46 protein-coding genes and 1 tRNA gene (1 of these 47 running past the window's edge) are annotated in these 57671 nt (G+C 50.0%); 28 read left to right on the forward strand and 19 right to left on the reverse strand.

Going from position 1 to position 57671, the window contains the following annotated elements; all coding sequences use genetic code 11:
• Window positions 1-199: 199 nt before the first annotated feature.
• Genes LRP54_RS03545 through LRP54_RS03555 form a run of 3 tightly spaced genes read left to right on the forward strand, consistent with a single transcriptional unit; the run spans window position 200 to window position 5388 of the window.
• Window positions 200-1492, forward strand: a complete 1293-nt coding sequence (locus tag LRP54_RS03545) for a DNA adenine methylase (RefSeq protein ID WP_231234975.1) — start codon at window positions 200-202, stop codon at window positions 1490-1492.
• Window positions 1485-3032: a DNA methyltransferase gene (locus tag LRP54_RS03550; RefSeq protein ID WP_231234976.1), complete on the forward strand. Its 1548-nt coding sequence runs from the start codon at window positions 1485-1487 to the stop codon at window positions 3030-3032. The genes LRP54_RS03545 and LRP54_RS03550 overlap by 8 nt, the downstream gene beginning before the upstream one ends.
• Window positions 3016-5388, forward strand: coding sequence for a restriction endonuclease (locus LRP54_RS03555; protein WP_231234977.1), 2373 nt, complete (start codon window positions 3016-3018; stop codon window positions 5386-5388). Before LRP54_RS03550 ends, LRP54_RS03555 begins: the two co-directional genes overlap by 17 nt.
• 29 nt (window positions 5389-5417) lie before the next feature.
• Here the strand turns inward: LRP54_RS03555 and LRP54_RS03560 are convergent, their stop codons facing one another.
• From LRP54_RS03560 to LRP54_RS03570, 3 genes are read right to left on the reverse strand one after another with little or no spacing between them, the layout of a single operon-like run.
• Entirely contained in the window at window positions 5418-7304 is a 1887-nt protein-coding gene (locus LRP54_RS03560; RefSeq protein ID WP_231234978.1) for an ATP-binding protein, read from the reverse strand.
• On the reverse strand, window positions 7301-7741 hold the full coding sequence (locus LRP54_RS03565; RefSeq protein WP_231234979.1) for an ABC-three component system middle component 2: 441 nt from the start codon (window positions 7739-7741) through the stop codon (window positions 7301-7303). The genes LRP54_RS03560 and LRP54_RS03565 overlap by 4 nt, the downstream gene beginning before the upstream one ends.
• Window positions 7734-8843 (reverse strand): ABC-three component system protein, encoded by a 1110-nt coding sequence (locus LRP54_RS03570; protein WP_231234980.1) that lies wholly within the window; start codon window positions 8841-8843, stop codon window positions 7734-7736. Before LRP54_RS03570 ends, LRP54_RS03565 begins: the two co-directional genes overlap by 8 nt.
• A gap of 536 nt (window positions 8844-9379) precedes the next feature.
• Between LRP54_RS03570 and LRP54_RS03575 the strand changes: the two genes are divergently transcribed.
• The 5 genes from LRP54_RS03575 (at window position 9380) to LRP54_RS03595 (ending at window position 12448) form a co-directional block, all read left to right on the forward strand.
• Window positions 9380-9985 carry a hypothetical protein gene (locus LRP54_RS03575; RefSeq protein WP_231234981.1) on the forward strand — a complete coding sequence of 202 codons (606 nt, stop codon included), beginning with the start codon at window positions 9380-9382 and terminating at the stop codon, window positions 9983-9985.
• 68 nt (window positions 9986-10053) lie between these two features.
• On the forward strand, window positions 10054-10338 hold the full coding sequence (locus LRP54_RS03580; RefSeq protein ID WP_231234982.1) for a hypothetical protein: 285 nt from the start codon (window positions 10054-10056) through the stop codon (window positions 10336-10338).
• Window positions 10335-10730, forward strand: a complete 396-nt coding sequence (locus tag LRP54_RS03585) for a hypothetical protein (RefSeq protein ID WP_231234983.1) — start codon at window positions 10335-10337, stop codon at window positions 10728-10730. Before LRP54_RS03580 ends, LRP54_RS03585 begins: the two co-directional genes overlap by 4 nt.
• Window positions 10717-11892 carry a DUF2800 domain-containing protein gene (locus tag LRP54_RS03590; RefSeq protein WP_231234984.1) on the forward strand — a complete coding sequence of 392 codons (1176 nt, stop codon included), beginning with the start codon at window positions 10717-10719 and terminating at the stop codon, window positions 11890-11892. Before LRP54_RS03585 ends, LRP54_RS03590 begins: the two co-directional genes overlap by 14 nt.
• A complete protein-coding gene (locus LRP54_RS03595) occupies window positions 11879-12448 on the forward strand; it encodes a DUF2815 family protein (protein WP_231234985.1) in 570 nt (189 codons plus the stop codon). Before LRP54_RS03590 ends, LRP54_RS03595 begins: the two co-directional genes overlap by 14 nt.
• Before the next feature lie 145 nt (window positions 12449-12593).
• Here LRP54_RS03595 and LRP54_RS03600 read toward each other — a convergent pair whose 3' ends face one another.
• Window positions 12594-13736 (reverse strand): IS1249 family transposase, encoded by a 1143-nt coding sequence (locus LRP54_RS03600; protein ID WP_331274801.1) that lies wholly within the window; start codon window positions 13734-13736, stop codon window positions 12594-12596.
• A 186-nt stretch (window positions 13737-13922) separates the two neighbouring features.
• Between LRP54_RS03600 and LRP54_RS03605 the strand changes: the two genes are divergently transcribed.
• Window positions 13923-15911, forward strand: a complete 1989-nt coding sequence (locus tag LRP54_RS03605; protein WP_231234986.1) for a restriction endonuclease — start codon at window positions 13923-13925, stop codon at window positions 15909-15911.
• 248 nt (window positions 15912-16159) lie between these two features.
• On the opposite strand, the gene LRP54_RS03610 is transcribed toward LRP54_RS03605, so the two are convergent.
• From LRP54_RS03610 to LRP54_RS03630, 5 genes are all read right to left on the reverse strand, one after another.
• On the reverse strand, window positions 16160-17785 hold the full coding sequence (locus LRP54_RS03610; protein WP_231204528.1) for a sensor histidine kinase: 1626 nt from the start codon (window positions 17783-17785) through the stop codon (window positions 16160-16162).
• Window positions 17782-19629, reverse strand: coding sequence for a thiol reductant ABC exporter subunit CydC (gene cydC, locus LRP54_RS03615; RefSeq protein ID WP_231234991.1), 1848 nt, complete (start codon window positions 19627-19629; stop codon window positions 17782-17784). The genes LRP54_RS03610 and cydC overlap by 4 nt, the downstream gene beginning before the upstream one ends.
• Window positions 19626-21413: a thiol reductant ABC exporter subunit CydD gene (gene cydD / locus LRP54_RS03620; RefSeq protein WP_231204532.1), complete on the reverse strand. Its 1788-nt coding sequence runs from the start codon at window positions 21411-21413 to the stop codon at window positions 19626-19628. Before cydD ends, cydC begins: the two co-directional genes overlap by 4 nt.
• Window positions 21414-21515: 102 nt before the next feature.
• Window positions 21516-22634: a cytochrome d ubiquinol oxidase subunit II gene (gene cydB, locus LRP54_RS03625; RefSeq protein WP_231204534.1), complete on the reverse strand. Its 1119-nt coding sequence runs from the start codon at window positions 22632-22634 to the stop codon at window positions 21516-21518.
• A gap of 17 nt (window positions 22635-22651) precedes the next feature.
• Window positions 22652-24193, reverse strand: a complete 1542-nt coding sequence (locus tag LRP54_RS03630) for a cytochrome ubiquinol oxidase subunit I (RefSeq protein ID WP_231234992.1) — start codon at window positions 24191-24193, stop codon at window positions 22652-22654.
• A 501-nt stretch (window positions 24194-24694) separates the two neighbouring features.
• Here LRP54_RS03630 and LRP54_RS03635 point away from each other — a divergent pair.
• The 9 genes from LRP54_RS03635 to LRP54_RS03675 all read left to right on the forward strand — a co-directional run bounded on the left by LRP54_RS03635 (window position 24695) and on the right by LRP54_RS03675 (window position 35035).
• Window positions 24695-27667, forward strand: coding sequence for an Rne/Rng family ribonuclease (locus tag LRP54_RS03635; RefSeq protein ID WP_231234994.1), 2973 nt, complete (start codon window positions 24695-24697; stop codon window positions 27665-27667).
• A 196-nt stretch (window positions 27668-27863) separates the two neighbouring features.
• On the forward strand, window positions 27864-28184 hold the full coding sequence (rplU, locus tag LRP54_RS03640) for a 50S ribosomal protein L21 (protein WP_231204540.1): 321 nt from the start codon (window positions 27864-27866) through the stop codon (window positions 28182-28184).
• A gap of 36 nt (window positions 28185-28220) precedes the next feature.
• Entirely contained in the window at window positions 28221-28481 is a 261-nt protein-coding gene (gene rpmA / locus LRP54_RS03645; protein ID WP_231204542.1) for a 50S ribosomal protein L27, read from the forward strand.
• Window positions 28482-28740: 259 nt separating this feature from the next.
• Complete coding sequence (obgE, locus tag LRP54_RS03650) at window positions 28741-30264, forward strand: GTPase ObgE (protein WP_231204544.1); 1524 nt, start codon at window positions 28741-28743, stop codon at window positions 30262-30264.
• Window positions 30264-31370: a glutamate 5-kinase gene (proB, locus tag LRP54_RS03655; RefSeq protein ID WP_231204608.1), complete on the forward strand. Its 1107-nt coding sequence runs from the start codon at window positions 30264-30266 to the stop codon at window positions 31368-31370. Before obgE ends, proB begins: the two co-directional genes overlap by 1 nt.
• A gap of 173 nt (window positions 31371-31543) precedes the next feature.
• Window positions 31544-32824 (forward strand): glutamate-5-semialdehyde dehydrogenase, encoded by a 1281-nt coding sequence (locus LRP54_RS03660; protein WP_442984596.1) that lies wholly within the window; start codon window positions 31544-31546, stop codon window positions 32822-32824.
• 34 nt (window positions 32825-32858) lie between these two features.
• Window positions 32859-33488 (forward strand): nicotinate-nucleotide adenylyltransferase, encoded by a 630-nt coding sequence (nadD, locus tag LRP54_RS03665; protein WP_231204548.1) that lies wholly within the window; start codon window positions 32859-32861, stop codon window positions 33486-33488.
• A gap of 278 nt (window positions 33489-33766) precedes the next feature.
• Window positions 33767-34195, forward strand: a complete 429-nt coding sequence (gene rsfS / locus LRP54_RS03670) for a ribosome silencing factor (protein ID WP_231234997.1) — start codon at window positions 33767-33769, stop codon at window positions 34193-34195.
• A gap of 66 nt (window positions 34196-34261) precedes the next feature.
• Window positions 34262-35035, forward strand: a complete 774-nt coding sequence (locus LRP54_RS03675; protein WP_231234998.1) for a histidine phosphatase family protein — start codon at window positions 34262-34264, stop codon at window positions 35033-35035.
• 132 nt (window positions 35036-35167) lie between these two features.
• Here LRP54_RS03675 and LRP54_RS03680 read toward each other — a convergent pair.
• Together LRP54_RS03680 and LRP54_RS03685 are read right to left on the reverse strand one after the other, a co-directional pair.
• Window positions 35168-35240 (reverse strand) — tRNA-Ala (locus LRP54_RS03680).
• Between the two features lie 342 nt (window positions 35241-35582).
• Window positions 35583-36236: a hypothetical protein gene (locus LRP54_RS03685; RefSeq protein ID WP_231234999.1), complete on the reverse strand. Its 654-nt coding sequence runs from the start codon at window positions 36234-36236 to the stop codon at window positions 35583-35585.
• An 871-nt stretch (window positions 36237-37107) separates the two neighbouring features.
• Here LRP54_RS03685 and LRP54_RS03690 point away from each other — a divergent pair.
• The 6 genes from LRP54_RS03690 (at window position 37108) to LRP54_RS03715 (ending at window position 45299) form a co-directional block, all read left to right on the forward strand.
• Complete coding sequence (locus LRP54_RS03690; protein WP_231235001.1) at window positions 37108-37845, forward strand: hypothetical protein; 738 nt, start codon at window positions 37108-37110, stop codon at window positions 37843-37845.
• 89 nt (window positions 37846-37934) lie between these two features.
• The gene (locus tag LRP54_RS03695; protein WP_231235003.1) at window positions 37935-39077 is read left to right on the forward strand and encodes a peptidoglycan-binding domain-containing protein; all 1143 of its coding nucleotides are present in this window, start codon (window positions 37935-37937) and stop codon (window positions 39075-39077) included.
• A gap of 155 nt (window positions 39078-39232) precedes the next feature.
• On the forward strand, window positions 39233-40357 hold the full coding sequence (locus tag LRP54_RS03700) for an ABC transporter permease (protein WP_231235004.1): 1125 nt from the start codon (window positions 39233-39235) through the stop codon (window positions 40355-40357).
• Between the two features lie 496 nt (window positions 40358-40853).
• Entirely contained in the window at window positions 40854-43151 is a 2298-nt protein-coding gene (locus tag LRP54_RS03705; RefSeq protein ID WP_231235005.1) for a DUF7933 domain-containing protein, read from the forward strand.
• A gap of 436 nt (window positions 43152-43587) precedes the next feature.
• Complete coding sequence (locus LRP54_RS03710; RefSeq protein ID WP_231235006.1) at window positions 43588-44064, forward strand: LacI family DNA-binding transcriptional regulator; 477 nt, start codon at window positions 43588-43590, stop codon at window positions 44062-44064.
• 125 nt (window positions 44065-44189) lie between these two features.
• On the forward strand, window positions 44190-45299 hold the full coding sequence (locus LRP54_RS03715; RefSeq protein ID WP_231235007.1) for a sialidase family protein: 1110 nt from the start codon (window positions 44190-44192) through the stop codon (window positions 45297-45299).
• Window positions 45300-45343: 44 nt separating this feature from the next.
• On the opposite strand, the gene LRP54_RS03720 is transcribed toward LRP54_RS03715, so the two are convergent.
• The 8 genes from LRP54_RS03720 to LRP54_RS03755 form a co-directional block, all read right to left on the reverse strand.
• A complete protein-coding gene (locus LRP54_RS03720; protein WP_231235008.1) occupies window positions 45344-46447 on the reverse strand; it encodes a hypothetical protein in 1104 nt (367 codons plus the stop codon).
• Window positions 46444-47178 (reverse strand): ABC transporter ATP-binding protein, encoded by a 735-nt coding sequence (locus tag LRP54_RS03725; RefSeq protein ID WP_231235009.1) that lies wholly within the window; start codon window positions 47176-47178, stop codon window positions 46444-46446. Before LRP54_RS03725 ends, LRP54_RS03720 begins: the two co-directional genes overlap by 4 nt.
• Complete coding sequence (locus LRP54_RS03730) at window positions 47169-48149, reverse strand: peptidoglycan-binding domain-containing protein (RefSeq protein WP_231235011.1); 981 nt, start codon at window positions 48147-48149, stop codon at window positions 47169-47171. The genes LRP54_RS03725 and LRP54_RS03730 overlap by 10 nt, the downstream gene beginning before the upstream one ends.
• Window positions 48150-48251: 102 nt before the next feature.
• Window positions 48252-48944 carry a hypothetical protein gene (locus tag LRP54_RS03735; RefSeq protein ID WP_231235012.1) on the reverse strand — a complete coding sequence of 231 codons (693 nt, stop codon included), beginning with the start codon at window positions 48942-48944 and terminating at the stop codon, window positions 48252-48254.
• Window positions 48945-49311: 367 nt separating this feature from the next.
• The gene (locus LRP54_RS03740; RefSeq protein ID WP_231205873.1) at window positions 49312-49764 is read right to left on the reverse strand and encodes a Dps family protein; all 453 of its coding nucleotides are present in this window, start codon (window positions 49762-49764) and stop codon (window positions 49312-49314) included.
• 219 nt (window positions 49765-49983) lie between these two features.
• Window positions 49984-51849, reverse strand: a complete 1866-nt coding sequence (locus LRP54_RS03745) for an acyltransferase family protein (RefSeq protein WP_231235013.1) — start codon at window positions 51847-51849, stop codon at window positions 49984-49986.
• Between the two features lie 430 nt (window positions 51850-52279).
• Window positions 52280-53155, reverse strand: a complete 876-nt coding sequence (gene serB, locus LRP54_RS03750) for a phosphoserine phosphatase SerB (RefSeq protein ID WP_442984591.1) — start codon at window positions 53153-53155, stop codon at window positions 52280-52282.
• Window positions 53155-54393, reverse strand: a complete 1239-nt coding sequence (locus tag LRP54_RS03755) for a glucose-1-phosphate adenylyltransferase (protein ID WP_231205871.1) — start codon at window positions 54391-54393, stop codon at window positions 53155-53157. The genes serB and LRP54_RS03755 overlap by 1 nt, the downstream gene beginning before the upstream one ends.
• 292 nt (window positions 54394-54685) lie before the next feature.
• Here LRP54_RS03755 and glgA point away from each other — a divergent pair, with 292 nt between their 5' ends.
• The 4 genes from glgA to LRP54_RS03775 all read left to right on the forward strand — a co-directional run.
• On the forward strand, window positions 54686-55909 hold the full coding sequence (gene glgA / locus LRP54_RS03760; protein WP_231235015.1) for a glycogen synthase: 1224 nt from the start codon (window positions 54686-54688) through the stop codon (window positions 55907-55909).
• A 41-nt stretch (window positions 55910-55950) separates the two neighbouring features.
• Window positions 55951-56745 carry an ABC transporter ATP-binding protein gene (locus LRP54_RS03765; RefSeq protein ID WP_231235017.1) on the forward strand — a complete coding sequence of 265 codons (795 nt, stop codon included), beginning with the start codon at window positions 55951-55953 and terminating at the stop codon, window positions 56743-56745.
• Window positions 56746-56766: 21 nt separating this feature from the next.
• Complete coding sequence (locus LRP54_RS03770; RefSeq protein ID WP_231235022.1) at window positions 56767-57198, forward strand: NfeD family protein; 432 nt, start codon at window positions 56767-56769, stop codon at window positions 57196-57198.
• A 258-nt stretch (window positions 57199-57456) separates the two neighbouring features.
• Window positions 57457-57671 carry the 5' end (the start) of an SPFH domain-containing protein gene (locus LRP54_RS03775; protein WP_231235023.1) on the forward strand. The gene runs 682 nt beyond the window's last position, so 215 of the gene's 897 nt are visible here — the first part of the coding sequence; the start codon lies at window positions 57457-57459; the stop codon falls past the right edge of the window.

The following is a 57671-nucleotide window of genomic DNA, read 5'->3' on the forward strand; positions in this document are numbered from 1 at the left end:
GATTGGGGCCTTATCACTGAGAGGGAAACCGTGCCAGCAGATGCGCGGCGAAGTCGCTGAAACGAGCGAGAGCACGGTATCGTAGGGAAGACGCCCGGACTGGGCATGGGTTCCGCCTAGCGTGACAGCTTGGTCAGACGTATGCCGAGAGATCTGGGGGTCCAACTGGTCAGACGGAGGTAGAGGAGGCTCTTGCAGGATGTCCCAGGAGTCATCGACCCCAACAGTCCCACCGTCTGCTGGCACTCAGAGCAACCAGATTAAAATCCCTCTCAGTATGCAGTACCTGGGATCGAAAACCCGGATAGCTGACTGGATTGTAGGAACCATCAAAACTGAGTTTCCTAACATGGGCACTCTCCATGACCTGATGGCAGGAACAGGAGCAGTTAGCTTTAAGGCTTCGCTTGAAGGTATGCGGGTATCTCTGAACGATATTCAGCCTTATGCTGCTTGGCTTCTTACCTCCCTTTTCGATGCAGATCGAAGTGGATTGCCAGAAATTATTTCGTACTTTAACAGCGGAGATTATGAGAGCAGCATACTCAGAAACGCTAGACTGCGGTATCGTGATTCGCTGGCGAAAGAAAATGTGGCGCTAGGCAACATTCTTCGGGGTGGAGACTGGAAAGCCTATGCGGCGTACCTCAGTGAGAATTCAGGAGACCCTAAAGAGGCAACTGGGGAATACGATCTTTTTGCGAGCTATTACCGAAATACATATTTTGGCGTCAGGCAATGTCTAGAGATTGATGCCATCCGGGAGTTCGCTGCAGAGTTGGATCAGGCAGAAGAAGTGCATGTTGTTGCGGCTCTCATTTCGGCAATGACCAACACGGCGAGTACGACTACTCATTTAGCGCAATACCTAAAGCCGACATCTAAGAGCGCCGCACTAAATATTGCGAAAAAACATAGCTTGAGCATCGTAAATCATGTTGTCGATGGTCTTGAGCGGTTGAGCGCAGGTCCGAAAATGAATAGCCAAGGCGTCTTCAATTTAGACTACCTGGACTATTTGTCGATGCGTGATCACATTGCACCCGGGGATGTAATTTACGCTGATCCACCATATTTCAAGGAGCACTACTCTCGCTATTACCATCTGTTGGATACTGTGACCTTGTACGACTATCCAGAGCTCACATGGAATTCCAGGCTGGAAAATTACACCGTAGGTCGTTACCGAAGCGGTCGGATTGTGTCAGATTTTGGTAAAAAATCCAAAGTTTTGGATGCCTTCGAAGGTTTGATTAGCCAGGCTTACTCCGCAAAATGCGGCTTGGTTCTAAGCTATGCGTCAACATCTTTACTGCCGAAGGAAGAGATTGTTGATCTTGCGCGTGCAATTGGCTTTTCGGTGAGAGTTGATAGTAGGGACTTAACTCATTCAAGTCAAGGCAAGTCCAATGCTAATAAAGAAGTGCTTGAGTACCTTTTCATTATGAAGCCACCGTCACGACAGAATGAGGAGGAGGTGTTGGATGTCTGAGCGGATTAGCTCTCCAATTCACGACACGCCACTAGGTCTGTTGCATCCATATTGGGCGCGCAAGCCTATGAATATTATCGAGCTGATCGTTAGAGAATTATCTGCTCCAGGAGAGCTGGTTGTTGACCCGTTTATGGGATCTGGAACGATTCCATTCACTGCGATTCTATCAGGACGGGATGCGGTCGGAAGCGATATTAGCCCACTATCGCAGTATCTGGCTAAAGCAACACTCCAGTTGATTGAAGGGAAAACACTTCTTGTAGAAGAGTTGGAACGTATTCTATCTGACCATGCCGCAAACACAGAGGGATGGTATCGACTCGGGGACGGATCGGTAATTGAAAGAAGCCGTTATTCTGTCAACGGCACATATAAAGGCGGAGAGTTTACACTTATCCCAACGGAGACTATTATAAAAGTTAAGAAGGGTGGCAAGTGGACTGGTCGCCGCTCACTGCCAGCCGACTCTCCACTTCTATGCGAGAGAGAAGTCTCTGTTAAAGATCAGAGAATCGTAAACTTTAACGAAATTGCGCTTAGCCCAAATTCTAGGATTGCAATCCCTGAGGGCGCGCTACTGGCTCATTACTTCACGCCAGAAAATCAGGCGAGTATTAACGAGTATCTCGCTCTTGTGGCTAAGAGTCCATTGGTCGATGATTTTGGTGAAGCTCTTAAACTCCCGCTCTCTGCTGCTCTGCCAATGCTCCGACTTAGCGACAAGAAAGCAAGTTCCCAATGGCCATACTGGCGCCCGAAGACCAACCTCACCTCTCGGAACCCAATTATGGTCTTCAAGAGCAAACTCGATACAATCAAGAAGTTTCTTGCCTGGTCGAGTCGATTTGATAATGCGCAGGTCGGATCGTTCAATATCTTCGATGTTGCAGCACAAGATATGACGCTCGGACATCTTGATCGTTCTGCGCGTTTAGTACTCACTGACCCTCCCTATGGCGATCAGGTACCGTACCTCGAATACGCCAATCTTTGGATTCCTATTCTGGGCTTAGAGACGCCACATGATGCCGCAAATAAAGAACTCGTCGTGTCTAATAGCAGTGACAAGCGGGACGTGACGGCTGGTTATCAAAAAAATCTATCTAAATCGCTCTCTGTTTGCATCGATCTTGTTGGCAAGCAGGGCATTGTCGCTTGGTTTTATCAGGATCATGCCTTGTCTAACTGGCAGCATCTGTACAGGGAAGCACGATCTCGTGGATTCGTAGTTCAGTCGGTCATTGCGCTCCCTAAGCAGCGACGTTCATTGAAGACCATTACCAGTCCGCACCGTACGTTGGATGGCGATCTTCTGGTTGTGTTTTGCAGTGAACAGGATTCCGAATCGCAGCGCAGAGTCCGTCGATTAACCCAATCTATCAGCGAGTCCCTAGAACCTGGCGGATTGTTTGCTGCGTATGCGAAATTCTTGTCCCAGGCTCTCCAAGATGGCTCGATCATGGAATACCCTGGTACCTGTCGTACTGTAGAAGACGCTATCAAGATTAAGGAGGTTGACAATGTACTGGCTTCTTGATGATGCACGAAAGCAGCAGGTTAGGGAGACCGTAGAGGGTCTAGTCAATGAGATTTCAGAGATTACGACCCGCTCTCAGGCTGATCAGCTATTTCCCTTTGTCGGACGTAAAGACTTGAGCAAAGCCTCTGCTGTCATTCGTTGGCTCAGTGAGCCGGGAGATACAGTAGTGGATCCCTTCAGCGGATCAGCTATTTTTTCTTATGCTGCGGCCTCCATGAATAGGTTTGTGATTAGCAATGAGTGGGAACCCTATACGTGGCGGATCTCATCTGCCCCCTGGCGTCTGCCCGAAGAAAAGGTATTGAAGAATGCACTTGACGACTACCTTTCTTCTGTAAAGCCACATCTAGATGAGCTCTACCAGACACGCTGCAATTGCGGGCATCTTCATGTATTAGATTCTCTTTTCTTCGACCGTGTCCCGCTTGCATATAAAGACGTTCAGCCTCACGAGCGCCTAGGCAAAGACGGGCGTACTGTAATTTATCGTGGTCGGTATAAGTGTCCTAAGTGTAAGTCGACGGAAAAGTTCTTCGATACAGAAGATGAGGCTCATCTGCGGACATTGAATCAGATGCCTCTCAGTGCGTTTGCCAAGAAGGTGTTTTCTTCTAACCTGATCGAAAATTCTCGCATCAATCTCTCTTCCGCATTCACCACCTATGGTTCGCTTTTCCCACACCGATCGAAGCTTGCGTTTTCATTCATGTGGGAAACGCTTGAAAATAAAACATACCCGAATAATGTAAAGCTATTTTTGGGTGATGCCCTTTTGTCCATTCTTCCGCAGGCAAAATTCAAGGACTATCGCAGCAAAAGTCAGGATCTCCACGTTCCTGAACGGCAGCTTCGAGAAGTAAACCTTCTCAACAGGTTTATCGACCAGGTGTCACTACGATCTAGGAGGCTTCGCGAGTATTCTTTTTCAAGCGACGATGGAGCATCTCCAATCGCTTGCATGGATTTCCGTGACTTCCTAGCTCAGCTTAATAATTCGAGCACATCCTTACTGTTCACTGATCCTCCCTGGACAGATGGGAACGCTTATTTTGAAAAGGCCCAGCTCTATCATCCATGGCTAGGCTATGAGCTAAGCTCGGATGCAGATCGGCTCGAGAAAGAATTTGTAGTTACCGATGCACCTTCAAGATCAGCTGTACATGACATGAATCGGTGGTGGAAAGATCTTGATGATTTGTTCGCAGCATCCTCACGTGTAATTCAGGATCTTGGATATCTAGCTATCTATTTTCGGCCCATTCCTGCAAAGCAGTGGTTGACAAATCTGAACCGACTCAAACTCCATGCTCGCAAAGCGGGATTCGAACCTTTGTTGACCATTGATGCTGCTTCAAAAGATCCTTCAATGAGGATTCAACAGAGCGCATCGTTCGTCTTCTCGGATGATATTATTTTCGTTTTCCTCAAGCTTCCACGTAATATCCAGCGTGTGTTTTCAGGGTCGACTGACGTTGATTATCTCGTGTTCAAGTCGGCCTCAGATCTGCAGGAATTGAAAGGCGCTCCGTTCACCTTCCGTGAGTGGCAGAACCGATTCACGACTCTCTGCCTAGACAACAATGTTCACGATATTTTGGTCCCCTCGAAACAAGATCAGGTAGTGGCTCTCTTTGAACGGTATATCCGTGAAGTCACACCCGGCATGTACTTGGTTCGGCCTGATACTCCATTCAATGGTCAACTTTTCGACGTTCCTGTACAGGAACGGTTGTTTGCTGTTGTTCCCTCTATTGTTCAGGATCTGACCAAAGAAGGAAGCCTATTCTCTTACGACCAATTTCTGCTGCGCCTCTCTGCCTATGTGGAGAATGGAACTCGCATGCTGATTCAGTCGATTGAGTCGGTTGATGTTGCGCGGTTACTCTCGCCGTATGCCGAGCCTATTGAAGACGGAAAACTGTTCCGTCAAAAAACTATTCCAGCCCTTCCCGTGAGCGTTTCAAAACTTATGGATCTTGATCCTTATGAATTTGAAGCATTCGCTGCAAAACTTCTTGAAGCTCAGGGATGTACGCAAATTGCATTGATGGGCGGTTCTGGGGATAGAGGAGTGGACGTTTCGGCGATTGACAGTAAAGGGCGAAGCGTCGTTGTTCAATGCAAGCGCTACCTGAACAACGTCTCTGCGGATCCGATTCAACGTCTGCACAGTTTTGCTGTAACGCGTGGTGTCGATCGTAAAATCGTGATTACAACTGCTGGCTTTACCCCGCAGGCGCTCGACGAGGCTGCACGTACTGATACTGAGCTGATTGACGGCTCCGCACTCGAGCTGCTCGTTCAGACTTATCTTCCGGATTTCCTAAAGGACGGTAACATGCTGAAACTATGATTTTCGATGCTGCTCGTTTTCAAAATAGCCTAATTCAGAGGTTCTTCGAGTAGCCCGGCGCGTCCCTCGCTTTCCTTGCCGGTGAAGACGATCTCGTTGGCTTTGTTGGCGTGGTAGTCAATGAGCGGGGTGACGTCGGTGTTGTTGATGATGATCAACTGGCCGTCCCCGGCATGGTCGAGCGCGTAGTCGAAGAGGCGTCGGATGAGACCTAGCTTGGGGCGGCCGCTGCCACCTGCCCGTTCGGAGACGAGTTCGGTGTCGCTGTTGTTTTGTTCGAGTCCCAGGGTTGGTGTGTCGATGATGACGAAGCCGGGCTTGTAGACCGCGTGGTCCTTGAGGTAGCGGCGTAGCGCCATCAGCATGATGAAGTTGAAGAAAGCGCGGTAGCCCTTGCCGTGGCTGGCTTTGCCTTTCGCTCCGATCTTGATGTCGAAGGAGTCTAGGTCCAGTCCGGCTTTCTCGCTGCCAACGTAGGCGCACTCGTGGAGGATGTCGCGCAGGTAGGTGCTGAAGGCTTGTTCGAAGTATCCGCCGAATGGAGCGAGCGGGTTGAACGGTTCATCGTCGGGTTCTTGGGTGAGCAGAATGATGTCTCCCTGCCGCTTTTCGACATACTCCTGGCGTCGCTTGAGGTACTCCAGTTCAGGGGCGATGCGCATGGTCTGTTCAATGTCACTCACCCGTGCAGAAAGGTCTGCCAGTTGCGGTTGCAGGAATTCCGCCAGGGCAGACTCGATGGCCGCTGCTCCCTGTGCCAGCTTGTCTCTGGTGTTGTTCGAGGTATCGATCTTCTCTTTGAGGGCTTCTTGGGCGGAGCGTAGCGAGCGAAGGTCGGTGATGAGGGTCTCCAGCTCGGCAGCGGCCTGTTGCTTAATTGCTGTGGCCGCATCCGAGTCAGTTTCTACAGGCGCTCCGCAGGTGGGGCATTCCGTAGGGATATCGATACCAGATAGTGCTTCCTGGGCTTCCGCGATAGCAGTGAGGCGTTCAATATTGGAGAGGTACACCCCGGCGAGCTGTTCGTTTTGGTCGGACACGAACCGCTGCGCATCGAGTTCACTGTCGGCTTCGTGGATGAGGTGGATCTGGGTAGCGAGTTTGCTACGTAGATCCTTCTGGTCGGCCTGGAGCTGTTGGATTTGCTCTTTGATGGTAGCCCTGGCGTTAGTGAGATCTTCAAGCTGAGGTGCTGTGGGAACTTGCCCCTCCAGTTCTTCGATCCGGTCTTTGAGGTATTCGAGTTCTCTAGAGTACTCGGGTTGGAGGATTTCCCACCGGCGGGCTTCCTCCCTGGGGTCGCGGCGTTCGCGGGTGTCCTCGTGGTGGGTGTCGTTGAAGATGAGGTCGAAAGCGGTCAGGGTGGCGGTTCTGTTTTGGCCGAAGATTGAGGTTTCGCTGGTGATGTTGCCTTCGGCGCGTTGGAGTACTTGGTGGAGGTGACGCCAGGTGAGATCTTCTTTCCGGGCGTACTGGTTAGTGATGATCTGTCGGCGTTCCCCTCTAGGCCCCATCTTGACGCCGACTAGCCGCAAGAGGATGTCTGAGACGGTCATCTGACCCTTGGTCTTCTCAGTGACGGAAACCGGGTACCCCTGCGATGGGATGCCATATTCGTGTGGGAGCCTGACTTCGACCTGGCTGAAGCCGATTTGGCGTTTGAAGGTGGCAGGGCCATGCTCCGTTTCCAAAGTAATGGTGACGGTGTCGTAGCCGGTTTCGCGTGGGAACGGTGTTGAGCCACCGGCTAGGACAAACCGGATGGAGCGTGCTAGGTAGGTTTTCCCGGTGTCTGAAGGTCCGTGGATGATGTTGACCCCGGGGATGAGGGTGATGATGGAGGGTTTGCGCGGGTTGTGGATGTCGCTGCTGGTGATGCGGACTTCTTTGATCCAGAAGGTGGGGTTTTCGCTCATTGTTCCTCCTCAAAGGCTCGGGGAGCAACGGCGTGAATCATTGCTCGGACTTGGTCAAGGGTGTGCCGGTCGACGTAGTCGAGGGCGAAGATAAGGGCTTTGCGATACTGCTGGTAGTAAGGGCTGTCGAGCTTAGCGGCAAGATCGAAGCCCTTCTCGGTTGCTTGAATACCGTGAACTGTTCGTGTGGTCAGTCCGCGCAGCTGACTCCACTGGATCGCGGTACGGACTCTGGGGTCGCGTCCAGAGAGGCGACCTAGTTCGGTGCGTAGGTCTCCGTGAAGGTTCGTGTGCATCAGTCCGAAATCTGCTCCGCGCGTGGCCAATAGGTCGATAGCAGCCAGTTCGGTGATGCTGCGGGCCGTGTCGGGGGCGGCAGACAAGATAAGCAGGCAACGGATTGCCAGGTCCATGTGGGAGTTCAGCAACTTACTCATCGGCACCCCCAGCCTGCTGTGGTGTGGGCACCCAAGTGATGTGGCTGGTGTCTGCCAGGCTATGGCACACGCCCTTGCGCGCGTCATTGTCGAACAAACCCGTGGTCTGAGGCACGTGCGATTTGGTCAGTTGCGCGCGGGTAGATTCAGTAAGAACGATGTTGAGCTTGTCGTAGGCGTTGCCTTGCTTGAGGCGTAGTACCGGTTTGAGGGCAGAAAACAGATCCTGTTTGATCCGGTCGAACTCTTCTTCTCCGTCCACGCTGACTTCCCGCATCAGAGCCAGGATGCTCATGGCTGTGTGGAAGCACTGAACGTAATCGGCGTAATCCTCCTGGTACTGCTCCGGTGCGCTTCCAATATCCTCGGCCGTGATGGTCTGGCCTGCGTCTTCGCTGAACGCGAGACAGGCTTGGTTGATGAAGCGGCGGCTGCGGTACTTCGTGGTGTCATCGCAAGTGAAGCTTTCCGGTAGGGCGACCGTGCGGCTGCCGACATGAAGGACACCATCGGCGACGTAGATGTCGCTTGCCTTCAAGCTAGAAAATCGAACCTCGTAAATGTCTTCTTCTGTGTACGAGTCTTTGGTGGACTCGTACACAGAAGGGTCCCACTCCACATCGTTGATTCGAGGAATGCCCTGGGCAAGATTCGCGAGTCCATCGGTGAGAAGGTCGGCAATTAGCTCTGCGGTTTGGCTAGTGCCCACTGTGAACCCATGAGCTTTGAAGATGACGAGCCAATCCTGGCGACGCGAGATGCTGATGCGGTCGTCAAGATATGTCAGAAGCCGGTTTCGATTCAGATGAGTATGCCAGTACCGCGCGCGCTGTCGTGAAATGAGCCGACCCTTTTGGCCGGAGTAGTAGCGCTGGAGAGTGTCCAGATACACGTCTTCCCGGGCAGGGTCATACTTCCCGGGGAACTTACTCATGTAAAAGGGGTTGTTCTCCTTCTTAGCCGCCTCCGGATCCATGCTGACCGTTGCCAGGTGACGGATAAACCAGCCCCCACCGTCTGTATCGGCGGGCATCACGCTGCGCTCCAAATCGTTGTAGCGCCAGTTGGTGTGTAGGAGGCGCAGCAGATCCACGACCAGCATGCTCGCTGTCCTCCTTCCTCCTCATGTACAGCCATGTACGGAGCATGTACGGCGATGTACCAAACGGCCTCGCGGCGGAGATTCTGAGCGGGGAAACTCAAAACCAACAGTGCGAGCCAGATGCCTAACTGCCATCTGATGTCAATCAGATTTTACGGCCGGAGACCGCATCTGCCCCGCACCGTGGAACCTGACGTGTCGCACTCGTCACGTCTTGAGAACAAGGAGTTTCCCCAATGCCCCTCCGGAACCGGCCCCCGCCCCGGTAACCAGTAGCGCCGCCAGCTGACCGTCGACACAGCCACGCGGCCAAGCCACCCACCCGTGGCCACGCGCGCAATCCGGCCACACCAAAACCACAAAAGAACCTGAGGAAGGTTCGGCGGGAGCCTCTAGAGGCGCTCACGCCCATCGGCCTAGACCACCCATGTCTAGCCGGTGTGCACTGAGCGCCTTTTCGCTTACCCGCCACCAATCTTCCTCACCCAACCAGCTCCCGCCGACAGCCCTTCCTCCCTAGCCAAGGGGAAGAAAACATGTCGGCAACCCACGACAAAACTAGCCAAGCATCCGCCTACATCCACCGGGTCAAGATTGACGCCAATGGCAAGGAGCGCATTGAGATCCTTGTGCCTTCAGCCAGGGGCGTGGCCTGGACGCCCCTGCCAGCCAAGACTGAGCAGCCGCACTTCTATGAACCGTCGGTACTGGAGGTACTGCTGGACCCGGGGCAGCTGCCGGAATGGAAAGTGAGCATTTTGGCGGACATCTACCGGGAGTTCCGGGACGCAGAGAACCGGCGCAAGCGCAAGGACTCCTCCTACAGCGACCAGCCTGAACCTCCCAGCGCGGCAGCACTGACGGCCGCCATCACCATCGAACTGGAAACCCAGGTGGCCCAAGACGATACGGCCGCACGCATCCTCGCATTGATCCCCAGCGACAAGGTGCGTGCCCGGGTAGAAGCCCACGTACTGGACGGGGCGACCTTCAAGGAAATCGCGATGGCAGAAAACCCTCACGCCACCGAAGCCGAGATCAAGCGGGCTGAAAACAGTGTGGGCCGCTCCGTCCAGCGTGCCCTAAAAGCCCTAGCCACCAAGGTGGTTCCCGATGGCATGTCCGGTTTGGGGCTGCGGTGAGGGCGTACCAGTGCAAGGCCCGCCCGACGGGCACAGCCCATTCCCTTGAATCTGTAGGAGGAAAACCGATGGATGACAAGATCACCATCACCGTCCCGTACCGCCAGCCCCGACATGCCGCGCCCCGTCTGCCGTGGTGGAAACGCGCCGCCATCTGGCTCGGGCTGCAGGCGGCACCTGAAACGGCCCAGATCAGCATCCCGACCCGCACGATGCGCTCAATGACCATCACCGGTGGTGACAACAGTTCCGATGATGCCCGCAAGTTGATGGATGCCATCTTGGCCAACCGGCCCAAGCCTGGCTCCCAGGGCAGCGAAAGCGAAGCAGCCGAGGGCGGTGAGATGGAATGAACCAGGCAACCGTCAACCGCATCATTGACGCGCTGAACCAGATCAGCCAGGCATCCTTCACCATCGCCCAAACCCTCTCCGAACAAGCCTGGGAGAACTTTGAGGATCACGCCGGGATGCCCGGCACCCGACCAGCAGAAGCCACCACCCCCAACCAACCCACCCAGACCAATAGCCAGGGTGAGGCGTTGCCGGTGGAAGACCCTCCCGGTTACATCTCGCTCGAGGATGCCCGCGCGGTGCTGGCTGACCTGTCCAGGACCGGTTTCACCACCCAAATCAAAGAACTCCTAGCGTCCTTCGGGGCAGAGAAACTATCCGAGGTTCCGGAAGCTGATCTGGGTGTGCTGGTGGATAAAGCACGAGAGGTGACTGGTCATGCCGCCCGGTAACCACGCACTCCTATCCGCCTCCTCATCACACCGGTGGCTCAACTGCACCCCCTCCGCACGCTTGGAAGCGGACCTGCCTGATAGTGAAACCCAGGCGGCCGCCCAAGGCACCACCGCCCACGCCCTAGCAGAGTGGAAGCTCCGCAAGGCGCTGGGCCAAGAAACCGGCACCCGCCCTGCAGACGGGTGGGTGGATGAGGAGATGGAAACTCACACGGATGACTACGTCGACTACGTCCTGACCACCCTCGCCAAGGCCCGCGAGTCTTGCCCGGATGCTCGGGTTCTGGTTGAGCAGCGTCTGGACTACTCCTATTGGGTTCCGGGCGGGTTTGGCACCGGTGACTGTGTGATCGTGGCAGAACCCGTGCTGCATGTCATTGACTTCAAGTACGGCCAAGGCGTCCTCGTTGAAGCCGCGGAGAATCCGCAGATGAAGCTCTACGCCCTGGGCGCGCTGCATCTGTTCGAAAAACTCTGGGACATCCACACCATCGAGCTGACCATTTTTCAGCCTCGCCGCCACAACCTGTCCACCTGGACCACCCCCATCACCGCCCTCAAACACTGGGCGCGCCATGACCTGTCGAAGGCAGCGAAGTTGGCGGCGGCTGGTGAGGGCGAGTTCTGTCCCGGGGCCTGGTGCACGTTTTGCAAACTCGCACCCACCTGCCGCGCCCGCGCCGAACAGCAGATGGAACTCGCACGGTATGAGTTCAAAGCCGCCCCACAGCTCACCGATAGCGAGGTGGCGGACATTCTCACCCGCCTCCCAGAACTCACCAAGTGGGCCAACGACATCCAGACCCACGCCCTGTCTCAAGCGGCAGAACACGGGAAGCGGTATCCGGGGTTCAAGCTGGTCGCCGGACGCACAGTACGTAAGTACACCGACGAGGCCGAAGTGGCCGCGGCGGCCGAAGCAGCCGGATTCACCAACATCTGGCGCAAGAACCTTCTTCCTGTGACTGGGTTGGAGAAAGCCATGGGCAGGAAACGGTTCGCGGAAGTGGTCGGGCCGCTGATCACCAAGCCACCAGGCAAACCCACCCTCGTCCCAGAAACCGACCCACGACCCGAACTTACCGCTGTGAGCGCGGCGGACGAGTTCACCCCGATCCACAACAACATTCCTCAAGGAGAAAAGCATGAACAACACTGACAAGACCATTGTGATGACCGGCATCGTGCGCCTGAGCTTCCTCAACTGTTGGGAGCCGAAGAGCATTCAGGGTGGTAAGCCCAAGTACTCGGCCTCGATCATCATCCCCAAGAGTGACACCGACACCATCGCCAAGATCGAAACGACCGTGGAGGCGGCGATCCAGGCTGGGGTTGGGAAGTTTGGTGGCAAGATCCCACCGCGAGGAGCCTTGAAGCTGCCCCTGCGTGATGGGGATACCGAACGTGACGACGAGGCCTATAAGGACTCGATGTTCGTCAACGCCAACAGCGTCACCCAGCCGGGAATCGTCGATGCCCAGGTGCGTCCCATCCTCGAACGCTCCGAGATGTACTCGGGTGTCTATGCCCGTGTCACTCTGGGGTTCTATGCGTTCAACACCAACGGCAACAAGGGCGTGGCGTGCGGACTGCGCAACATCCAGAAGATCCGCGACGGCGAACCGTTGGGTGGCCGCGTGTCTGCGGAGTCGGAGTTCACCGCGTTCAACGATCCCTTCACCGCGGCCTCTGGTGGGGATGACTTCCTCGCCTGAGTCTTGAACCTGGGGGGTCTTCTGTTGGTGGCCTGGGGCATGGAGAGCGGAAGCATCTTCGTTGCCCCGGGCCACCAGCCACACCCAGCACCCATCGTGGTTGGCTCCAGATTTGGCTTATACGACAGATCTTGTTGGTGGGGGTTTATTCGTTGATGGCCTTGAGCGTGTTGGTTGACCATGTGAGGTCGGCCCAGGTGATGGCTTGTCCCCAGTGTTGTTGGCGGGCTTGGTCGGTTTCTGCTTGGTGTTGTGCGGTTTGTTGGTAGAGTTCGTGGATCTGAGTGTCGGTGGGCATGAGGGTAGTGAGTTCACTGGCGGGGCGCGGGTTGCTTGTGTGCTGGTAGCGCCACCACATGCACGCTTTGATTTGGCGTAGTAGTGGCCAGCCACGATGTGTGCGCAGCATTGCTCTGAGTTGAGAGTTGAGTCCTTCGATTCGGTTGTTCGTAGCCGGGATCGGCTCACCGTCCATGTGGAGATGTGGGTCAAGGTAGGTGAACATGTCACCGGCTTTAACACGTCGGTTGATAAGGTTACGGGCAGCGACGAGACGCTCGTGAGTATTGACGATGCGCCCATCAGCTAGGCGTGTTTTTTCTGCCAGGGTCATTTTCCATTTCTGACACCACCTCGTGTAATGATCCAGCCAGGCGGTTTGCTCGTCTTGAGTGCGGATATGGGTCAGTGCTTTGGCTAGGGCGTAGAGCTCAACTCCTGCCTGATGGCGTGGCCTGCTGGTGGTGCGGGAACGAACATTGGCTTGAATGTGGAAAAGACAGCGCTGAATACGGGTGTTGGGCCATTGGGTGCGGCAAGCTTTCACGAATCCTGACCCGCCATCGGTGATAACAACATCAGGAGGAGCGATCTTGGCTAACAGGTCAGCCCACGAGCTTGCTCGTTCGCTTCGAGCCAGGTGCCAGGCAAGAACGTGTCGTGAGCTCATCGCGATCAGCAGGACGCAACGGTGAGCCAGATACAGGCCATCAACGTGGACAACGTGATGGACTTCGTCAACTGCCGGTGCGACAGGCCAGTATTCCCACGCCCTAGCGAGGCGACGCTGAAGTGTGCGTCCGCCACCGGCAAACTCTGCCAGGGTGAGTTTCCCGGTCACAAAGTCTATGAGCATCGCGATTTCGCGTGCTTTGGAATCCACGCGCGAATTCGTTGTAGCTGCACAGGCCTGGCAACGCCAACGCACCTTCTTCCCGGTCTTTGTTAAATACGATCCCCAGCGGATCATCCGAGCATGGCAAGTCTGGCAACGATGTAGTCGATTCACCCATCACCATTACACGCCCGGGAAAAAAAGGGGGAGTTAACGACCGAGTTTTGACCACCAACACACCACAAAAGTTCACTCCACACCAACAAGATTTGTCGTATAAACCCCACCCGACACCCCGAACCTAAGAACGGACCTTTCCGTGTCACTTCAACAAAAAACCCCTGATCTCACCAACAGGATTTGTCCAACCTTAAACTCCAGTCAAACCAACCTAAAAAGGCACCTTTCAGCACCAACACAACAAAAAACAAGAACCCCACCAACAAGATCTGTCGTATAGGCCTACTTGGTTCTTTCCAGGACCTCCTCGGGCGTGATAAGAGGACCGGCCTGATCAAGTCGAAGAACGAGTGGATTCACACCGTCAACTGGGACCTGGTGGTTTTCGACGAGTACCACTTCGGTGCCTGGCGGGACAACGCTAAGGCCCTCTTCGAAGGTGAGGATGAGAAAGAAGCGGCCAAGGAGCTCAAAGCTGAGTACCACGAGGGGCTGGCCGCCTTCGATGAAGAGCTCGACGAGCTCGGCAGCGATGAGGATGACTTTCTTCCTATCACAACACGCTCCTACCTCTACCTCTCGGGTACTCCTTTTAAGGCTCTGGCCACAGGCGAGTTCATTGAGGAGCAGATCTTCAACTGGACCTACACCGACGAGCAGCTCGCTAAGCGCCAATGGGCTGTTGAACATCCCGGTGAGTGGAACCCGTATGCCGCACTACCACAGATGCGTCTGCTGACCTACCGAATGCCCGATGACCTCGTGGCTATCGCGCACCAGGGTGAGTTCGACGAGTTCGACCTCAACACCTTCTTCGAGGCCACAGGTAGCGGTAACGAAGCTAGGTTTGTTCACGAGTCGGATGTACAAAAATGGCTGGACCTGATCCGTGGCGAGCATGCACCCACGCAGATGGACATGCTCAAAGCTGGCGGCCGCCCACCCTTCCCTTACGCGGATGCCCGTCTGCTTCCTTACCTCCAGCACTCGTTCTGGTACCTGCCGAACGTTGCTGCCTGCCAGGCCATGGCCAACCTGCTCGCTGCCCGACACAACACTTTCTGGCACCAATACCAGGTGATCGTCGCCGCTGGAGCGGGCACCGGTGTCGGAGTTGAAGCACTCCCACCTGTGCGTGAGGCGATCGGAGATGGGCACGATACAAAGACCATTACGCTCTCGTGCGGCAAACTCACCACCGGGGTAACCGTCAAGCAGTGGTCATCAATCCTCATGCTGCGCAACCTCACCAGCCCAGAGTCCTACTTCCAGGCCGCTTTTCGGGTACAGTCCCCGTGGGCGATTAAGAACCCCGATGGGGATGACCCAAGCCGGGAGAAGATCCTCAAGCCTGTCGGGTTCGTCTTTGACTTCGCGCCAACCCGTGCTCTGCGTCAGATTGCCGACTACGGCACGGGGCTTCATCCCGAGGCTAAGAGCCCCGAGCATGCCGTCGCTGAGCTCGTCAACTACCTGCCGGTACTGGCCTATGACGGCGCCTCGATGAAAGAGATCGACGCGGGCGAGGTGCTCGACATCGCCATGTCTGGAACCTCAGCCACCCTGCTGGCAAAGAAATGGGAGTCCGCGATCCTAGTCAACGTCGACAACATGACGCTCAAGAAGATCATGAACGACGAGCGTGCCATGGAGGCCATCCTTAATATCGAAGGATTCCGCGCCCTGGGTGCTAGCATCTTCGAGACCGTGGTGAACAAGAGTGAATCCGTATCGAAAACCAAAAAGGAAAAAGGCGACTCGCTGACCACGAAGGAGAAGAAGGAACTCTCAGCCGAGGAGAAGGACTACAAGTCCAAACGCAAGCAGATCCAGGAAAAGCTCATCAAGTTCGCTACCCGGATCCCCGCGTTCATGTACCTGACTGACTTTAGGGAGAACACGCTCTACGACGTCATCACCAAGATCGAGCCTGAACTGTTCAAACGAGTCACCGGCCTATCCGTGGAGGACTTCAACCTCCTGGTGAACCTGGGAGTCTTCAACTCCATCCACATGAACCAGGCAGTCTTTGCGTTCCGCCGCTACGAGGACGCCTCCCTGTCCTACGTGGGCTACGCCTCCCATGCGGAGCAAAAGCGCCGCAAAGACCTCCATAAAATCGGCCTCTACGACACCGTCATCACCATCGAAAGGAACAACCGGCGGTAACGAGCGGGCGGTTGGTCATCCCTTGTACCGAGTGCTTCATGATGAGCCGAATGCGGAGATGAGCTTCTTCGTATTCCGTGAAACATTGATGGGGTCAGCGGACTTTTTGTTGAAATAATGGTGGGCGAAATCTTTTATTCGTGGCGCTTAGATGCTGCACCATATTTCGTGAGCTACTTCCTAGAGTAAGGGTGAAATAGCAGTCCGCTAGTTTTAATGGGCGAGCATGAACACCCAGAATACGGCCCCTAAGATAACGGAGCACACCAAGTAATACGTGTACCACGTCCTCCAATACCATCTGACAGGGTAAAAGAACCTCCGTGCCTGCGCGCACGTTCCGTCATATTCGATAAACCTGAATTACGGGTACGATGAGGGTCAATTCCTTGACCATCATCTGCGATACTCACATGAATCATGCCGTCAGATTCTTGCCCTGTCACATCAATCCGTACTTGACCCGCTGTTGCGCGTGCATGACGAGCAATATTCGATAAGCCTTCACGCACCACAGCAACTACATCATCACTGAGATCCAAACCTACACGGGCCTCCAGATCAGCAATCATATTTTCTTCATGATCTTCATCCTGATTGATAGCATGGTCATCCAGACAAATCAGTAGCGAAGGCGCAAAACCTAAAAATGATCGTGATAAAGAAGACTCACGACGCACACGTTCAACTAAGCCCACTGTCCGGTCTGGTTCACGTAAGTCATGGACAATTGCCCGTATCTGCCGTACTGCCTCGTCAATCCCCGCCAAAGAATGATCTAAAGCTGCGATAAGTGTTTCACGGTCTAAATCGCCCGCATGAATTTTTTGTTTCGCAGCATCAAGACGCATACCTGTGGCAAAAAGCTGCTGAATAGCAAAATCATGCAGATCTCGGCCAATACGATCACGTTCATCAAGCAGGGAAGCCATATCCTCAGCATGACGGGCAGAAGCCAAAGCCAACGCTAAAGTCGCTTGAGAAGCCAAAGATTCAGCGAGGGTAAGCTCAGAAGAATCAAATTCTGGCGCTCCTTGAAGTCGCAGCAAAATAAGGACCCCAAGTGAACGGCCACGTGAACGCAGTGGCGCATACAATGCCGGTCCGAAAGTGGAAAGAACCGGCACCCTCAGCGACGTGGCGCGAGCTAAAGAATCCACGAGCATACCGGTACCTTCGGCGAGGACTTGCATGGCTCGTCCTTCAGCGGGAAAAACCGCGCCGAGGATACGATCTGCGTCATGCCCTTCGGTGATTTCAGCGGCCCAGGTGTCTCCAACGGAAGGTAAAACGATTACTGCGGTATCTGCACGTGCTACTTCACGTACTGTTTGGGCGATAAGGACCAGCGCATCTTCCTCATCCGTGCCTTCAAGCATGGTTGTTGTCAGTGACTGTGATGCTGTAATCCATCGTTCTCGGCGACGCGCATCGGAGTATAGTTGCGCGTTTTCAACGCCTACCCCTGTGGCGTGGGCTAAGGCCTCAACGATATGTGCTGTATGTTCATTAAAACCATGATGTGTTCCTGTGAGGTACATGCGTGCGTACATTCGTCCGTGGACGAGGATGGGAACACCAAGGAAATTTTCTATCCCGCTAAGTTCAGGGTAGTCAGATAAATCATTGAAAAGGAGATGCCCTGATGTGGGGATTTGAACGATGAGTTCTTGCGGAATAACGGCGAGTTTTTCACCGTGCATGATTTCCATGACGGTATCACCCCACGTGTCGATGACAGAAAGAGTCCCGTGGCGTGCTCCTGCTAAATGACATGCTTGTTCGACGAGGGCTTTGAGGGTACGTCGTGAATCAAGATTTGATGTGAGGTCAAGTACGGCTTCTAAAAGCCGAAAGTCAGATTTTTCGCTCATACGTGTTCCTGTTCATAGGCCCATCGGTAGGTGTGTGCATGTGTCAGGAGTTCTTCATGCGTGCCGTGAGCAACTATTGTTGCAGGTGCTTGAGGAGTATCTGCACGGCGGTCCATGACAAGGACGGTATCAGCATTTTCTAGTGCACTGAGTCTGTGACTGATGACGAGGACTGCGCGACCCAGGCGGGGGCGTAAGAGTTCTGTCAGTAATGTGTCAGCAGTAGGGGTGTCAAGGTGTTCACTTGCTTCGTCAAGGAGCATGAGTGGGGCAGGGCAGGCCAGAGCACGTGCCATCAGTAGTCGTCGGCGTTCTCCGCCTGAAATAGTTGTTCCTGCGGTTCCTAGTTGCGTGTTCAGACCTTCAGGTAGTGACTGGAGCCATGTGTCGAGTCCTACGGCGGATAGAAGTTGTGTTGCTTCTGTCTTACTTAGATCAGCGCGTGCAACTCGTAGGTTTTCTAAAACTGTGGTGGCGAATATATGCGCATCTTCAGTGGTGACAGTAAGGGCAGAAAAAATGGTGTCGTAATCAAGGTCGGCAATGTTATGCCCGTTGAGTGTCACCGTTCCTGCGTGTGGTTTAAGTAGGCCCGCTAAAGTCAGCAGGAGAGTGGTTTTTCCAATTCCTGATGGGCCAACGAGGGCGATACGTTCATTGGTAGCTAAAGTGAAATTGAGGTCCTCGGCAAGGGTTGGGCCACCTGGCCATCCGATTGCTAGGTTGTGAGCGTTGAGGATTGTATGAGGCGTGGTTTGGCTGCTGTCCTCATCCTTGCTTTGCAAGGGCAAAAGATTCTCTGTGTTGCGCTGGTCCGTGGTGTCCTGCTTTGCTGGGGCATAGTGAGTATTCGGTGTGGTTGTGTCGCCTCCGAGGAGTTCGTTAATACGTACGGCGGCAGCGGCGGAGCGAACTAGCTGTGCAGTAGCTGCTGAGAGTTCGGATGTTGTTTCAAATACGGAAAGAGGTGTGAGGACAATGACTGCGAGGAGCACAGGGAATAAAATTCCTTGTGTTGTTGCAGGTATACCCACGATGAGTGCCCCTATGACAGCCATTCCCATGGCGAGTCGATCAATTCCGGCAGCCCATCCTTGCAGTTGAGCTGTCCGCCTTGTTGTGTGAGTAAGTTCTGATTCAGTTGCTGAAATTGTGCGGAGAAGTGTGGGGAGTTGGCCGGTTACCTGTAGGTAGGGCGCTCCGTCCATCACTGTTTGGATGCTGCTGGAAAGTTGTGTACGTGCACTTCGTGTGGCTTCTTCCACTGTGCGTGTGGCGTGCATAGTGACAAGAGGAACACATACGCCAGAGATTAAAAGACAGATCGCAAGTATGAGGGCAGCTGCTGGGCTGAGGAAAGCAATTCCAATGATTGTGCCTATACCAACGATGGTGGCAACGGCAAAGGGCAAAATACTTTTGACAACTACATCACCGACATCGTCAACATCTGCTCCGGCACGTGCGAGCAGGTCACCGCGTGTTATGTGTGTGATCGTGTCAGCTTCGTAATTGGCGAGGGTTGCGTAGATTCCTTGGCGCAGGTTATCCATTCCTTCTAGGGCCACGTGGTGGCTTGCTAGTCGGCCAAGATAGCGCATTAATGCTCGTAAAACTCCGAAGAGTCGTACGGCGACTGCGGCAACTGTTAAGTGGAGGACAGGTGGGTGTTGGGAGGCGCGGGCAATGAGCCATGCGGATGTTGCAGATAGGCTGATTGCTGATCCTAAGCAAAGACATCCCAGAAGGAGTGCGAGCGCAAATTGTGTGCGGTTGACGTGCAGGAGTGTGAGGATGCGGCGTAGCGCGTTTCGTTCAGTAGAGGTGAGGAACACGGTGGTCATCGCATGTTTCCTTTTGTCGCGTCAAGAAGTTCAGGGAGTTCAAAGTGTGCGTGCTCGTGTGTACTGGTTGCGGCGAGGATGGGCCAGCGTTCAAAATCTGCGGCTGTTGCTTCCTGCGCTTTGATTGTGATGTGTTTGTCAGCGATTGATACGAGGGTTTGGCGGTGTGCTATGACGAGTACTGTGCGTCCTTGCGCGCGTAAGTGTTGGAGTGTGTTGAGGATGATTTCCTCGGTTGCTGCATCAAGATGCGCGGTAGGTTCATCGAAAATTACCAGTGGCGCGTCTGATATGAGGGCTCTGAGCAGGGCGAGTCTTTGTCGTTGCCCACCGGATAGTCCGATGCCGCCTTGTCCGATAGGTGTATCCCAGCCTTGGGGGAGTTTGTGGAGGACGGTGTCAAATCCTGCGGCATGTGCTGCCTTGCTCAGTTCGTCCTCGTTGGTGTCATGAATGAGGTTTTCACGCAGGGTTCCGGGAATAATCATGGGGTTTTGTGGTACCCAACTGACTTGCGCCCATAAAGAATCCGGGTTGATTGTTGTTATGTCGATACCGTCAATACTGATCTGGCCTTGCTGTGGGCGGATGAGACCAAGCATAGCCATGATTGTGGTGCTTTTACCGACTCCTGAAGGGCCAACGAGGACTGTAAGGGTGGCGGGAGTGATTGTGGCATTCAGGTCTGCTGGAGCCCATACGCCGCGTGCGGCAACTGATACATGTGTGAAAGTGAGTGAAGCGGTTCGTAAATTGGGGCAGGGGAGTGAGTCTGATAGTTCTTGTGGGTGTGCTGTGGTTGTGATGCTTTGGGAGTGTGCCTCATTGGGGAGGGGAGTTTCTAATATGTCGAATGCGGCGTTTGCGGCGGCTACTCCATTTGCTGAGGCGTGGAATTGTGCGCCGACTTGCCGTAGCGGTTCAAATACTTCAGGGGCTAGCATGATGACTGCTAGGCCGGAAAACAGCCCGATATTTCCATAAACCAGCCGCATACCGACTTCAACTGCGACAAGTGCGACAGATAGGGTGGCGATAAATTCGAGGACACCGCCTGAAAGAAAAGCAATGCGTAGCGTTGCCATTGTGATTTTTGTGTTTTTTTGTCCAATTTTTGCGAGGTGAGGGCGTGGTGCTTGTGCGCGTCCGAGGGCTTTCAGAGTGGGTAAGCCGGCCATGAGGTCAAGGAGCTGTTGGCTGAGGTGTTGCATGGAAAGCAGACGCGCAGAGGAAGAATCTTGAGTGAAACGCCCTATGAGGATCATGAAGATCGGGATGAGTGGAACGGTGAGGGCTGCGATAAATGCTGACCAGAAATCAATGAGAAGAATAGTTGCTAATGCCAGTGGGGTTACTGTGCTGACAAGGATGAGTTGGGGGAGGAAGCGGACAAAGTAGGGGCCAAGATCATCGAGTCCGCGTGTGAGTAGTGTCGTGGTGTGGGTACCTTTGACAGCAAGCCAGCGAGGACCAAGTGCGATGCTGTGATTGATAACTGCTTGTCGGAGGTCTTTAATTGCGGAATCGGCTGCTTTATGTGCTAAGGATTCTCGTAGTCCAATTAAGAGTGCACGGATAATGATGACGGTAAGTAGGCCCCAGAATAATGGCATGACTGAGCTGAAAGTTCCTGTTTCCTCAACGATGGGGGACAGTGTTGCTGCTATGAGTATTGATTGTCCGATGACAAGAGCTGCAGTGACGAGGCCAAGAAAAGCTGTCAAAAGAATGTGACGTCGTGCGCTATGTGCATATCGTAAGAGTCGAGGATCCAAGGGGCGCATAGGTCGTATATGTCTTTCTCAGGTGTAACGATACAGTTATTATGCAGCGCAACGGGGTCCTGCGCTTTTGAAACACAGGACCCCGTTGTTGGTTGGTTGAGGTCAGCCTGCGAGGAAGTTCTGACCGAGTCGGATCTTCTTTGGTAGCAGACCCGCATTTTCTTCGATGTCATTGATTGACACACGATGGCGGAATACCCAGTAAGACCATGCCACGTAGATGAGAACCACGGGGACGAAGCATACAGCCACGATGGTCATGACGGTGAGCGTCGATGTTGTGGAGGATGCTTGGTCGATGGTGAGTGAGTAAGCCGGGTTGATGTACGACTTCATCACTGCTGGAGCCATTGCGCTGAAGATCCATGTCACGGCAGCTGCAATTGCCAGTGCGGAGAACAGGAAGGATTTTCCTTCTGAACGCAGCGCGGACTGTGAGAAAACTGCTGACAGGATCAAGCAGATTGCTGCTACAGCGAGCGGAATCCATGCAAAGACGTTTGATACGTAAACGAATTGACCCCAGATAACCCACACAGCTGCAAGGAGTGTAGCGACCAGTGAGAGTGGTCCTGCGAGTGTATTGGAACGTTCACGGACAGGTCCTTCAGTTTTGAGTGCGAGGAACTGTGCTCCGTGGGACAGGCAGATCGCTAATACGACTACGCCACCGAGGATGGTGTAGGGGGTCAGGAGTGAGAAGAAGCCACCGGTGAGCTGATGAACGGATGTGTCAAGCATTCCAGCGACTTTATCGGCGGCAACGACTTTACCGTCGCGTCCGACAACTTCAATAGCCATGCCCTGAACGAGGTTAGCGAATGCTACACCGAGTAGTACGGGGACAAGCGCAGCGCAGACTGTGTGAATACGGTCCCAGATAGTGCGCCATGTGGCGGTGGCGATCTTGGAACGCCATTCCAGAGCTGTGATACGCAGAATGAGGCATACGAGAACCAGGAAAAGAGCCAGGTACATTCCGGAGAACATTGTGGCATACCATTCTGGGAAGGCTGCGAATGTGGCGCCACCTGCGGTTAAGAGCCATACTTCATTGCCATCCCAGTGTGGGCCAATGGTGCGGACAACTTGGGTGCGTTCGCGGTCATCGCGTGCAACGAGTGCTGAGAGGACGCCAACACCAAAGTCGAAGCCTTCGAGGACTAAGTACATTGTCCAAAGGACAGCGATAAGGATGAACCAGAGAATAGAAAGTGTCATTGTTCCGCTCCTTTTCCTCAGTATCCGAAGGAGAGGGCATCATGATCTGAAGCCTCATCGGATGCGGATTTTGCGTGAATACCTTCAAGCGCGTACCGCTTGATGAGCAGGATCCAAATGACACCGAGTGCTCCGTAGAGAAGGGTGAAAAGTACCATTGTGGTACCGACTTGCCATGCTGGAACCTGTGAAGAAAGACCAAAATCAGTCATCATGAGGACAGAACCAACGGGGTCGCCATTCATGAGGCCTTCGATATTTGGGTGAACAAGCCAAGGTTGGCGACCAATTTCTGTCATGATCCAACCAAATGATGCCGCAACAAATGGCATGGGGATACTCCACAAAGCAAAACGCCCAAGGGATTTCGATGTGGGGAGTTTACCTTTGCGTGTAGCGATCAAGCCCCAAATGGCCAAAATGGCTGAGAATGCTCCGAAGAGCATCATCAGGCGGAATGACCAGAATGTTGCCATTTGTGGAGGACGGAAGTCGTATTGTGAAGCGTCACCGTAGGTCGCAGTGAAATCTTTATTTGCGTTGAGCAGTTTGACCATGCGAGCTTGTTCATCGGCGATGCCTGCAACTGTCGCGTTGAAGTCGTTATGCGACATGAAAGCAGCTACGCCAGGAATTTCAAGGAATTTTGTTGGCTGTGACTCGTTGTTGAGTGGGCAGTCACCGAATTGTGCGACGGTGAATGCTGCGCCTTGAGTATCGACACACACGCCTTCGGCGGCAGCCATTTTCATTGGTTGATACTTAACGAGGTCTTGTCCTTGGAAGTGTCCGGTGATTGCTGTGCCAAGACCGCCGATAATAACGACGATGAGGCCGAAGCGAGCGACAGGGTGCCACACATTGCGTGCTTCAGTCAGCCCTGCTTCGCCACCTTCACGTGCTGCGCGTGTCAGCCACCATAAAGCAAAGCCGGCAACTAATGTGCCTGAAACTAGCCAAGCGGAGGTGATGACGTGGGTGTATTCCCATACTAAGAGGGGGTTGAGTACGACTTCAATGAAACCGAATGTGGTGTTGAGTTCAGCTCGGCCAGTTTCGGGGTTGAAAACAGCGCCTGTGGGGTGCTGCATCCATGAATTTGCCCCGAGAATCCATAGAGCTGAAACTGAAGTGCCGATAGCGGTAAGCCAAATGGTGGCGAGGTGCCATCCCTTTGAGAGGCGTCCCCAACCGAAGATCCACAGTCCAAGGAATGTTGATTCAAGGAAGAATGCGAGGAGAGCTTCAACTGCAAGAGGAGCACCGAAGATATCGCCGACGAAACGTGAGTATTCCGACCAGTTCATGCCGAACTGGAATTCCTGCACGATACCTGTGGCAACGCCTAATGCGAAGTTGATGAGAAGAATTTTGCCAAAGAAGCGTGTTGCTTGAAGCCATGCTTCTTTGCCGGTTTTTACCCAGAAAGTCTGCATAATGGCAACTAAAAGGGAAAGACCGATTGTCAGTGGAACCTGGAGGAAGTGGTAGACGGTAGTGATACCGAACTGCCAGCGCCCCAGGGTCAGCGCATCTAACGCTGTCTGAGCGAGGGGCATGGTGATGCCTTCCGATCGGGATAAAAATTGATGGACCAACGTCCTGAAAAACAGAACGTCATGCCATAAAAATACCCTCAATTTGCGGTGCGTCAACTGCTTTTGGGACTAAATTCCGTGACAGTTTTTAGCAATATGTCAGGTAAAAGAAATGCTTCCTTTTCGTTATGCGGAAAATAGGATTCTGACACTGAATACACTATATAAACCTTACGTAATTAAAAGTGGGAAATATCTCAGCCTAAGCTTTCATCTGATGAGGTGGTACAAGCCACCTGAGGCTGCACTGCTTGCCAGAGTGAACTATGGGAGAATGAGAGTGAAGATGGGAGTCACGATCGCACCATCGTGACGTGAGTTAAGCGTCGCCCAGATATGTGCTTCATGAGCACGTGGACGTACTCTCCGCCACTGCGGACCCACAGGCTTTCCGCCCCCATGCGGGGCGAGTTCAGGAAGCTACCGTTGGTGCAGGACGGCTGCTTCACATATGGGAGAGACGTGTCTAACGATCTGAATTTGCCGGAAACTCCAGCGGCATCATTGCTTTTTCGTGCACCCGAATTTCAAGCTCCTACTTTTCAGGCAGCGCCACCGGTCAGTACCTATTCGGCAGATGAGCCTACTCGCTCAACTCGTACACGCCAGCTACGAAAAACAAAGAATGCGCCTTCTGGCGAAGAAAAATTTTCAGATTCTGAGTTTTCGGATGAGGAAACGACAACGAAAAATCGTCGTCGCCGTTCGGTCCTTACATCGGAGGATCTACACAATGATGATGAAACGACCCCTTCATATCGTCGTAGACGCAGGCGGACTGTTTCTTCTGTGAATGATGATGAGCGTGCAGAAAAAGAAACTCAGCGTGCAGAATCTGACGATCAGAGCACGGATGCTGCTGAGGAATTTTCTGCAGCTTCATTACAGGTAGAGGATGCTTTTGACGAGGAAGTAACGACCACTCGTCGTCGTCGCCGTCGCCGTTCACATGCGGTCGCCGATGAAGAAATAGACTCGACTGACCTCACAGATCAAGTGAAAGCGTTGAAAGGCTCCACGCGTCTGGAAGCAAAAAAACAACGTCGTCGTGAAGGTCGCAAAGAAAATCGTCGTCGTCATTCCATCACAGAATCAGAGTTCTTAGCGCGGCGCGAATCTGTTAATCGTGTCATGGTTATCCGTCATCAGGATGGATTAGATCAGGTTGCTGTTCTTGAAGACGACCTTTTAGTGGAGCACTATGTGGCCCGTCGAACTCACGGGACAATGGTTGGCAATATTTACTTGGGACGTGTACAAAATGTGCTGCCCTCAATGGAAGCTGCTTTCGTTGATATTGGACGGGGACGTAACGCTGTTTTATACGCAGGTGAAGTGAACTGGGATGCTGTTGGCTTAGAAGGCCGTCCTCGGCGTATTGAGTCAGCCCTAAAAAGTGGCGATCCTGTTCTTGTTCAAGTAACCAAAGATCCCATCATGCATAAGGGAGCGCGACTGACCAGTCAGATCACCCTTGCTGGACGCTATCTTGTGTTGATTCCTGGCGGTTCAATGATGGGTATTTCACGTAAATTACCTGAGAAAGAACGTCAGCGTCTGAAACGAATATTGAAACAGATAGTCCCTGACAATACCGGTGTGATTGTTCGTACCGCAGCTGAAGGTGCAACGGAAGAACAAATACGTGATGATGTGTCGCGCCTGACAAAACAGTGGGCGGATATTGAGTCAAAAAAGAATAATGGAAAGTCAGCCCCTGTTCTTCTGCGCGGCGAGCCAGATCTTGCTGTCCGTGTAGTGCGGGATCTGTTTAACGAGGATTTTGCTTCGCTGATTATTCAAGGGAAAGAAACCTATCAGCGGGTCAAAGAGTATGTCGAAGAATTATCTCCTGAACTGTCTGAGCGCGTTCAACTGTGGACCTCGCACGAAGATATTTTTGCCGCTCACCGCATAGATGAGCAGCTATCGAAAGGAATGGACAGAAAGGTTTGGCTGCCCAGCGGCGGTACTCTCATCATTGATCGCACGGAAGCAATGACGGTCATTGACGTAAATACCGGTAAATTTATCGGAGCTGGTGGCACCCTTGAAGAAACGGTAACGCGTAACAATCTTGAAGCCGCTGAAGAAATTGTGAGGCAACTGCGCCTACGCGATATCGGTGGGATTGTCATTATTGACTTTGTTGACATGGTTCTTGAATCGAATCGAGATCTTGTGTTACGCCGTCTTGTTGAATGTTTGGGTCGTGATCGTACACGGCATCAAGTCACAGAAATTACTTCTTTAGGCTTAGTCCAAATGACACGTAAACGTGCTGGTGAAGGTCTTGTTGAAGCTTTTTCAACAACCTGCCAGTCCTGTGAAGGACGCGGCTTTATCGTGCATCAACACCCCGTGGAAGCTGATGGAAGCCATGCCGGTGGTGCAAAGAGCACTCGTAAAAAGAAAAACATGGCAGAGCCGCGTCGCATTGAAGAAGGGCCTGAGCGTGAACGTGCCCGTGAAGCTTTGAGCGCTATCGCAGCGGCAACATCACAAAAAGATGATGCAACGTTTAACGCAACTGAGGAAGGAACGCCAGAGCCAGAAAAAACGGCAGATGGTTTGTCGGAAGCACCGCGATCGGCACGTTCGCGCGGAAAGCGAAAACAGCTTATAGCTGATATGCATGAAGCTGAAAAAGCGACAAGGCAACTCGCTGACCGTGAGACGGGCGTTGAAAGTACTGAAGAAATCGCACAGACGCCTGTTACTTCAAAAACTCGTCGTGTTCGACACATGGTGACAGCGCCCGTGCTAGAACCTCCGATTACACAACCTGTGTCTGAGACGACTCAAGAAAATACTCAGGAACAGTCCGTTTCGGATATGTTGCAATCTGAGGAAGTAAAAGAAGCTTCCGTAACATCCTCATCTGCACAGGGGGAGGTGCGAGGGCGAGCTCATACAACTCGTCGCGGACAATCGCATGACGAAACCTCGCGCAATCACGCGCAACAAAAGAAAACACGTCAAGCTGCTCGTCGAACTGTAAAAAAACAGTTCACTGATACGGATACTGCCGTGACAGGGGCGTCGCAGGAAAAAGATGAAGTGAGTCTGGGTGAATATGCGGAGGTTGTCATAAGCGACCTTTCAGGTAGCAGTGAAACAGTATCCCAGCGGAAACGATCTGCGACTACCTCGACGGGGCGAAAAACGTCACGAGGTAGCGAAAAATCTGGTCAGGTGAAATCCACCACTCGTCGCCGTCGGAGTGTAACGGCTCAGTCGATTGAGCCGGAAACATCAGAGAATCCGGTGACGCTGGAATTGCCACCGGTCCGCACAGGTACGAGTGCGCGCGCGACGGTAGCACTCAATGACATTATCTTGCCCGAGCGCACACAAGCGGCTCAACAGACTAAACGTCGCCGTCGAGCTGTGAGCACAGGGATAGTCTCACCAGAATCTACGGGGGAGGCATAGAAAGAGCTTTGATAGGGCATACGCATAAGAGGTGTGGAATCGCACAATCAAAATGAGTAATAAATGTCCCTGTCAGCTTGCTGTGACGAATGTTTTCAGCTAAATTTATACGTCGGCACAACGAGTGCCAACGGAATAACTATTGTCTGTTTACGTTTGACGTAAGATATGTATTCCGTCCCACATACCAAAAGAGATGAGCTTTAACGTGGTCTACGCGATCGTCAAGGCCGGCGGCCGACAGGAAAAAGTGTCCGTCGGTGACGTCGTTGTCGTCGATAAGTTGGCTGAGGAAATCGGTTCCAGCATTGAACTCCAGCCTCTGATGCTGGTTGATGGTGACAACGTCACTGTTGATTCTGCTTCCTTGGAGAAGGTCACCGTCAAAGCTGAGGTCGTGGACCGTGCAAAAGGCCCGAAGATCTCCATCATCAAGTACAAGAACAAGACCGGCTACCGTAAGCGCCAAGGTCACCGTCAGAAGATGTCGGTCGTCAAGATCACTGAGATCGCCTGACATTAGCTGGAGTACAAGCAGAAAGTAGGTGCTCTGATGGCACATAAGAAGGGCTTGGGTTCTTCCCGTAACGGCCGTGACTCGAATGCTCAGCGCTTGGGCGTGAAGCGTTATGGTGGCCAGTTTGTTAAAGCCGGCGAAATCCTTGTTCGTCAGCGTGGCACGCACTTTCACCCAGGTGAAGGCGTAGGACGCGGTAAAGACGATACGCTCTTTGCTTTGCGTGCTGGCGAAGTAGAATTTGCTACTCGTCGTGACCGCAAGGTTGTCAACATCGTCGAGTCTGTCTCAGCCTGAGACATCTCATACTTAAGAGGCGTTCGGCTTAGCCGGACGCCTCTTTACACATACGCGCTCTGTAAAACACTGTTTGACCAGAGCAGCTTGCATGCTGATGTTGCAGTTGTGATATGAATTCAGCCTGCATTTATACCCCGCGTACCTGACATAGTGACTACCACATATCTGATGCCTGAAGGAACGTAAATAAATATCTGATCTTGATGGTACGTACAGGTAGGGTTTATATGTATTAGGGTCGCAACTAGGAGGAAAAATGACGAGTTTCGTTGATCGGGTCACCATTTACGCTGCAGGTGGTAATGGTGGGCACGGAGTTGCCTCTGTGAAACGTGAAAAGTTTAAGCCTCTAGGCGGCCCAGATGGTGGTGACGGAGGAAATGGTGGATCCGTTATTTTGGAAGTGGATCCTCAAGTCACCACCTTGCTGACCTACCACCGTAGCCCGCATCAACGCGCCCATAACGGTACGCAAGGGATGGGAGATTTTCGTCAAGGAAAAAATGGCGAGGATATTATTCTTCCTGTTCCGGATGGAACAGTTGTAAAAACTGCTTCAGGTGAACTCCTCGCTGATATGACAGGGGCGGGCACACGCTGTGTGATTGCAGAAGGTGGACGAGGGGGCTTAGGTAATGCCGCTCTCGCCTCGAAAGCTCGGAAAGCCCCGGGTTTCGCTCTCCTTGGTGAACCTGGTGAGGAACGCCAAATAATTCTTGAACTTAAATCCGTTGCAGATGTGGCTCTTGTTGGATTCCCTTCGGCAGGAAAATCCTCACTTATTGCCGCGATGTCGGCTGCTCGACCGAAGATTGCTGATTATCCTTTCACCACGCTTGTGCCCAATCTTGGTGTTGTGCAAGCGGGAGATTCTCGTTTCACAATGGCGGATGTTCCGGGTCTTATCCCCGGTGCTTCAGCTGGTAAGGGATTGGGATTAGATTTCCTACGTCATATTGAACGTTGTGGTGTGATTGCCCATGTTTTAGATACTGCGGCTTACGAAACTGATCGTGACCCTGTGAGCGATTTACGTACCATTGAAGCAGAGCTTGCAGCGTATGAAAGTGATCTCGGAGTTGTTGAAGGCTACGTCCCGTTAATGCAGCGTCCACGCATTATTGTGTTGAATAAAATTGATATCCCCGATGGGCGTGACCTTGCGCAGATTACTCGTGCGGACCTTGAATCTTTCGGATGGCCAATACATGAAGTTTCAGCGGTATCGCATGAGGGCCTACGCGCTTTGTCATTTGTTTTAGCCACTATGGTTGAAGAACATCGAGTGCAATTACCTCAGGAAAAAACTCGTCAGATCCTGCGGCCTGCCCCTGTGGGAACTCGTCGTACCATTACTGTGAATGCTGTTCAACATGCTGGTGAAACAGTGTATCAAGTGCGTGGTTCTCAACCGGAACGCTGGGTGAAACAAACTGATTTCACTAATGATGAGGCTGTTGGCTACCTTGCGGATCGTTTGGCAGCTGCCGGTGTGGAGGATCTCCTTATGAAAGCCGGAGCAATCGCGGGGGATACTGTTGTCATTGGTGACTTGCATGAAGGTGTCCTATTTGACTGGGAGCCGACATTAACTACAGGTCCTGAACTTCTAGGTAGTCGTGGAACAGATATGCGTATTGACCAAAGCTCTCGTCCGACACGTCGAGAACGCCGTCAGCATTTCCATGAAGTCATGGACGCGAAAACTGCTGCCCGTGAAGAACTGTGGATGGATCGTTTAGCAGGAAAATGGGCTGGTCCCGATGAGGATGAATTGTGATGATGACGGAAGCGTTAGCGAAGGCGCGAAGAATTGTTGTCAAAATTGGCTCATCATCGTTAACTCGTGCAGATGGTGGCTTAAATCTGAATCGTATCGACACGGTTGCACGGTTGGCTGCTCAATGGCAGGGCAGTGGACGTGAAATCGTTATTGTGTCATCAGGTGCGGTAGCTGCAGGTCTTGCGCCTTTAGGATTGGAACGTCGCCCGAAAGACCTTGCTCATGTTCAAGCTGCCGCAGCAATGGGACAGGGACTTTTAATCGCTCACTGGTCAACTGCTTTTCAATCACATCATCGTCATGCGGCTCAAGTTCTTTTGACAACAGCCGATATTATGCGTCGTGACCATTACACGAATGCTCGGCAAGCTCTTGAACGTTTGCTGGCATACGGTGTTGTACCGATCATTAATGAAAATGATGCGGTGACTACACGGGAAGTGCGTTTTGGGGATAATGACCGTTTAGCAGCTCATGTGGCGCAGCTTGTAGGGGCTGATGTCCTCGTGTTGTTAACAGACGTGGACGGCTTGTACACGGCTCCTCCAACACATGAGGGGGCGCAGTTTATCTCTGAAGTGAAAACAAGTGATGATATAGCGGATTTACTGATTACAGGGGCTGGTTCTGCGGTTGGTTCAGGAGGAATGGTAACGAAAGTGCAGGCCGCTTCTATGGCAACCTGCGCGGGGATCGGTGTCATTTTGGCTAATGCAGATCAGATAGCTGATGTTTTGACTGGTCATCGTGTAGGCACATGGTTCCATCCCACTTCGTCACGACCTGCATCACGTACTTTGTGGATTGCTTACGCCGCACAATCTCAAGGCGAACTTTTCATTGATGAAGGCGCTGTACACGCGATCACCGTTGGGAAGAAATCGTTGCTTGCAGCAGGCATACGCGGGGTGCATGGAAATTTCATTTCAGGAGATGTCGTTGATATTGTTGGTGAAAAAGGGCTCGTAGCGCGCGGTCTTACCGCTTATGATTGGGAAACGGTCGAAGCAATTCTTGGGGGTAGCCGCGAAGATTTAGTGGCTCAAGGCTGGGAAAATCCGCGCCCTGTGATTCATCGTGATGATTTAGCAATCATCGTGTAAATACGAGCTTTTTGATACGGCATAGATCAAAACTTGCACGTTCATTCCTGCAAATAAGTGACGTGTTTCGTTTCCCTGTGTTTCTTGGCATCTCATATGGAGGGTAAGAACGTATATGCTATTGACATTTGTCGATGCGTATATGAAGGAAACGAGGGGAGCATAGTCCGATGATTCAAGAAACTGTGGACATTTCGGCTCTTACGCGGGCTGCGCGTCAAGCTGCGCGTCATCTGGCAGGGGCGAGTACGCGGACTAAAAATGCTGCTCTAGAAGCGATTGCGCAAGCAATCCTGCAACATAGCGACGAAATTTTAGAGGCAAACGCGCAAGATGTAGCTAAAGCTCGTTTGAGTGGAATGTCAGAAGGACTTATTGACCGTCTCATGTTGACAGCACCTCGTCTGTGCAATATTGCTGAGGCTGTTCGCCATATTATCGGACTTGCTGACCCGGTTGGTCGTATTTTGCGTGGATACACCACAGAGGCAGGCTTAAGTGTGCAGCAAATCAGTGTGCCTATAGGTGTTATCGGCATGATTTATGAGGCGCGTCCAAATGTCACTATTGATGCGGCAAGCCTTGCCTTAAAAGCAGGAAATGCCGTGATTTTGCGTGGGGGCAGTGCCGCCGAAATAACAAATCATACGATCATCACCGTTATGCGTGAAGCGGTTACGGCCGTGGGTTTACATCCTGATGTGATTTCTACTGTTGACCCGTGGGGGCGTGCGGGGGCAAAAGCAATGATGCGTGCTCATGGTGACATTGATGTACTTATTCCCAGGGGTGGAGCTAGCTTAATCCGTGCAGTGGTTCAGGAATCATGCGTTCCTGTGATTGAAACAGGAGTGGGGAATTGTCACGTATATGTGGATGCGGAAGCAGATTTGGATGCTGCTGAAAAAATCGTTATGAACTCAAAAACGCAGCGAGTAGGTGTATGTAATGCGGCGGAGACTTTACTTGTGCATTCCGCTGTTGCTCCGCTTTTCCTTCCTGTGATCGTAGAGGAGCTGACCAAAGCTGGGGTGAGTATCCATGCGTGTGAAAATACTCGTCGTATTTTGCGTGAATCTGATCGAGATCAGTGGCATGGTGTTCTTCCTGCGCAAGAAGTGGATTGGGCGACTGAGTATTTATCTTTAGATATTGCTGTGAAGATTGTGAAGAGTATTGATGAGGCGATCGAACATATTCGTACATACTCATCAGGTCACACTGAAGCGATCTGTACATCGAGTCTGCGATCGGCACAGCGTTTTCGTACGGAAATTGATGCAGCGGCCATTGCAATTAATGCGTCAACACGTTTTACGGATGGTGGGCAGCTAGGACTTGGTGCGGAAATAGGTATTTCCACACAGAAACTTCATGCGCGTGGGCCGATGGGTTTGGAAGAACTCACAACAAGTACATGGATTTTTGAAGGCCAAGGAACGGTACGGCCTTAAAATGCGTGTAGTAAATCAAGGTATTGTTACGGGGATGAAATCAGTGCCTCGTGAGCAAAAGAAAAGTTCTGCGCGCCCTGCTATTGGAATCATGGGTGGAACTTTTGATCCGATTCATCATGGTCACTTAGTTGCAGCGAGTGAGGTGATGGATGTTTTCGGTTTGGATGAGGTTGTTTTTGTGCCGACGGCTATGCAGCCTTTCAAGGCTGGCCGACGTGTGACACCTCCTGAACATCGCTACCTTATGACGGTTATTGCAACAGCTTCTAATCCTCGTTTTAGTGTGTCGCGTGTTGATATTGAGCGTGGGGGAACCACATACACTATTGATACTTTGACGGATTTGCGTGAGCAGTATCCTGATGCTGATTTTTATTTCATTACGGGTGCTGATGCTTTGGCGCAGATAGTCCAATGGAAAGAAGCGGATACTTTATTTGAGTCGGCGCATTTTGTTGGTGTGACACGGCCGGGGCATACGCTGGATGCTTCGGGGTTGCCGCGTTCTGCGGTATCTTTGCTGGAAGTGCCGGCAATGGCTATTTCTTCCAGTGATTGTCGGCTGCGGGTAGAACAAGGTAAACCTGTGTGGTACCTTGTTCCTGATGGAGTTGTTCAATATATCAATAAGTATAATTTGTATCGAAACGTCAATAAATAGCACAGGAATACTGGGATAATTGCTTGCTATTTGATTGCGTATATTAACTATGTATCACGTATAGCACAGAGGTAGATTCTTCTAGCGATATGAAGAAATAAGTGGCGCGCGGATGTCTTTGTGATTTTTATGCACATTTGCTTGCATGTAAAAGAAAGGCATTGTGGAAGCCTTGTAAAAGGAAGGTCCTGTGCGTTTGCAGGAGGGGAAAACCTGCTTGATTTAACGTACTCCGGTAGTATCCGTAAAGGAGTGCATCAACTAGTCAGAGGATGTATATGGTTTGTTCTGCTTTTACCACTCAACTTGCTCATCATGTGGCATGTGCTGCACACGATAAACTTGCAACCAATCCTGTTCTGGTGGATGTATCTGAGCGTTTAGGTTTAACAGAAGGCTTTATTGTGGCTTCGGCACCTACTGTACGGCAAGTCAAAGCAATTGCAGAAGAAATCATGGACGTTATTGCAGAAAAAGAGCATCTACGTCCCGTTCATATTGAGGGGCGTGCAGAAGGTACGTGGGTTTTGCTGGACTATGGCGAAATTGTTATTCACGTGCTGAAAGACGAGGAACGAGAATACTACGCACTTGAAAAACTTTGGGGAGATTGCCCGGTGTATTCAATGCAAGATCCGAGCCGAGGGGACGTTATTTCCTTGCCGAGTTATTCCCCTAAGGGCATGACATGTGCCCTTCATATGTGAGCTAATGGCTTGTATCAGATATGTGAGTGCGCAAAAGAAAGTGATAACGTGAGTACGCATACCCAAATGAAAAACCTATCTTCAGATCACCGAATAATTCAACAAGATACTTGTACTGTTGTGGGTGCGAAACGTATTGTTTTCTTGCGTCATGGGCAGACGGATTTCAATGTTCAGAGGCGTTTTCAAGGTATTGTTAATCAGCCTTTGAATGAGGTGGGATGTCAGCAGGCCCAGACTGCCTCTGCTTTATTAGCGGGATGGTTAGCTCTGCGTCAAAAGCAACGTAATTTCACTGAAACAGATGAGGGAAATCCTGCTGTGCGTATCGTGTGTTCTCCGTTGCTGCGTGCGGCGCAAACCGCACAGATTATTTCTGGAGTTTTTGCTGAACAAGGTCTTTTAGAAGGTGATGTGCTGGAAGATTCTGCCTTCATTGAACGTTCGTACGGGGTATTTGAGGGGCAAACGCTTGAAGAAGCAATGAGTAAATATCCAGAATATGTTGCACAGTGGCGGGAAACAGGGGAGAGTATCGAAGCGGGTGTTGAAGCGTCAGATCGTGTAGGGCAGCGGATGATGCAGGCTGCTTTATCTTATGCGCGGGGCGTGGCCGATGGTGGAACTTTGATTGTCGTATCACATGGAAGCGCTATTGTGCGCGCATTGATTGTGGCCCTTGGTTTATCTCCGTTGGAATTTGATGGGTTACGCGGTTTGGAGAACTGTCACTGGTCTGAAATTGTGTTGACTGGCGGCGGTGGTTCAGGTGCCAGTGGCGGATTGTCGTGGCGTTTAGGTGTGCATGGCGTTGGCCAGACAGTGATGGGGGCTTGTTGAGTGCGTATGTCGGCTATGCGTCAGTTTTTCCTTGTTTTGGGTTGCTTAGTTCTGTTGTAGTGGCGTTCAAGCAAGCCATACGGAATTTCTAACGTAAAATCCCGTGATTGTAACAAAATTACGGGATATGTGTGGAGCATACGGGATTCGAACCCGTGACCTCTTCCATGCCATGGAAGCGCGCTACCAACTGCGCCAATGCCCCGATCGGGAAAGTGTTGCATACTTTGACGCAACGACCTATTAAGGATAACGGTCAACCTAGTGGCCTGACAAATCGGCACAGTATGTAGGGCACCACATCTATTGAATCGAATGGTAAGGCTGGGAGGGTGCTACTCCCATATAAAATCTCTATAGAGGCACAGGTGCAGGCTTATCCTACAGCCCGTCGCACCTCGCATATGCTCGGACTTTCCCCTTCGTAATACTCGCAGGAGGGATGAAAAGATTCCACATGTGATTTTTATATGTGCTCCACAGAAGCAGGTGTGTTTTTGTGGAGCACAGCAACACGACTTATTCATTGCTGAATATTTAGTTGCGTTTAGTGGAGTAGGCCGCTGCAGCTGCCGTTAAGCCAATATTGAGCAAAATCCTGATCGCCTTGACGAAGCCTTGGAAGAACATCAGCCGCGTGACCAGCACCTAACTCTGGATTGTATTTACGAATTGCCTCAAGTGAGGGAAAGCGCTCTAGTTGTGTCAGTGCTTCTTGCACAGCCTGATCGTTTCCAGCTCGTCCTGCTCGAACATATTCTGAAATCCAGGCACATTCCCAACGTAACGCTGCTTGCACTGCGATATCGCCACTTTCGGTGACCACGGTGACATCAGTGGAGCCGTCCTGCGGGTTCATACCTGCACTACGCATGAGTGAAGCGGTATATGGATTGGAGTCGGGGGAACTGTACACTACAGATTCCCCTTCACTGCTCAAGATTTTGGCACCGTGCGCATAGGGAAGAAGATCCTCTATGCGAGTTGGTGCAACGGTGTTTGGATAAGGTTGGTCGCCAAACTCAGTGAGTTCATCTTGTGCAATGTCGCGTAATGTTTCAGGAATAAGCTGATTTTTCGCTAGGGGCGTTCCCGTAGTTGCTTGGGCGATGGGTTGAGCGGCAAATTTTGCTCCGAAAATCGCTAAAGTCAGCAGAATAACAGTGAAAAGTACCTTGTTTTTGAGTGTTTTCGTTTGCATCAGAATTGAATCCTTCCCCATACACTCCGATATCGCTCATATGGAGGAGCGCCACATGTGCCTTCCATTTTGAAAGACATGACAAAATCGCGGGGTCCGTATGAAGCCAGAGGGAACATTTTCCATGAATAAGCGACTGGTTTAAAGTAAGTTACAGCGAATTGGCTTCCATTTGCTCCTGGCCACCGTAGGGCGACCGCATCACCTCTAGCACCTCCGCAGTAAGTATTAGTGACACTACCGTCGCTCCATCCGGTATTTCCTCCTTGATTTTCCCAAGACATTGAACCAACGTTATGATGTCGAACCTTTGTAAAAATAGTCAGTGATTTATAATATGTTGCGCTTGTATCTTCGCTGGCAGCATGTGAGATGCTTGGGGTGATGAGCATAAATAGTGTTATCAGCACTGAAGCAAGAAATATGTGCTTGTTCCTGGTAATGCTTATCGGTTGGTAATAATTGATGGATGTTTCCATGCCATCGCTCCTTTGTGATGGATGAGTAAAAAGAGATGACTTGATGCATGTATCAGTCATGATGAGTAGCGCACAATCGGATATCCGACTTCTTGAGCATAAGACCAATACTTTGTAAAGTCAAGAGTTTGAAAAAAATTCGTGCCATTTTATGCTTATATGAGATTATGTCGGCACTGATGGAGATTGTGCAGTTCCGCTTACGTTCCTCTGTGATTCAAAAGATTATTTTATGCTGTTGTTCAATGAGGGAATTATGTGAAATAAAGTTTTAGTATAGGTAAATATTTCGTATATCTCACGATTTAAGACAGTAAAGGGATTTAATTAAAATCTCTTGATAAAGATTGTGTTGTCGCTTAATGTTTTGCTATCACAGTAATGATGCTGTGATGAATTTATCGTATGAGACGGAAGGAGAACTCACGATATTGATTAGTCACATCAGGCATACTTCTTCTGTCGCACACATGAGTCACGGAAAAATTATGGGGAATTATAAGCAGCTTATATGGTGCGGGATTGTATTTCTTTCGACTATTGCGCTCACGGCTTGTGCTTCAGAAGTGCACCAAAGCAAGGAATCTGCTGAGCTCAGTGCTTTTAAGCCGGAAGCTGTTCAATCAGAAAGCGGCGAGGCGCAGGATTTTGTTTCCTATTGGGATAAAGCTGAACATTTACCTCCCGCTGCTTCTGATGAAGAATACGAGGAACTATTCGCAGAGGCTGTTGGAAAGTATGCTGACTGCATGGAGGGGCACGGCTGGCCTCGTCCTAGGCTGGATAATCCGCATACGCCCTTTAGTAGTCTTGCTGAGGACGTGCCTCCTGTTGGACAAGAAGCTGCGAAGTTTAAAGATGAGAAAGTATGTTTAGACTTGGCAGCACCGTGGCCGCAAAAACCAACGCTGACCACTGAGTATGTCAGTGCTCAATATGACAGACTGGTGAATTTTCGCCAGTGCATAACAGAGCATGGGGGTACTATTTCCGAACTTCCCAGTCGGGAAAAATACATTGCAGACATGATATCTGGTGATGTTTCGTGGTTTCCTATACCTGAATTGCTCAAGAGTGGTTTTTGGGCAGGGAAGCCCCAAAGCGAGATTTATAAAATTTGCCCGTGGTAACTATCTGAGGGCTGCCTCAATAATTGACTATATGTGAAAGTCGCTGCTTTTCCCCCTATAAGTGACCGTTACGAGAGGATTATCAGCGTATGCGGGCTAAAGTTTCACCGGGTTTTTTGCTTCTGCTATTCGTGCTTGCGGCGTTATGTGCTGCTGTAGGGTGGGCTGCTCATGCCTTGCTGCTACCTTCCAAAAAAGTGGAACCTACTGCCCAGTATGCTATCGGTCAGGTCGTGCAGGGTCATTTGGGACGTAATCTGAGTTTGGCGGCAAAAGCTGAATGGGTTGTCCAGTCATCTGTATCAGGTAAGTTTGCTGGTACGTTGACGTCGATTCCTACTGGTCGTCAGGGGAGTGTATCTGCAGGTGACGTGTTGTGTACGGTTGATTTGCGTCCTATTTTTGTCCTGCCGGGCCAAGTTCCTGCTTTTCGTGACATGGGAATGGGAGTTGAGGGTACGGATGTCGCTCAACTTCAGGCCTACTTATTTGAAGTGTATGGGCGGGATATGGTTCCTAATGGAAAGTTTGGTGACATCACTGAGGGTCTCGTAAAGAAATGGCAAAAGGATCATGACCTTGAAGTGACAGGTGTGATTCCTGTCGGGCAGGTTGTATTTATTCCATCTTTGCCTGTGAATATTGCCTGGGAAGATGACGTGCATGTGGGTTCAGAAGTTCAATCGGGAACAAAACTGGTGAAAATTTTTGATTCAACACCGACTTTCATGATTCCTTTACCTGAGGGGCAGCTGCGTGCTACTCATGAGGGGCAAGAAGTGCTGTTGGAATATGAAGGGCACACGTGGCATGCGGTGATTGATACGATTATTGAGAATTCTGAAGAACACACATTACTTGCGCAGCTTGCTCCTGTTTTGGGGCAGGACAGTATTTGTGCAGATACGTGTGAAAGTATTCCCGTTGCAGGGCTAAAAGGAATCTCAGCGAACGTTATATTAGTTCCTGAGGAAGAAGGCGCTCAAATTCCTCTTACTGCAATACGTGTTGACGCGCAGGGCAGGACTGTTGTTGTCGATGTGGCTGGTACACAATATCCGGTGTCGGTGCGGACCAGTGTGGGTGGACAAGCAATTGTTGATGGCATTGATGTGGGAATGAAAATACGCCTGTGGGGTGATCCTCAACAAAATGGAACACAGTTCAATCCGCAGAGTGGACTTGGAGAGGAAGCCCAATCAGAGGATTTGAGTTCCCAATCTGAGAAATAATCACGGCATTTTTTTTGGGGAGGCTCAGTGTGGAATACGCATACCCGCACAGCAGTGAAGAAGGTGTCGAATGGGATACAAGCTGTGAATCTGACGGTGGCAGTGAGAACTGTGAATGAGGAAAATAATCTTCCCTTCACTTGAGGAGCAGGTGCATGGGTGTCTGGATATTTATTCGTGAAGTACTGGTGACATGTCGTTCCCAAGGATTAATCTCTGCTGTGGTGGCGATTATTTCAGCTGTGTCGGTGGGTGTGGTATTGGGAACGGCTGGAGTATCTGCTGCTGCGCAGTCCGCAGTTTTGTCCACTGTAGATCAGGTAGGTACACGATCGGTGTCGGTGTATTCCACGCAAATGAATGGAGGCATACCAAGCCGTATCCTCGATTCATTAGAACGTGTAGACATTGTGGAAAGCGCAGTGGGTTTTAGTCAAACTGTAGATGTTGCCAATGTATCTTTCAATGGTGGTAAGCGTGCTGCATTGCGCTTGGTCTATGGGCAGCTTGGGCGTGAACTTATGGAACGCGCACACAACATTATGGGTATTGATTCACAAAATACTCAACTAGCAGATTCTTTGGTAGGTTTTGCCACTCAAGACGCTTACGATGTGCTTGCTTTGCCGCCTCAAGGTGGGGGAGCGCGTGTGGTTAATGACGGTATTGATGTTAATATCATCGGCAGCGTCGTTTTGCCTGAACACTTAGAAAAACTTACTCCCACTATTCTTGTTCCAATAGATCACGTTGATACTTTGTCGGTTATTTACCTGTCAACATATAGTCCTGACCAGGTTCCTTTGCTGACAGATCTTGTACGTGGTGAACTGCGGGATCTCAGTAACGAAGAATATGCAATCGAAACATCTCAAGCCTATGTGGATTTGCGTGCTGCCATTGATGGGAAACTCGCTGCATCGCACCGTATCCTTATTATCAGTGTTCTTGGTGCAGGAGCTGGAGCGACCATGCTTATGATCGGGGCGCTTGTTCTTTTGCGACGTAAAGACTTGGGGCGTCGTCGAGCGTTGGGAGCAAGTCGTTTGATGATTCTGGGGCTTATGTTGGGACAAGTTGGCCTTCTTACCAGTCTGGGGGCAGGCGTAGGAGCAATTGTCAGCATGATGGCAATGGCTTTCTTTGAACATCTGAGTCCGCCCATTGACTTTATGAGCGCAGTCATCATTTTGATAGCTGTCGCTAGCACGGTACTTGCTATTATTCCCGCGCTGTGGGCGGCTAATCGCGATCCGCTGTGTGAACTCCGTGTCCCATAGATTAATGAATCTGATTTTTAATAATCTTCATTAGGAAATCTTCTGAAAATTCGCAATATACCTTTTGATTCCTGAATATTTATTTAAGTTTTGGTGCAGGTTTGGAAATTTTGAATATCTACGCATTATTATGTGTGGTATATGTTGTGAAATGTAATTTTCATTTGAGCTTAAATTAATAGTTATAAATATTGTTTATATTGAATTCTGTGCAATTAACACTAAAAACTAGAGTGCTCGTTAAATGACTGAATAATAACATGTAACTCTTTATAGTGTGGCGTGCTGATATAAAAATATTGTGACCAATATGTAATTTATATATTGTTTATATTCATGATCTGTGATGATATTTATTTTATCTAAAAATTAAAGTGGAATATTAATTTTCCCCCTATTTATTGCGATAAATCTGATGTAATGTGCAATTAAATCTTTTGCTAGATAAAAGGTTTATAAATCTGAGGCATTTTACATTTTAAGGATCTGAGGTTTCATGTCTTTTAGATTTCATCAAGTGATAATAGTGGCTTTCGCTGCGAGTATTGGAGCGGTGGCCTTGTGCCCAGCTTCAAGTTATGCAGCAGACGAGGACCATGATCTTTTGCAACCACGACTGATTGGAGGAACAGATTTTACTCCTCCGAATCCGAATAATACGGCCCCCTATTTAATAAATTCTCCAGACTCTCCATATACGGCAGCTCAAGCATGGGATCAATGGAGGGGAAACTGTGACGGAATTATTGTCTCTGGTTCTCAAATTCCCGTCAAAGAAGAAGGATGGTCTGGATATATTGGCCTCCCTCCACGAGCACCACTTGGATGGGCAACTAAAGAATGTCTTATTACGGGTTCTGCAGCTCAGGTGCAATTTATGACCCGTGCTCTGGGAAAATTTGCTGTTGAACTCACAGGAAAAACATCAAGTCACGCAGATGGGACCGCAAACTTTTCCTTGTCATCTCTTACAGATACCGGTTATACAGCAGCTTTCTACGACAATGCGCTTGATGAGCATGGTAGGCTCACACGTCGTCCAACTGAAAAAGATCGAGGTTCTTTTTGGCTGCCAAGTAATGGAAAACCCCCTTTCATGGTACGACTCAAACAAGGTATGCCCTTCACAAAAGGACGCTACTACAAAGGCGTATTGAACTATGCGGTCAGTAGCTGCCAAGCACAATACCATCCACATGTTGCTCTGCGCGTTGAAAGCAGTGACGGTCGAATAGGGAAAACAACCAGATCGGTTGATCTGTGCTCATTAACTGCTATAAAAGAAATGCGGCCTATGGATGTAATGACCGAGCAAGAAATAACCGACTACAAGGTATCGAGAACGCTTCAGGCTAAACTGGGACGTGCTGAAATTGGTTTCCACACACGTGATATGCCCGAAGGAACCTACCATTTCGGAGTTTTGAATCATACTCTCACTGTTGCAGGTAACGATTCAGCATTTGATGATATCTACGTATACGACACAACTCCCTCTATCAAAAAAACTATGTCACCTGCTCTCATTCCTGTAGGTGGGCAAGCAGTTGTGACTCTGACAATCACAAATACAGCAGACATGGAAAGTAAAGAGGGAATATCAGTCATTGACATGCTTGCCTCGGGAATGAAAATTGTGCCCGAAAATCCTATTGAATCATCCAGTACCTGTCGCAATATTGCTGTCACAACAACAGGAACTCCAGATGCCGCGCTAGGTGAAACAACAATTTCTGAGAGTTCCCCACGTTTGACAGCTGATCTTGCTCAAGGAATGAAATCATGCACTATTGCTTTCAAAGTGCATATAACAACTACAGGCGATCATACGAACGGCGTTGATAACCTTGTGACACCTCTCGAAAAAGAAAAACACGAAAGTAGTAACGTGCGCGCATTTGCGCCGACTGATGAACCAGAGGTGGACAGAACAGAATATGTAACACCAAAGACCATTGATCCTTTCGTGAATTTTCAGCCCTCTGAGCACTTACCCGATGAACTGAAAACACATATTCCAGATGACCCGCATTTTACTTTTGTGAGCAAAGAAGGCCGACACTTAGGGAATACATTCGATGTCCCTGGGAAAGGAACTTTTGTTTACGATCCCCAGAAAAAGAAAATTATTTTCACCCCTGCTGAAGGCTATGTGACGATGGAGGACGGGGGAGCTGTCGCTCCTTATATGTATGAGGACTCGATGGGAGCTGAACTACGATCAACGGCTACAGTTACCGTAGGGAAATTACCTTTAACAGGTGTAGAAAATCAAAGTTCAGGTAAACAAGGTGAAACACAAGAAAGTAAATCCTTAAATCCTGTGAATTTGCGACCAGGACAAAAACTCGACCCTAAAAAATCAGGTTTCAAGCAGGCTGATGGCTCATTTGCGCTCACTGTGCCAGCAAAGCGTCACGATAAAGAAATAGGGACATATTTATTTGATCCGGTACGTGGGAAAGTCACTTTTATCCCTCATTATGACTTTACAGGTACACCAGAACCTGCCCGCGTGGTTTTCACAGATATGTTCGCTACAGAGGCAACTTCAATATATACGCCAACAGTTATAGGCACACAAGAAAAGCCTGAGGGCGAATCTGTAGCTGAGGAACAAAGAAAAGCAAACGAAAAAGCGACCCACACTACTCAAGAACATGCCCATTCACATACTTATCTTGCTCAAACGGGTACGGGTATTCTCTTTTATCAGGTGAGTACAATCGCGTTGCTTATATGTGGTGGAGGACTTGTCTTTCTCGCACAATGCCGCGGTAAAACCGCTCAATAAAACACTGAGATGCATCATGCCATGTTGAGGAAGAAAACTGCAGATCTTTTTTCCTCCTCAACATGGCATGTAAGTACTCGCATGGCACGAAAGGTGATTTTCATATGCGTTCACAACTTTTAGGGGTGATATGCAAGGCCGAATGTGAGGAAATAGAAGGAAACGCCCGAGGATCTGAGCTGTGTAATACCGTGTCAATCTCTTGCCGTGAGGGATACATACGTGAATAAATATCTGTGTACGAATAGTTGAAAATACCGCACCTATGGGGCAGGTGATAAAAGATGAGAGTTTTTCTCATCATAGGGGCGGGACAACTTCATGGTTCACAGTCTTATGAAGTCACACGATATAGTTTATGAACTTACTGCAAAAGTCTTTTATACAAACTATGGTGAAGGTAATCCGTGTTTGTGAATAAGTTCGAGGAGCCTTTATGCCCCGTGCTACTCGTGCCGATGGTGTACGTATCGCCGGTGTGGCACCATCGACTGTTTCCCTCATTGTGAATGCTCGTGGTCCTGAAGTAAAGGTCGCTCCAGCAACGATTGAACGGGTACAAGAAGCGGCCCGCCACCTCAACTACATTCCCAATGCTGCTACTAGTTCATTAAAAGAAGAAAGATCGCGGGCCATCGCCCTCAGTATGGCGCAATTACCTCAAGATCCTTTCGTGCCTGCTGTATATACCGTACCGACCACAGCCATAATCGAAGCGGATAAATGTGACTATTTGTTAATCCCTATTTTCCAGACTGGTGCAGAAGATGAAGACACTGATTTTATTCGCGCAGTCATCAGTGATATCCAGTTAGCCGGTGTTATTTGCGAAACAACGTCAGGGCCTCGCTCTGTTGGCTCTATTCTGAATAATTATTGCTGCAGAATCACCAAAAGAAACAGCGACCCATGAATTTGCTACTCATGTCAATCAGCAGGAAATAAATCAAAACTCTGAAGCTACTGTGGTGAATGTTTTACCTACTTTCCCCGTGTGGCATCACTCAGCGCGATCACGCAGTTATGGAGAATAAAAACATGCAATGGACAACGCTTGCTCAATTTTCAGATCCTTTCCCTCTTTCCGCTTTCCCTCAGCCTCTGTACCGCATACCTGCTCTGACAGTGACCAATACGGGACGTATCCTTGTTGCCTATGATGTGCGTTCTGATTGGCGAGATTTACCTGCAGATTTTGATATCGCGTTGCGTACATCTGATGACCGCGGACAGACCTGGTCACCTGCACGTCCTTTACGTGCACATACGCCAGGACACGGTTTTGGTGACGCCTCGCTTATATATGACCCGCATACAGATACTGTGATGTGCTGGTATGTAGGTTCACAAGGAAAATCGTACTTTACCGCAGAAAAAGGGGGAGAAGGCCTTGAACTATGGCTGGCCTCCTCAACAGATCACGGGAATACATGGAACCATCGGGATATGAGCTACCTACGTCCCGAATATGTTGCTGGCATGTTTTGCTCATCCGGAAACGGTGCAGTTGCTCCAGATGGCACGATTTTTCAAACTTTTGTTGCTCGTATAGACGGCGAAAACTATGCAATCTGCGCACATTCATCTGACCACGGGCAGACATGGCATATGGGAGAGCCGATTGGTCCTTGCTGTGATGAAAACAAAGTAGTGGTCACTCCCTCTGGAAAACTCCTCCTGCATGCGCGAGATACGCCTTATCGTCGTCAAGCTATTTCAGAGGATAACGGCCGCACATTTACTCAGCCTCATCCTGTTCCTGCGCTGATTGAACCTGGATGTAATGGGGGATTGATTTGTGTGGGAAATACGCTCATTGCATCCATATGCGCTGATAGTGGAGGGCGCGCACGCTTATCCTTACATCTTTCGGAAGACGAAGGTCAGACGTGGAGCCTTCCTATCCTCGTTGATTGCGGTGCGACGGCATATTCTGTAATGACAGCACTTGATTCAGATACATGCGCTATGGTGTGGGAAGCGGACAACTATCAGCGGATCGTATATGCCACATTTGATGTGAATGAACTGCGTGCTTTGTGCGCTTTTCCTGCCACCTCACATGAACAGCCGCTGAGCGTGCCCTCATGGGAACCTCGTAAAGGAACCCCAGGATATGCTCATCCACCCGCAGTAAATGCTAACTGAGTAGAAAGTGATTACCTGCGAATCCTGTACGTGAGTAGTCGATATTATCGCGCTTTAAAAAGGGCGAAAAGTTGGTTTTCTTGAATACGCAATGCCCCTAAAATAACGCCTAACGCCCCACACAGGTAACTGGCGCTCACAATCAGTATGCCGCTGCCCCATAGGTTCCATTGGATAATTCCTAAAACCGTTGACGTGAAGAACAAGATCGGTAACAGTACTGTCCACGACAGTAGGGCTGCGAACCCATATTCCACGGTCAATTGGATGACAAACGACAAACGATCAACACCAGCATGTAAAGCTGAAGCTCCCTCTAGTCTGCGGCTCCACGAAAAAGCTATCCCAATGATCTGAGCAAAACATATCGCAGCGGCGGTGTAGAACCAGAAAGGTAAGGGGCCAAGCCGCTTGGTGACATCGAAATGCTGACCCTGTGATGTATTAAAAAGTTGAGTTTCTGCTTGAGCTGAATCCTCTTGTCCGTTTACCACTGCATAAGTCAATAACTGTTCTAAAGCGGAGGATTCTGGCCAGATTTCAGCCCAGCAGGCATCAAATAATCCATGAGCTGCCACTGGTATCACGATGTTACGGGCAAATATAGGTGCGCGCCCGTCTTCTACCTGTGGGAATATTCCTGAGACAGGCACAATATTAGGAGCTGACGTATCTGAATCAGTATGCAAGATAAGCGATGAAGGGGAGGCATCGTCAGAAAGTAGCGCGGCAAGATCGCTTGACACCCACATGCCGCCGCCACGGGTTTGTGGGTGAGGCGCTTCTACGTGCAGTACTTTTTCCATCCCTGGTGATACTTCGAGCGAGGACATGGGGTTTTGTGGAAGCTGTGCCAGTGTGAGTGTAGGACCTGAACGAAGCGCTCCAGAAGCATGAATACCTTCAATGCGGGATAGTGACTCGCACAGTTTTCCATTGATGCCTCCGGGGACATTCAGAATATGGATTGAGGCTCCAGCGTTTCTCCACTGGTACGTATCGCGTAAAACATTTCCGATAGTAATAACGTGTACTAATGCTAATCCGCCAATTAAGACAGTCAATATGCTAGCGGTCATGAGAAGGCGAGATGTTCCGCTGATTGTATTACGCCATGCTTCAGAGATAATGGAGGAAAAACGCATCATAGGTATTCCTGCCGATCAGTTGTTGTAGCTGTGTCCTGCTTTCCTTGAGATTGAAGGGAAAACGTGGGTGCTATTTGGTCATGAGCATCGTGAATAGTCTGAGCGGAAGATGAAATTTTTTGCTGTGGTGATGCGAATTTTCCGAGGTCAAGAACCGAATGGCATGCTTTGTGCGTGTCGCTATCATGGGTAGCGACGATCACAATGGTGTGTGTTGATGCAATATGCGATAAGACTTTATTTACTGAGGCAGCTAACGTTCGGTCTAATTGAGCGGTCGGCTCATCAACGAGGAGGAGATCGGGTGCTTTCATATGCGCTTTGGCGAGCATGAGGCGTTGTGCTTCTCCACCAGATAATTCTGAAAATCGTTTATCCGCTAAGTGCTCTAAGCCAAAGATGGCGAGTGTTTCTAAAGCGCGCGGATAGGCTTCGCGTCGAGTAAAGCCTTTCGCTAATAACGGGAGGCAGACATGGTCAATGGCGCTGCGATTCTTGATTCCGAGTGGATTTTGGAATACCCAGGAAATCGAGTCGATGCCTTCGCGGGTGATGTGACCGCGCGTTGGGGATAACCATCCCGCTAATATGCTGAGTAATGTGGATTTTCCACTACCGGAAGGGCCAATAACGGCGACCATGTCACCTGCAGTGAATCTGAATGACAGGTCGGAAAAAAGTTCATGCTGTCCGTCAAAGGAATGTCCAAGGGCGTGTGCTTCTAGGAGCATGAGGCGGCCTTAGAGTCAGGTGAAAGAGTAATACTCCCCAGAGGATTATCAGATACGACTATCGTATTTCCGTAGGATGAGCCAATGATTTGGACTTGGGTGGGTATCTGATCAGATATAAGGCAGGCTTTTTCACCTGTTATCTCGTAGAGCGCACTGGGAGGTACACGGTATGAAGAAATCGGAGTGACTAGGCGTGTGGGAATTGAAATTTGTTTGCCTTCAGGCAATGTTTGGGAAAACTGGGAGAGTTTATATAAAGCCTGAATGAAAGTCTGATCGCTGATAACACCATCGGAGGGAATAATTGTTGCGGTATCACCTGCGAGGGCTTCCCGTTCTCCTGCGAGAATATCGTGAGGGAGCGACACGGTGACGCTTGCGGGTAGGGTTAAGAGGGTAAAGAGTGCTTGATCGGTCGTTACTTTTGTTCCTATGTGTACGTCACATGACTCAGGCGTGACTTCTGTGGAAGGAATCCAAATAATTTCACTCAAACTCAGCTCAGAGGAGCGGGGATCAAGCCCAGCTTTTTTCTTCAAAGAGTTCAGCGCTTGAACGGTGGCGGGACCAAATATTCCATTTGGTGACTCTGAAAAGAAGCCTAAACGTGCAAGTTCGCTTTGAAGTTGCTGTACATCGTCGCCTTTCATCCCTGGCGTGAAATCACGGTAGGGTGGCTGTTCAAGGTGCAGGGCAATCACAGGTGAATCATCAATGGTAAATGCGACCTGTCCTGAATGAAGCGGGCTAGCGGGAAGGCATGAACTGGAACGTATGATGCCTTCAATGGGTGAGGTTGCTATCCACTTTGTCCGTTCTGGGACTTGGAGGGGGAATGAGCGTTGGTCATCAAATGTTTCAGCGCTTACGGGTATTGATTGTTCCTGTGTAGATGGGGGAGTGAGAGCAGTTCGCGTACTGTATGTCATGATACCTGCACCGATAGTGCTCCCTAATGCAAATGTCACTATAGCGAGAATAAGGAATAGACGCCAATAGGTGTTTTTATGTAGTTGCTTGCCAAACAATTGACGTTCCTTCGTGTGTGAATCAAATAAGCGGTGGGTGAATTATTTTTGAGGGTTGTCAATTCCTAAGAGAGGTGCACTTGTGCAGGCTTGACCTTCTGGTGTCTGGCTACTTTTGCCGCCTGGAAGTATGAAATCACCTGTCAGGTGGTTGGGGGTTGGTGGGTTATCTGAAGAATTGTATGTGGTGCCATCAGGGAGGGTGCATACACCGTTAAGACATTGTGCTGAATTAGCGGCAATGAAGTCTCGGTAGTCTTGTGCGCTAAATCCTGCGCTGACCAGTCCTTTGCGGACGAAACATTCGGCAATGAGTTTATCCATGTCTTCTTTACGTGGATTGATGATTTGATTTCGATATGCTTCACTGATTCCGGTCGTTTTACCGTCAAATTGCTGATCGCAGTGCTCAAGTGCATCTTCTTTTTCGGCACTCATTTCAGAGAAACCAAACTGTATCAGACCGAGGCCAAGGTCATCCATATATTCAGAAAACTCAATACCGGCGGCCTTATAGCAGGATGCAAGTTTTTGTCGTGATTCTTTATAGTCGGTAGTGGAGATTGTGCCATTATCAATCGCGTGGGAAAACACCTGTTTGACGTACTGGCTTTCATTGACATCCCGAGCGCGTTCAAAATCGGTGCGGTATGGGGATTCTTGAGGGTTTGAGCACCCTGTCAACAGAATGAATGACAGTAAAACAGCAGACAATACAGGTATTTCCCGACGCATGTAAATTTCCTTTACGGATGATTGAGGGGTGAACTAACGTTCTTGAGCGCCACCGCCTCCATCAAAGGTATTTTTAGGGCGTTCTATGTACGAGTTTTCAGAGCTTTTCCACTGTCCGTATTTTTTCTGTAAATGCGGATTGTTATCGTGCCAGTAGTTTTTTCTTCATCATTGAATCCTGTCATGTGGGAGAAAATAGAGGGAATACGTAAAGAAAAACCCCTCTAGGACAAAGATACTATGAAGTGATCCGCGTTACAAGAGATTGTTTCATTATTTGATATTTATTCTCACATTTGTCCTATCAATATACAAAAAGTGGGAGGTGCACATGTGCACCTCCCAGCTAGATAATAGCGGCAGTAAATCAGCTCTCCTGAGCAGCCATGCGGAGCATCCATGCCTGCTTTTCTAAGCCGGATGCAATACCGATCAGCAGGTCAGCGCTCAAATGATCTTCTTCGTCAACTGCATCAAGAGTTGCTTTGATACGATCTGAAACTCCCATTAAAAGTTCTTCAAACTGTGCATACACATCAGCAACCTGAAGCTTACCAGCTTCAAATTGCTTCAACCCAGACTGCTGAGCCACAGTCGCTGCACGAGCATCAGGGGCCTCGTCAAGAGCGGCCATTCGTTCTGCTACTTCATCAGCCGCATTACGAACTTCGTCAACGATTTCATCCAGAGCAAGGTGCAGAGAACGGAAATGAGAGCCAATGATGTTCCAATGAGCCTGCTTACCAAGCAAAGAAAGATCAGTCAGATCCACAAGTGCTTGTTGGAGGGCTTTGGATACTACGGGTGAAGTGAGCGTCATATTCATCAATCTCCTAGGATATACGGCCTCATAAATCAGCAGAACGAATCATGAGGTATCAACCCGATCTTCTGTTTACTTTCCTATTTTATGTCTGATGAAGCAATTATGTGAATCTCGGGTGAAAAGTAAGGCAGGTAAATGTGGTGACTCAGAGATAAACAGAAAAATTTTTCCATAAAAATTTCAGGCATAGATGCCTGCCTTACACTGTTGCTCTTAGCTGTTATTTTTATACGCTTCTAAAGCGTCAATAATTGCCTGCGCATAATACTGTCCACCTGCAGGGCTTGGATGAATCCCATCTGCTGCGATCTGTTCCGGATGAGCAATGGCAGCGGATTGCCAATCTGCAAGCAAGGCATTGGGGAACTCTGAGACAACTTGACGGATCTCAGAATTTACACGTTCTTCCCATGCTACTGGTGCCGACACTGACATGATAACAACAGTACGCTGCGCACACGCTTCAACAACTTCACGTAAAGTCTGAGCGTCACCCACACCATTTACTCCAAGCCCCACAATGACAATTTGTGTTTCAGGATGTGCGGACAGAAAATCAGTAACCAAAGCCGGCCCGTCAACAAGCTGGCGACTGGTGAGTGCATCAACTGTGATATGTGGAAATGTTTCATACAGAGCAGAAATTGAAGCCAACATGACAGAATCGCCAACAGCATAGATTGATGCATTTTGGTAATCATCCGGTATCAGTGGCTTTTCGGGTTCAGATTGAGTTTTATCTTGTAACTCAGGCAGGTGTGGTACTTCAACAGGTTCATTGACAGGTGGCTGTCCCATAGTGACAGATGAATTTTCTGTTGACGGCTCGCTTTCTTGCTCTTGGGATTGTGAGTCCCCTTCGCAAGAATTACATGATTGAGCGGAGGTAAGCATACGTTCAACCGATGTTGACTCTGGCGCAATGTAAAACAGTATGGTCGCAACGGCAACTAAAAGTAAACCCATGCCTGCACTGAGTCGTGCGCGTAATGAGTGCGAAAAGAAAGCTGTGAACCCTTTTTTTCTAATGGGTTGTTCAACGTAGCGATAACTGAGGACAGTTGCACACAAGACGCATATGATGGCGCAGATGCGACCATAAAAACGTGTGAAACCAGGAATAGCGCTATAGGTGGCATCGGCAATCACAATAAAAGGCAAATGCCAAAGATATAACCCATATGAACGTTCACCGATCCAGCGCAGGGGAGCGATATCAATGACACGGGGAATCCATGAGGGTGCGAGCAGACATCCAAGAATAAGGAAAAGACCTGATACTGAGCCGAAAAGTGTGACAAGCATTTGATGTCCAGCATGGAGTGTCAGGCTCGTAGTCAAAGAAAAAGCGAAACCAAGTATTCCTAAGATCAGAGAAATACAAGAGAAAAAAGACGTCGTAAGGTTGCGTTTGGGTGCATAGTGAAAATATCCGATACTAAGCAAAGATCCCAGCAAAAGACCGGTCGAATGTGAAGGTGTCGCAAGATAAGCCTGAGAACTCACGCCATATTTTTCAAGAAATAAAGCGCTAGATGCACTGAGTGCTGCAAGTATGCTCACAATGAATAGCTGCGTGTTTGGGCGTCTTTTGACAAGGAAAAACAGAATAAATGGCCATATGAGGTAGAACTGTTCTTCTATTGCAAGGGACCAAAAATGATCAAAAAGTCCCGTTTGAGTATGAGCGAAATAATCACTGCCTGATATCAACATCACCCAGTTCGCTGACAGAGTGAAAACGGAAATCATTGAACGCAAAGCACCAACAGTGATATCCCCACCAATGCAAGTGGCAAGTAGACCCGCACAAGTGATAACAAGGAAAGCGGCAGGTAAAAGTCTGCGGATACGTCGAAGGTAAAAACCAGCGAAATCTATACGACCTGTGTGTTTTTTTTCTTTGAGCAGAAGATACGTAATAAGAAATCCACTGATAACAAAGAATAAATCCACTCCAACAAATCCGCCAGGAGCTTTGGTGGGAATAACGTGATAGACCAAAACAGCGATGACTGCACATGCGCGCAGGCCATCAAGTCCGAAAATACGATCAACGTGTGTGTGCGGGGGAGCCATTCCCTGCCTCCAAATGATCGTTCGTGTACTTGATGCGCATTTCTCTCTCTTTCGCGCATGAGTGCGTTCAGCATGTAACGGTCTTTCTCCCTCTAGGGTACGTGCTCAATCACAGGCTGCATGACCAAGTATGTGTGATGAGGACCTGATAGGCCGAATAAAAGGGGCGATATCTTTTATTTTTCCTTTATTTCTGTTGAAATTTTTATGTACCATATGTGAAGAAAGTGAGCAGAAAAACATTATTCCCTCGCGTGTCTTTAGGTATGAAAATGCAGGAAATTTCCAGATTTTTTACCGTGTATTTTCAGTAATGGCGTGGGAATTTTATCTATGTCACATACGGGGGCACATAGGTGTGGATGTAGGTGTGAATATTTGAGTGCCTCATCCGAGAAAAGACATACGAAACAGGAACGCAGACCGGAGGCTAAGCCCACAAAGCTGTCAAAATATCCAGACGAGGATAATTAATATGCGCATGGACTTGGTCCTGAACTGTTGGCTTAGCGCAAAAAGCCACACCTAAACCTGCATGTGACAACATGGGAATGTCATTTGCGCCATCGCCCACAGCAAGAACGTGATTTATGGGGATTCCCTGCTGTGCGGCCCACTGCTGCATCATACGTACCTTGACATCTGCAGTAACAATTTCGCCTACAACACGTCCCGTAAGGTATCCATTTGCAACCTCTAAACGATTGGCAATCCAATAGTCAATACCCATACGTTCACACAAGGGAGCAACAACTTCGGTAAAACCACCCGAAACAACAGCGAAAGACGCGCCATGATGATGGGCTTCATCAATGAGAAGCTGCGCCCCAGGCCTCGGATGAATATGCTCAAGGACATCATGAAAAACAGAATGTGAAATGCCAGCAAGTGTAGCCACACGGGCACGCAAAGACTGGGCGAAATCACGTTCACCATTCATCGCTTCTGCGGTAATACGTGCCACTTCCTCATACGTTCCTGCCCAACGAGCAAGTTCTTCAATGACTTCTTCACAAATCAGTGTGGAATCCACATCCGTGACAATAAAATCAGGACCCTTATGTAAAGTCTCGGGAACCATGAAAACACTCGATTGAGGATCAAGTGGCTCATCACTATGCGCCTGCATCCAAGAAAACATGGACTTGGCAGGTAGCGCACCTTCTAAAATAGGCGACTCGCAGATAAGGCCATACCACGTATCGGAGCCAGGTAAATTAACTCCGGCCACCGGACGCACAATCCACCCCTGAGGGGGGTGGATATGCGTAGGTTTGCGTGAAATATACAGAAAACGTTGACTCATCACCGAGTGACAATAGTTCCTTTAGGGACAACAGTGATACCTGACTCGGTGACCGTGTATCCGCGAGCACGATCATGTTCAAGATCCACGCCCACAACAGCGCCTTCTTCAACAATGACACCCTTATCCAAAATTGCTTTAGCAACAATGGCGTGACGGCCAATACGCGAATGATGCATGATGACAGAATCGGTGACCTGCGCCCACGAATGTACGTAGACCCACGGTGAAACGATGGAATGATAAACCTCGCCCCCGGAAATAATTGCCCCAGGGGAGACGAAAGAATCAACAGCATGACCCATACGTGAATGCTCTTCACCATAGACGAATTTTGCTGGAGGAAGGGAACCCTCTAGCTGAGTCATCGTCGGCCAGTCCGTGTTATACAAGTTAAAGACAGGATGGACACTAATGAGGTCCATATTTGCCTCATAATAAGCGTCAAGAGTACCAACATCACGCCAATAGTTACGATCACGGTCAGTGGAGCCGGGAACATCATTGTCAATGAAGTCGTACACACCGCATGCACCGCGCTCAACGAACCAAGGGACAATATTTCCGCCCATATCATGTTTTGAGGCCGGATCTGCGGCATCTTCACGTAAAGCAGCCACAAGGTCTTGCGTAGTGAAAACATAATTTCCCATAGAGGCAAGAACCTTCGTTGGATCGTCAGCTAAGCCTTCAGCATGTGCAGGTTTTTCAAAAAAATTCCGTACAACGCCGTCCTGCGCATCAATAACACCTAACGCAGGGGCAAGCTCGATGGGCTGGCGAATACCGGCAACAGTGCACGGCAGACCTGAAGCAATATGATGCTCCACCATTTGCGAAAAATCCATGCGGTAAATATTGTCCGCTCCGATGATGACAATGTAATCAGGGCGTTCATCCTCAACAATATTGAGGGACTGGTAAATTGCGTCTGCGCTGCCAAGATACCAGTGCGGGCCGCGACGTTGCTGAGCAGGAACAGGAGCAACGAAATTTCCCAACAGAGGCGACATGTACCATGTCTTTGTAACATGACGGTCTAAAGAGTGGGATTTATATTGGGTTAAAACGACCACTTTCATGTAGCCCGAATTGACCATATTCGATAAAGCAAAATCAATGAGCCGGTAGTGTCCACCGAAAGGAACTGCGGGTTTTGCGCGATCCTCAGTTAACGGCATAAGCCGCTTTCCTTCACCACCAGCAAGGACAATAGCAAGTACATGTTTTTTCGCCATACCTCTAGCGTATGGGGCAAAAGAAAATTTTGGGGGCGAATGACCGATAAAAATAAAAATAGCGGCACATCAAATGATCCGCCTTCACTATCTGCTTCCCGCGTGATCTGGCTTTATTAATGGAAAGACAAACGCGCGCGCGTTTGAGCAGCAAAAGAAATACTTAGTCCTTTCGTCCTTAAAAGACCTCAATATCAGCATCAAAGAAAGAAGTAGTGAGTCGGCTTGCCCACAAAAATATCATTCACCCGATAGGCTGAGAGTTGGTTATACAGAGAAAGGAAAGTTCATTATGCGTGTTGATCTACTGACTCGTGAGTACCCACCGCATATTTATGGCGGTGCTGGTGTACACGTATATGAGCTTTCGAAAGTTTTACGCGCACATATAGAGGACCTGAGAGTACATTGCTTTGACGGTCCACGTCTGCCCGGAAAAGACGGCAGCGAAACGGGTGTGAGCGGCTACGATGCGATTGCTGAATTAAGTCAAGCTAACCCTGCTTTAAGTACTATGGGGATCAACCTTGCAATGGCAGAGCACACCGCAGGGACAGACCTCGTTCATTCACATACTTGGTACGCCAATCATGCAGGCCATATGTCAGCTTTACTTCATGACGTGCCGCACGTGATTTCCGCTCACTCATTAGAACCCCTACGACCATGGAAAGCTGAACAACTGGGAGGCGGGTACCGTTTATCGTCGTGGATTGAGCGGGGCGCCTACGAAACAGCTCAGGCCATCGTTGCCGTATCCCATGGAATGAAAAAGGATATTCTGCGCTGCTATCCCACTATCGACCCACAAAAAGTGCATGTCATTCATAACGGCATTGACCTAGCTGTTTGGCATACTCCTCAAGGTGAGGAAGGAAAAGAATTACAAGAACGAGTCCTCAAAGACAACGGTATTGATCCGAGCCGGCCGACGGTAGTTTTTGTTGGTCGTATTACCCGTCAAAAAGGCCTACCGTATTTCTTACGTGCGGCACGACTACTACCACCAGATACGCAAATTATCCTGTGTGCGGGAGCGCCTGACACCCCTGAAATCGCAGCAGAAGTTGATGCGCTTGTGGCGCAATTACAGTCTGAAAGAAGCGGTGTCGTACTTATTACACGGATGCTCCCTCAAAAAGAATTAGCGTGTGTCCTCGATGCGGCAGATGTCTTTATCACACCATCTGTGTACGAGCCACTAGGGATTGTTAACCTTGAAGCGATGGCTTTGGGACTTCCAGTTGTCGGAACATGCACAGGCGGTATCCCAGATGTCATCGTTGATGGGGAAACAGGCTATCTGATTCCTATCGAACAAATGCAAGACGGCACAGGAACTCCACTGCAACCTGAAACCTTTGAAGCGGATATGGCTGAACGCCTCACGTATCTACTGGAAGATCCGGAACTAGCGCGTCGCATGGGACAAGCTGGGCACCAACGTGTACGTGATTTCTTTGCTTGGGAAGCAATTGGCCAACGCACGGCGGAACTGTATCGCACACTCGTATGAAAGACAGGGCTAACGTCCCAAGAAACCGATAGGCTGGGCACATGCAGACCTTACTTGATGTCCGTGACGTGACATTAACATACGCAGGAAAAACTATTCTTGACTCTGTAACGTGGCAAACCCACGCCGGCGAACATTGGGTGATCCTTGGTCCCAATGGTGCGGGGAAAACCTCTCTTGTACGTACCGTGACCGGTCGGGAAATACCACAAGCAGGGCAAGTGACAGCATGCGGCATGGATTGTGCGACAACAGAACACGCACTTTTATCAGCTTCTCTTGGATTTTCCTCTCAAACAGTAGCTCAACGTATTCGTCCTACTGTGAGTACGCGCGATGTCGTACGCGCTGCAGCGTGGGGACTACATGAAAGCTGGAAAAATACATACGAAGAATGCGACAACGAACGTGCAGATCTCCTGCTGAATGCTTTCGTCATAAGCCATGTCGCAGATCAGCCTTTCGGTACTCTTTCTGAAGGAGAGCGTCAGCGCTGCCTTTTAGCCCGCTCACTTATGACAGATCCGGAGGTCTTAATTCTTGATGAGCCTGGAGCGGGGTTGGATTTAGGAGGACGTGAAATCCTTGTGAACGCCTTGACAGAAATCATCGAAGGAGAACACGCGCCTCAAATCTTGATGATTACCCACCAGGTAGAGGAAATACCTGCAGCTATGACTCACGCACTGGTGATGGCGGAAGGAAAGATCCTTGCTGCAGGTCCTATAGGCGATGTGCTGAATGGTGTGACTTTATCTCACGCCTATTCTTTGCCGTTGAGTGTTGGATGTACCGAAGGACGCTGGTGGGCGCGGGCACTTCCTCAAATTCTGTGAACGTGCGTTGAGGAGGCAAATATGGAATGGCTCTTGTGGTCACTCGGAGCGCTTATCTTAGGCATTATTGAGCTACTTACTCTTGACTTCACATGCCTGATGCTTGCTGTTGCCGCTTGTGCGACGGCTAGTGCTGCTTTTCTTGGCGCACCCGTGTGGGGACAGATCCTGATTTTTTGTGCTGCTTCAACTCTTTTACTTGTGCTCATTCGCCCGTGGGCACGCAAATACCTTGATCGTCATACGCCGCGGGTACGTATGAATGTCCACGGGCTTGTAGGACAAGAGGTACGTGTTCATGAGCGCGTTGACCATAGCAATGGGCGTGTATTCCTTGCAGGAAGTATATGGAGCGCTCGCACCAATGACGATATACCTCTTATGCCAGATACCGTCGCCTATGTTGTCAGTATTGAGGGGGCGACAGCAGTAGTTTCTGCCGTCCGTGCGTAAGTAGGACTTTCCTTGGAATGAAAGTGTGGCTGTATCCCCGGTGCTCACTCGTATTTATGAGAAACGAAATATTGCAAATACGCCGTGAAGATATCTGTACGTGTCAAGGGAATAATCCACACCTACACGTTTATGCAGACACTGCCGTAGAAAATCGCTATTGTGGGTAGGTGCTGCACGTGAGCCGACCGATGGTGCTGCAAGGCAACGTGCTGTTAGGGAAGGACTGATAAAGGACTGATAATGGAGATATTTCAGATGCTCACACACCTTTTTACATCCTCGGGCGGGCCTATTATTGTCTTTATTCTGCTTGCTTTCATGGTGTGTCTTGTAGTTGCGCGAGCAATCCAAGTAGTCCCACAATCCCGCGCACTTGTTGTGGAACGACTGGGGAAATTTCATTCCGTGCGATTTGCAGGTCTACATGTGGTCGTTCCATTTATTGACCGTATTGCAAGTAGGGTAGACCT

This window comes from Schaalia sp. lx-100 (genome assembly GCF_021083625.1).
In the GTDB taxonomy this organism is placed as follows: Bacteria; Actinomycetota; Actinomycetes; order Actinomycetales; family Actinomycetaceae; genus Pauljensenia.

What these genes read in the sequence shown, in the direction of transcription:
- LRP54_RS03545 (WP_231234975.1), top strand. Translation starts at nt 200, where the DNA reads ATGTCCCAGGAGTCATCGACCCCAACAGTCCCACCGTCTGCTGGCACT.
- LRP54_RS03550 (WP_231234976.1), top strand. Translation starts at nt 1,485, where the DNA reads ATGTCTGAGCGGATTAGCTCTCCAATTCACGACACGCCACTAGGTCTG.
- LRP54_RS03555 (WP_231234977.1), top strand. Translation starts at nt 3,016, where the DNA reads ATGTACTGGCTTCTTGATGATGCACGAAAGCAGCAGGTTAGGGAGACC.
- LRP54_RS03560 (WP_231234978.1), bottom strand. Translation starts at nt 7,304, where the DNA reads ATGAGCGAAAACCCCACCTTCTGGATCAAAGAAGTCCGCATCACCAGC.
- LRP54_RS03565 (WP_231234979.1), bottom strand. Translation starts at nt 7,741, where the DNA reads ATGAGTAAGTTGCTGAACTCCCACATGGACCTGGCAATCCGTTGCCTG.
- LRP54_RS03570 (WP_231234980.1), bottom strand. Translation starts at nt 8,843, where the DNA reads ATGCTGGTCGTGGATCTGCTGCGCCTCCTACACACCAACTGGCGCTAC.
- LRP54_RS03575 (WP_231234981.1), top strand. Translation starts at nt 9,380, where the DNA reads ATGTCGGCAACCCACGACAAAACTAGCCAAGCATCCGCCTACATCCAC.
- LRP54_RS03580 (WP_231234982.1), top strand. Translation starts at nt 10,054, where the DNA reads ATGGATGACAAGATCACCATCACCGTCCCGTACCGCCAGCCCCGACAT.
- LRP54_RS03585 (WP_231234983.1), top strand. Translation starts at nt 10,335, where the DNA reads ATGAACCAGGCAACCGTCAACCGCATCATTGACGCGCTGAACCAGATC.
- LRP54_RS03590 (WP_231234984.1), top strand. Translation starts at nt 10,717, where the DNA reads ATGCCGCCCGGTAACCACGCACTCCTATCCGCCTCCTCATCACACCGG.
- LRP54_RS03595 (WP_231234985.1), top strand. Translation starts at nt 11,879, where the DNA reads ATGAACAACACTGACAAGACCATTGTGATGACCGGCATCGTGCGCCTG.
- LRP54_RS03610 (WP_231204528.1), bottom strand. Translation starts at nt 17,785, where the DNA reads ATGAGCGAAAAATCTGACTTTCGGCTTTTAGAAGCCGTACTTGACCTC.
- cydC (WP_231234991.1), bottom strand. Translation starts at nt 19,629, where the DNA reads ATGACCACCGTGTTCCTCACCTCTACTGAACGAAACGCGCTACGCCGC.
- cydD (WP_231204532.1), bottom strand. Translation starts at nt 21,413, where the DNA reads ATGCGCCCCTTGGATCCTCGACTCTTACGATATGCACATAGCGCACGA.
- cydB (WP_231204534.1), bottom strand. Translation starts at nt 22,634, where the DNA reads ATGACACTTTCTATTCTCTGGTTCATCCTTATCGCTGTCCTTTGGACA.
- LRP54_RS03630 (WP_231234992.1), bottom strand. Translation starts at nt 24,193, where the DNA reads ATGCCCCTCGCTCAGACAGCGTTAGATGCGCTGACCCTGGGGCGCTGG.
- rplU (WP_231204540.1), top strand. Translation starts at nt 27,864, where the DNA reads ATGAGCTTTAACGTGGTCTACGCGATCGTCAAGGCCGGCGGCCGACAG.
- rpmA (WP_231204542.1), top strand. Translation starts at nt 28,221, where the DNA reads ATGGCACATAAGAAGGGCTTGGGTTCTTCCCGTAACGGCCGTGACTCG.
- obgE (WP_231204544.1), top strand. Translation starts at nt 28,741, where the DNA reads ATGACGAGTTTCGTTGATCGGGTCACCATTTACGCTGCAGGTGGTAAT.
- proB (WP_231204608.1), top strand. Translation starts at nt 30,264, where the DNA reads ATGATGACGGAAGCGTTAGCGAAGGCGCGAAGAATTGTTGTCAAAATT.
- nadD (WP_231204548.1), top strand. Translation starts at nt 32,859, where the DNA reads ATGAAATCAGTGCCTCGTGAGCAAAAGAAAAGTTCTGCGCGCCCTGCT.
- rsfS (WP_231234997.1), top strand. Translation starts at nt 33,767, where the DNA reads ATGGTTTGTTCTGCTTTTACCACTCAACTTGCTCATCATGTGGCATGT.
- LRP54_RS03675 (WP_231234998.1), top strand. Translation starts at nt 34,262, where the DNA reads ATGAAAAACCTATCTTCAGATCACCGAATAATTCAACAAGATACTTGT.
- LRP54_RS03685 (WP_231234999.1), bottom strand. Translation starts at nt 36,236, where the DNA reads ATGCAAACGAAAACACTCAAAAACAAGGTACTTTTCACTGTTATTCTG.
- LRP54_RS03690 (WP_231235001.1), top strand. Translation starts at nt 37,108, where the DNA reads ATGAATTTATCGTATGAGACGGAAGGAGAACTCACGATATTGATTAGT.
- LRP54_RS03695 (WP_231235003.1), top strand. Translation starts at nt 37,935, where the DNA reads ATGCGGGCTAAAGTTTCACCGGGTTTTTTGCTTCTGCTATTCGTGCTT.
- LRP54_RS03700 (WP_231235004.1), top strand. Translation starts at nt 39,233, where the DNA reads ATGGGTGTCTGGATATTTATTCGTGAAGTACTGGTGACATGTCGTTCC.
- LRP54_RS03705 (WP_231235005.1), top strand. Translation starts at nt 40,854, where the DNA reads ATGTCTTTTAGATTTCATCAAGTGATAATAGTGGCTTTCGCTGCGAGT.
- LRP54_RS03710 (WP_231235006.1), top strand. Translation starts at nt 43,588, where the DNA reads ATGCCCCGTGCTACTCGTGCCGATGGTGTACGTATCGCCGGTGTGGCA.
- LRP54_RS03715 (WP_231235007.1), top strand. Translation starts at nt 44,190, where the DNA reads ATGCAATGGACAACGCTTGCTCAATTTTCAGATCCTTTCCCTCTTTCC.
- LRP54_RS03720 (WP_231235008.1), bottom strand. Translation starts at nt 46,447, where the DNA reads ATGATGCGTTTTTCCTCCATTATCTCTGAAGCATGGCGTAATACAATC.
- LRP54_RS03725 (WP_231235009.1), bottom strand. Translation starts at nt 47,178, where the DNA reads ATGCTCCTAGAAGCACACGCCCTTGGACATTCCTTTGACGGACAGCAT.
- LRP54_RS03735 (WP_231235012.1), bottom strand. Translation starts at nt 48,944, where the DNA reads ATGCGTCGGGAAATACCTGTATTGTCTGCTGTTTTACTGTCATTCATT.
- LRP54_RS03740 (WP_231205873.1), bottom strand. Translation starts at nt 49,764, where the DNA reads ATGACGCTCACTTCACCCGTAGTATCCAAAGCCCTCCAACAAGCACTT.
- LRP54_RS03745 (WP_231235013.1), bottom strand. Translation starts at nt 51,849, where the DNA reads ATGGCTCCCCCGCACACACACGTTGATCGTATTTTCGGACTTGATGGC.
- serB (WP_442984591.1), bottom strand. Translation starts at nt 53,155, where the DNA reads ATGAGTCAACGTTTTCTGTATATTTCACGCAAACCTACGCATATCCAC.
- LRP54_RS03755 (WP_231205871.1), bottom strand. Translation starts at nt 54,393, where the DNA reads ATGGCGAAAAAACATGTACTTGCTATTGTCCTTGCTGGTGGTGAAGGA.
- glgA (WP_231235015.1), top strand. Translation starts at nt 54,686, where the DNA reads ATGCGTGTTGATCTACTGACTCGTGAGTACCCACCGCATATTTATGGC.
- LRP54_RS03765 (WP_231235017.1), top strand. Translation starts at nt 55,951, where the DNA reads ATGCAGACCTTACTTGATGTCCGTGACGTGACATTAACATACGCAGGA.
- LRP54_RS03770 (WP_231235022.1), top strand. Translation starts at nt 56,767, where the DNA reads ATGGAATGGCTCTTGTGGTCACTCGGAGCGCTTATCTTAGGCATTATT.